Raw genomic sequence first — 47,843 nt, forward strand, 5'->3', positions numbered from 1 at the left:
ATTTTTTTCGCGGGTGTTCTTTCCCCTTAATCCGATTTTGAGAGACCCCCCCGGACAGCGACGGGGCCCTTCTTTGTTGTCTAGACCTCTCTACCCCTCCCGTGCCAGATCCGTGCCAGAACCGGAAGCCCTGGCCCGCAGCGTCTGCACCCTGGCAGCGATCCCGGCGGCGACCTCCTTCTGCCGCTCAAGGTTGGAGTGCTGGTAGATCATGGCCGCCTTCTCCGAGGACTGGCCGGCCCGCACCATCGTGTCCTTCAGCGTCGCCCCGGACTGCGTCGAGAGCGTGTGCCCGGTGTGACGAAGGTCGTAGAGCGTGAACCCCGCAGGCAGTCCCACCTTCTTCCGGGCTTTCTTCCACTTCCGTCCAAAGGTCGTCCGCCGAAAGGGGGCGCCCCGCTCCCCCACGAACAGCAGCCCGTCCGGCTTTTGCTCCGCGTACAGATACATGTGGAGCTTGAGATCACCCTTCATGAAGTCCGGCAGCACGATGAACCGCTTACCTGCCTCCGACTTGGTCTCCCCGGGCGCACGCTTCCCGGTATTCAGCTCGGGCTCGGCGGACCGCACCCAAACACCGACGTTGGCGAGGTCGACGTCGTGCCGCCGCAGGGCCGCCTGTTCCTCCGGCCGAGCCGAGCCATAGGCAGCGATGTAGACAAGCAGCGGCCATCGCGCTCCCAGCTCACGGGCGAGCGCGTCGACCTGCTCGACCGTGGCGGTCTGCCGCTCGGCGGGCGACTCCTTCCCGGCGCCTTTGATCCGGCAGGGGTTGCGGCGGATCAACTCGTCATCGGCAGCAGTGCCCATGATCGCTTTGAGCAGCCGGTACGCCTTGGCGACGGTCGTGGCCCCGGTCTCGTTGAGCCGCTCGGCCCGCCAGGTCCGCACCCGGGGCGGAGTGATCTCGTCGAGGTCCCACTCCTCGAAGGTGGGCAGCAGATGAATCCGCAGGAGCCGCCGGTACAGCTCATCCGTCGTGGCGGCGAGCCCCCGCTCCTGCACCCACTGGAGCGCGTACGTCTTGAAGTTGACCGCCCCGGCTTCCGGGTCGCGCCAGTCCCCCTTATTGATCTCGGTCTGCTTCTCGGCGAGCCAGTCGTCCGCGTCCTTGGTCGTCGCGAACGTCTCGGGCGCCGGACGCATGACACCGTCGGGACCGGGATACCGAGCTTGGAACCGTCCGGACGGCAACTTCCGAATGGCTCCGAACGTGCGCTTCTTGCCCTTGCGGTTGCCCATCAGGCGGCCCTCCGGAAGCGGGAGCGCTGCGGCCAGCGCGGCTCGACGGTGTGCGCAGCGATGTACTCGTTCACCGCGCTCTCGGCGATCCGCACGTGGGTGCCGACCTTGACGTACCGGATGCGCCGCTCGGCGACGAGGCGTCGCGGGAACCGGACGGTGGTGCCGAGCAGTTCGGCGACCTGGACGATGTTCAGGTAGCGCTCATTCATGCTGCTCTCCTTGCAGGGCTTCGCGGGCCGTCTGGCGGTTGAGCTGGATGTCACGCGCGATGGTCGCGGCGAGTACCGACTCCCCCGGGCTGTGGCCGTGGCCGGCGTACTGCCAGGAGGCGAGGACGAGCACGGTGTCCGGCTCGACGTCGTCCAGGCCACGGGCTTCGCGTTCCTGCGCGGCGCGGTAGTCGGCGCGGGGCGCCGCCGCGGGTACCGGCTCGGAAGCGGAGTTCTCCGTTCATGGAGCAGCTGACGAGCAAGACCCTCGGCAATGCCGTCGAGCTCATGAGCGAAGACGAGAGGGCCGAGCTCGAACGGCTGCTCGGCCTCATGACCGAGGCCCCTCTGCCCTTCACCGCCTACACCTTCTGAACAACGTCACCGGGGCCAACGCAACTCAGCGTTGGCCCCGGTGACATGTCTGGATGTCCGTACGACTGAACCCGCGCGCACTCCCTGCACCGCGCAGCTGCGCCAGGCAGCCGAATACGGCCCAGGTCGGCGCGGCGTCGACCAGGACTGTTCCATGGAGGCCGAATTTGAACCCCACACGGACCCGGAGGATGCACTGCGCGCGGTCCGGAGGGCCCTGTGTGATACCACCTAGTGCGGGCGACCGCCCCTACCGAGGCGCTGAAGATCTTGAGAGGTGAGCGGGATCCCTGCTCCGGACTATGACTTCGTCAGCTTGTCCCCCTACGACTTCGAGGTGTTCGTTCGGGACCTGCTCTCTGCGCAGGATCGCCTGATCTACTCGACCTATCGGGTGGGTGCCGACGGAGGGATCGACCTGAAGGCGGCCACGGACAAGGGCTGGGTAGTCGCGCAATGCAAGCACACGCCTTCGGCGGACAAGAGCTCTATCCTCCGAGCCGCCCGGAGCGAGGCAGGCAAGGCGGCTGGCATGGGCTTCACCCCTGTCCGCTACGTCTTCGTCACGTCTGCTGAACTCACCCCTGGTACTGAGAGGGAGACACAGGAGGCCCTGGCTGGTGTCGCCGATACGGTGGAGGTATACGGACGGGGCTGGCTCAATGCGGTGCTCGCCCAGCACCCCGAGGTCGAGCGGCGTCATTTCAAGTTGTGGGTCTCTTCGACACAAGCGGTACGCGCCATGCTCCAGGACGGCGTCTTCCTGCGCGGTGAGTCCAGGATCCAGCGCATCGAGCGCAACTACTTGCGCTTCGTGCATCACGCCACATGCAGCGTCGCCGAGATGGCACTTGAGGAGCACGGCTGCGTTCTTTTGAGCGGGGCGCCCGGTGCGGGCAAGACGACGATCGCCGAGTACCTGCTGTTGCTGTGGTGGCACCGCGGCTTCCGGGTTGTCGTCGACCCGCGGACCGTCGATCAGTGGTGGGCATGGCTTGGGGACGACACTCCGACTGTCTTCTTCTTCGACGACGTGTGGGGCCAGACACACCATCAGGACCACGGCTCACGTCACCATGACGCGGACGTGTCCGAGTTCATCGAGTCGATAGTGGAGCAGCAGACCGGCAGCACTGCATCCAAGGTTTTGATCATGACAAGTCGGGCGCAGGTGTTGCAGGACACGGTGCGCCTGAGCGACGCCTCCCGCCGCGCGGTCGAACGGCTCGCGCGCTGTCACGTTCCAGTGAAGCGCCTGCCCTACGACGTCCGCAGTCGGATGCTGTTCAACCATGTCCACCTGTCCGTCACCAATCCCCAGACCCGGCAGGACCTTTCCGTGGGGTCCTGGTGGCAGCGGGTAGCCAGCCATCAGAACTGCTCTCCTCGTCTGATCGAGATCGTCGTGCAGCGCAGCAGGACGAAGAGCGCACCGGATCTGATCGCCGATCTCGAGGACGCTCTGGAGAACCCTCACGAGATCTGGGGGGCAAGCTTCCGTGCGCTTCCTTCGCTCGATCAGCAGTTGCTGTTGACCATGTCGCTGATGGATTCGCAGTTGGTGGAGTGGCGGGAGGTCGTCCGGCGGCTGGGGAGCATCCCGTCGTCGGAGCCCCTTATCGATGCCGCAGTCGAGCGGCTCAACGGATCGTGGATCACGAAGGGTCTCCATGCCGGGGGTCAGAGTCTGGCTTTGGCCGATCCCAGCCAACGGGACTTCCTCATACAACATCTATCCACGAGCCCCGGTGCGATGACCTCCATCATCAAGAATGCGGTGAAGTTCGATGATCTGATTCCTGTGTGCAGGCGGGGAGAGGCACCAGAGCTGGAATTCAACCTGCGGCTATTCTCAGTCGGCGAAGACCTGTTCCGTCGTGTTCTCGACACGTGCGCCCAAGAGCTGCTGGCCCGGCTAAGGGAACTGTGGGACCTCTACCCGTGTGATGTCGCGGACCACGCCTACGGGGACTCTCGGGACCTGCCCTCGCTCGTTGAAGCCCTGACGCTGACCGTGCGCTTTCACGGTGACCGCCATGAGGCTGCGGGGGCAGCGCTGCCGGCCGACTGGTTTGCCGGCGCGCTCTCCCGTCTCGCGCGGCTGGTCGAGGACCTGGACATGACGTCCACCGGACCGCTGGCCGAACTAGTGACAGAGCTCGCTGCAACGACCGAGAGCGCCACTCCCATCTGGTCAGCACATCACGCGCTCCTCGACCCGATCTCCCGGCTCCGCGACGTGATCACGCACACCTGGGCCCGGCACGAACCGCGAATCGGTCGTCACCAGGGCGCTGGTTACGAAGAAGACTTGGCTGAGACGCTGATCCGCTACGCCAACTCCCTAGCCGAACTCGGTCTCAGACCAACTATCGACACGTACTCGCCCGCCGATATCGACGCCCACCTGGCACGTCAGATCAACGACTACAACCCTGATGACGTCGCTGAGCAAATCGACTCCATCGAGAACGTCGTCGGATGGGACTTCACTGACACCCGCGAGCGTCTGTCCCGTCTGCTCGTCGACGAGGGCAAGCCGACGCTGCCCGCTCCCAGGCCGGCTCCCCCGATACTCCCCCGTCCCACCCCAGTGACCGCGCCTCCGGCCGACACCACTGCCTCCGTGGCAGCCTTGTTCCGGTCTCTGGGCACCTCATCGGTACCTGGAAGGACGTAACCTCTGGCGTCTTCAAGAAGGGTGTAGGGCTAGACCACGCCCCCGGCCTCGAGCGTGCCAGCACCGATGGCGCCCCGAAGGACGTGGGCGATCTCCTCGGGCTTGAGGTCGATGCTGTCCAGCCCTTCTCCGGTCAGCGGGATCTCCTCCAGGGCGTATTCGCCGCGTCCCTCGGCGCTGAACTCGGGGCCGGTGCGGTCTTCGAAGGACCCCGTCGTGATGCGGGCGGGGTAGAAGGGCTGACGTTCGTCGTCGGACTCCATCGTGTACAGGAGGCGGACGATGTCGGCCTCCCCCGCGATCTCCTCGCGGATCTCCCGGTGGAGTGCGGCCTCCCGGGACTCGTCGCTCTCCTCGACCCCACCACCGGGCAGCACCCAGTACCCGGGGATCCCGGGCTTGGTGCGGCGGATGACCAGCATCATGTCGTCCGCGGTGACGAGGACGGCTCGGACTCGTTCCTTCATCTCGGCCTGTCTCCTTGGCTGTTGACGCTCAGCGAGGAATGACGCCTGTCACTTCCTCCGCGCGCCGGCGCAACAGTGGAGCCAGCTCCACGTACCAGCCACGGCCGACAGCCTGAAGCATTTCGGCGAGAGCGATCTGTTCGCCGATCCGGCCGGCGGGTGTGTCCAGGACGTCGGCGAACTCGGTGCGGATGCGTGTGGCCACGGCGGGGACGCGGAGGCTGTTGACGTAGAGCATGGCCGGGTCGTAGCCGACGGGGACGGCGCCCCAGCGTTCCCAGTCGAGGATTACGAGGGGGTAGTGGGTGAGGTTGGCCCACTGGAGATCGGCGTGGCCGGTGACGCGTTCGGTGATGGTCGGCGCGGGGATGCCGAGGAACTCGGGGAACACGCGGTCCGCCCAGGACTGCCGGATGGTCTCGCGGGGCGGCTCGGCAGCGCTGAGGGCGTCCAGGCTCTCCCGCAGCGTCGCCCACCAGGAGTCCGGGAGACCTGGGTCCTCGGTGAGGTCGGGAGTTTCCGGGGAGATGACGGGCTGGGCGACGTAGTCGATCAGCTCGGCCTCGAAGACGTACTCCCCGGCCTCCCATCGGTCCAGGTCGTGGAGGTGGGGGCGGGACACCTTGTCCGAGACCCGTTCCTCGGCGAGCGCGATGCCCTCGTTCCGGGTGGTGGGGGTCTTGGCAGCTTCACCGCAGTGGACGCGGAGCCAGTGGCCGTTCTCTGTGCGGGAGCCGACGGTCCGGCCGAGCCATCCCCAGGACAGCGGGCCCGTCGGAGCGGTGGCCAGATGTGAGGATGCGGTGGCGAGGGCGTCCTCCATGCGGGCCCTGGTGGTCTCATCCTTGGGCGAGTACATCGGTGACCCTCCTGAGCTGGTCCGGTTCGAGCGGGGAGGCGATGGCCTCTTTGGCGGCCTTCCAGTGCTGCGGCGTACTGGCGGACAGCAGTACCACGTCCAGGCTCGGGCAGGACGCCGCAGCCAGGAGGCAGGCGGCGGCCGGGCTGGCGCCGGGTCGGATGAACTCGGCGAGTTCGGGTGTGGCCAGGTCGAGGAGTTCGCCGCCGTGGAGGGGTGAGGAGCCGAAGGTAAGCAGGCCGGCGGCGCGAGCCTGGACGAGCGGGCCCCGCCCGCCGAGGGCGAGTGCTATCGGGCGGACCATGACGAGGCTGACCGGCTGCTGGATCGCGCCGAGGTGGTGTTCACCCGATCCGGCGGCCTCTTTGGCCAGGCCGAGGAGTTCGGGGACGGTGAATGCCTCGTGCTGGAAGCCGGACCAGGTGGCCACTCCGTACCCGGCGATGCGGCCTTCGGTGGCGTACTCCTCCAGCTCGCAGAACACGTCGCGCAGCCGTGCGTGCAGCACCCCACGGTCCTGGTGGGCGTGCTCGGGGTTGTGGACGAACACGATGTCGGCGCGGCCCAGGGTCGCGAGGGAGCGATCGGTCTGCCAGCGGGTGAAGCCTGGGTGGAGGCTGTGGCCGACGGCGGCTTCCTCGGGCGTGAGGACTCCGGCCGCCACCGCGGCCTCGCCTTCCTGCCGGGTGAAGAACCCGGTCTTCGTCGCGACCATCGCACGGGGGTAGTCGGCGATGACCGGGCCTAGTGTCTGATGGGCCGTGGCGTAGTTGGGTGCCGTGTCCAGCCAGACCAGCCCGTCGGAGCACGCGGTGCGCGCCGGCTCCTCGACGGTGCGCACCCGGTACGTCCCGAGCCCGAGGGCGGCGGTCACCTGGGCGCCCCGATCACTGCGGCGGCCTGTCCACCGACCAGGGCCGAGACGACCTCGGCGCTCTGGGCAACGGTGAGACCGGATGCGGCGGCGAGGTCCCCGAGCGTGACTGGCGGCCCGCTAGCCAGGCGGTCCAGCAGCGGTGCAGCGGGCAGTGCGAAGGTCCACTCGCGCCCGGCGCCGGAGAAGGTCACCGTCTCGGCGTCCTGGTCCACCCGGGCGCGGGGCACGGTGACCTGGACGGTGATCCCGGGCTCGGGCGGAACCGTCGCCAGGTGTGGCAGGGAAAGGCGCGGGTGCCCCGGGTGTGTGGTGTCCAGCGACCTCTCCCACCGGTCCAGAACCGCCGGGTTCTCCAGAGCGGCCAGCACCTCCTTGCGTAAGGCGCCCAGGTAGTCCGCCCGCTCTTCGGGGGTGCTGAAGCGGGGGATGTCGGAGCGGACGGTTGCGCTGGTCCGGAGGTCGTCGCACAGCCATCCCAGGAACTCGGCACCGGTCTGCGTGGCCAGCCCGAAGGTGAGGTGGAGCGATGCGGTGCCCTGGTCGGCGCTCACCGCGTGCCACCAGCCGCGCGGCAGATAGAGCAGGTCGCCGGCCGTCAGGACCACGTCCGCGATCGGCTCGCCCGTCGGGGCCTCGGGGGCTTCGACGTCACGCCAGGCTGGTGCCTGCCGGGTGGGGCCGTAGATCTTCCACCGCTTGGAGCCTTCAAGTTGGAGGACCACGACGTCGTGGTCGTCCCAGTGAGTACCGAAGCCCTCTTCGGACGTCCAGGAGGCGTACGCGTTGGCCTGGACGGGGGTCCGGAAGAGCCGTTCGAGGCCGGCGGCGGCTGCCCGGACGGGCGGGTGGATCTGGTCGATCGCGTCGATGACGAGGGATGCGCCCTCGGCGAGGCGCGCGTGGAACTCCGTCGGCTGCGGCTGGTACCAGGACACCCCGCGCCGGTTCGTGCGCAGGACGGAGTAAGCCGTCGCGGGGACGGCCTCCCCCGCGCGGGAGAGTCGCATGCGGGGCGGCTCCAGCCGGTGCGCGGCAACGATCTCGTTGATGTCGCCCCAGGTCAGCAGGGTGGGCATGGCGGTGCCGGCTGAACGGATCACTGCGTGGGCGCGAAAACACGTCTGGGCGAGGAACGTGTCCCCGCCCAGACGCTGCGCCCACGATGCGGAATCAATCACCGTGGGTCTCCTCGGTCGATCAGGTGTCGTTCATGTCCGACTTGCCACCGGTGTTGTCCGAAGCCTCTTCGGCGCGCGACCGCGCCGCGTTGATCCGGCGGACACCGATCAGCAGACCGCTGGCCTGCTCGGTGGGAGCGTTCTCGTTCATCCCGTACTCCTTCCTGATCCTTGATGTGGCCCGTAGGGGTTCCTGCGGGAAATCTGGGGGTGGGGATGGTGCTGCGCGTGCACCCGCGGGGTCAGCGCCCGGTATCGCCGGCGAGGACGAGAGCGACCACCAGGACGCAGGTGACTGCGATGTAGAGCAGGACTCCGAGCTGTTGGCGCCATCCCCGCAGCGCCCTGCGGTTCAGCCTCGCTCCAGGCTGGAGGGGTCCTTGACGATCCACTCCGAGCCTCCGCCCTCGGGCCGGGCGAAGACCGCGTTCGCGTACGAGACACGGGTGGCCGGGTCTTCGTACTCGCCGATGAACTGGACGATGCCCCGCCGGTTCTCCAGCGGGTCGAAGACCGGCGTTCCTTCGCTGACCCAGCCGGGCACGGTCTGACGCTGGCGCGGACGGATCTGAGGGGCCACGGCTCTCTCCTTGGGCTCGTGCTGGCTCTTCGCTCCGGGGGACGCAGCGGGCCGCAGGTGCGACATGGGGTACGGCCTTGCGACCCGCTGCGAGGGGGAGGCCGCCTTTCCCGGGCGGCTGTGACCAGTCAACTGCCGTACGCGTTTGAATGGATGGGCCAGAAGGCATGGCCATTCCGGGGACATGGCCAGGTTTTATGGCCAGGCTGGGATCAGGGCTCTGCCGACGGTCGGGGGATGGCGATGATGACCACGAACGAGGGCGACGGCGTGGAGCCGATCGGGCCGCTGCTGCGGCGCCTGCGCATGGCCGGCGGACGCACACAGGAGGGTCTGGCGGCCGATCTCTCCGCGCGGCGGGGGTACCCGCTGGAGCAGGGCGCGGTCTCCAGGTGGGAGACCCACGAGCGGCTGCCGGACCCGGCTTCACGGGCGCTGCTGGCCGCGGAGTTCGGCGTACCGGAGGAGGAGCTCCGCCGGGCCGTCGCTCTCGCCCGGCGCCTTCGCCGACAGGAGCAGAAGGACCAGACCGACCAGGAGAACGAAGTGTTCGACCGCCGCGGATTCATGACGGCTTCGGCCGGCGCCGGGATCGCCGTCATACAGCCCTCTTCCCTGCTCTCGTCAGGACGGAGGATCGGAGCCGACGTTCCAAGGCAGTTGAGCCAGCGCACCGCCCGGCTCCGGCGCCTCGACGACTTCGTGGGCGGTGGCGACACCTACCAGATGTACGTCCGGGAGCTGGCGACCACGACCCGGCTGGCCGACGAGGGGGTCTACAGCGAGGCGACCGGCCGGGGGCTGCGCGGGATCATCGCTGAACAAGCCCAACTCGCAGGCTGGGCAGCGTACGACGCGGGCCAGTACGAGGAGGCCCGCGGGCACTACCTGACCGCCTTGGCCGCATCACGCACGGCCGAGGACAGCTCCCTGGAGGGCAACTCGCTGGCCTTCCTCGCGTACCTGGAATGGACCGTGGGCGGCGACTCCGGGATCCGCTTCGCCACAGCCGCGTACGAGGCGCTCGGTTCGGGAACGGCACCCGTCGTACGGGCGCTGCTGGCCGACCGACTGGCCTGGCAGCACGCGACCTCGGGGAACGCCCGGGAAGCGGACTACGCCCTGAGCCTCGCCGAGGAAGCGATCCACGAGCCCGGCGACGAGCCGGGCCCCGACTGGGCGTACTGGGTGGACCGCGACGAGATCGCGATCATGACGGGCAGGTGCTGGTCCGAGCTGCACCGGCCTCTGCGGGCGATCCCGGCACTGGAGGACGCCCTCGGCCGGTACGACGACTCCCGTTCTCGCGACAAGGCGCTCTACCTGTCGTGGCTGGCGGCGGCCTACCTGGACGCCGGCGAGATCGAGCACGCGACCGCGATCACGACCCGGGTGTTCGACCTCTCCGAGGGACTCGCCTCGATCCGGCCGATGGTGCGGGCCCGCCTGATGGTCAAGCGACTGGAGCCCCACCGGTCCCTCGCCCCGGTCGGAGCGCTGCTGGAACGGGCCAAGGGTTAGCGGGTGGCCCGCGTGATCCAGTCCAAGTACTCGGCTCGGCCGGCGTCGATGGTGAAGGCGATGACCTCGGGCGAGTCGTAGGGGTGGTTGTCCACCAAGTGCTTCTCCAGCGCTTCGCGCCGATCGCCAGCCGTACGGAAGGTCACCTGGAACTCGGTCCCCTCGGAAACTTCTCCGAGGTGCCGGTACGTCGTCTCGATGGGTCCGGTCACCTGCCCGGAAGCGGCCAGATTCGCCTCCACTGCCGAGCGCGACAGCTTCCGCGCCGCGTCCTGATTGTCCACGGTCGTGATCACGATCAAGAAGTCAGCCATGGGGGCAACGTACCCGCCCCCGCCATGCACCTGGGAAGGAACGATGTGGACCGCCGAAACTTCATCGTCGCGTCCGAGGTGCTGACAGAGGATGGGTGTTTCGCGGCAGGTCGCGTCCCGGCCTCACGCCGGCTTGGGGCGATACCGCTCTCGGCAGGCCGATATTTGAACGGCAGTTGACACTCCCCACATCGACGACGGTCCGCTACCGGACCCGGGGATTGCTCGCAACTCGTACGGGCTTTGTCAGTGGCGGGTGGTAAGCCTGTTCTTCAGCCAATCAGCTTCTCGGGTGAAGGGCGAAAAGAATGGCGGGAGAGCGCTACGTCGACCACAAGGTCCTCAAGGCATTCGCGCAGAGCAAAGTGAACGTGCCGCCGGGGGAGGCGAAGGAGCGCCGCCGGCAGGTGAACCACCTGCGGCAGCGACTGGAGGACTACATCGCTGCCCATCCGGACTTCGACCTGGTGAAGCTCCGCGCATCCGGCAGCACAGCCAAGCACACGGCGATCCGACGCAAGAGCGGCACGGGGTCCGACGCGGATGTTGCCGCCTACCTGCGCACCTCGAACACCGACATCGACGTCTCGACCATGCTGACCTGGCTACGAGACCGCTGCATCGAGGTCTACGGCGCAACGAAAAATGAGGACGACTTCAAACCATCGGACCACGCCGTCGGGATCACCATGAGCAGTGGTTTGAAGATCGACGTCGTGCCCGTGCTCTACACCGGCGAACCGGACGACAGGGGGTACCTGGTCACCGCTGACGGCACCAAGGTGCTCACGTCGGTCACGCTGCACCTGCAGTTCATGACGACGCGCAAGGACAAGGCCGGCGACGGGTACCGAGAGGTGATCCGGCTGCTGAAGGCGTGGATCCGCCAGAGCAAGGAGGCCGACACGGAGCTGCGCTGCAAGTCGTTCCTGATCGAACTCTTGGTGGCCCGCCTGTGGGACGTCGGCTGGAACGGCAAGCCCCTCCAGGTCGACGACTACCCGGCAGCGATCGAACAGGTGCTCTCCTTCATCGTCCGCACTGGCCTGAAGACACCGATCGTCTTCACCGACTACTACAAGACGGACGCGGTGAATGCGACGACGGAGCCCATCCAGATCTGGGACCCGGTAAACCCGGAAAACAACGTCGCGCGCGGCTACACCGAACAGCACCGCCAGCGGCTGGTGGACCACGCCAGGAACACCCTCGACACCATCTCGATGGCCGCCTACGCGGCCACGAAGGGCGAGGCGCTCGACGCCTGGCGCGAGCTGTTCGGCCCCACCTTCCCGGGAGAATGACCATGACCGGCTCGTACTCCAGGTCCGCCTCCGCCTCGTTCACGATCACCGACGCCCGCTACGTCGGAGGCAGAGTCGGCGCCGACCTACGCCTTCTGCACAACCTCTACGGCAAGCCCGAACTCGACAGCATCGAGAACTACGCCGAGGAGGTGGCAGTCCTTCTCAACCGCGGGTTCCTCGACACCGTCGACTACGGGTTCCGCGACACGGGCACCAACGCCTGGAGACTCCGCCTGCGCTACAAGGCCACGGTCGGCGGCCAGCTCACCGACTCACGTCCCGGCAGCTTCCCGGACCCGGTCGATCTCACCGGCTATGGCTTCTACAGCTTCCTGACCTACAGCTCCGCCTTCTTGCTCCTGACCAGCAGCGAGCAGACCGGGGTCAAGGAGGCGTTGCCGATTTCCCGGACGACGGGCACCACCCCGAGCGCCCTCGCGGGCACTACCACCACGGGGCACGGTTACGCCCGCAACGGCGCTGGCGTCTCCCGAGACGTCTACCTCGCCTAGTCCAGCGCCACCAGCAGGAGGAACGAGCACGTGACCAGCCAGGACGACCTGTTCCACCCCGTCATCGAACTGCCCGAGCCCACCCGCCGCGCCCGCTACGACCGCCTGGTCGGCCTTGAGGCCGTGAAGCTGCGCCTGCGCAAAGAAGCCGCCCTCTTGGCGGACCCTCGCCGACTCAAAGCCTGGGCTGATACCCACCACGGCGGCGATGTCGCCGCTCTCACCCTCTTCGCGGACCGGGCGCCCCTGTTCGTCTTCGCCGGCGATGTCGGCTCCGGCAAGTCGGCGTTGGCCGAGTCCTTCGGCTGCGACCTCGCCGACTTTCTCGGCCTACCCGTCTACCTCTACCGCCTCAAGCTCGCCACCCGCGGCAGCGGCCTGGTGGGCGAGATGACCTCCCTCATCGGCGACGCCTTCACCCACATGCACGCGATGGGCAAGCGCGTGGTCGGCTCCCAGGGTGCGCGCGCTGTGCAGATCCTCGTCGTCGACGAGGCAGACGCCCTGGTCCAGTCCCGTGGGGCCCAGCAGATGCACCACGAGGACCGGGCCGGTGTTGATGCGTTCCTGGCCGGCATCGACAGCCTGGCCGGCGCCCAGCTCCCGGTCGTCGTCGTGCTGTGCACCAACCGGCTCGGCGCCCTCGACCCGGCCGTCATGCGCCGCGCGGCGGCCACCTTCACCTTCACCCGCCCTGGCGACGAGCAACGCCACACGGTCCTCACCCAGGCACTCGACGGCCTCGGCATCCGGCCGGAGACCGTCCGCAAGGTCGTCGAGCTCACCGGCCCCGCCAGCGACAGGCCCGGCTACACGTTCTCCGACCTCACCCAGCGCCTGGTCCCAGCCGCAGTCTTCCGCGCCTTTCCCGACCGACCGGTCACCGACGAAGACCTCCTCGCCCTCGCCCAGGAGCTGGAACCCACCCCCGTCTTCACCGAGGAGAGCTAATGACCCGTCTCCCCGCTCCTGGCCCCACCAGCGTTCGCACGACCGGCGACTACTACCAATGGCTTGTCGCCTGGGAGGCCTGCCTGACCCTCCTTCGCGAGACCGCCGCCCACCCGCGCAACCCCGTCCGCGCAGTCGGCGTCGAACTCGACGGCGCGGGCAACCTCGATGACGTCGTGCTGCTGCGGGACCTTCCGCCGCACACGTACAAGCAGGTCAAGTACGCGGTCGACAGCAGCACGCCGGTGAGCGAGGACTACCTGACCAAGCCCAGCGCCACCGGCGGCCCGTCAATCCTCAAAAAGATCGCCAGGACGTGGAAGGGGTTGACCGCGGACGGCGGAAACGCCGACCTGCGCCTGGTCACCAACCGGGCGGCCGACTCCAAGGACCTCCTGGTGGCCGGCCGCGACGCCCGAAGCGGCCTTCTGATGCCCAAGGCGGCCGTCGGCGGGGCGAAGTCGAATCGAGGAAAGGCCCGTGCCAAGTGGGCACAGGAGGCAGGGTTGACCGAGGCCGAGCTCATCGACCTCCTGTCAGTGCTGCGCTTCGATCTGTCTCTGGACATGGGCTTGTACCAGGAGAACCTGCGGCTCCTGATGGCCGTCACCGGCCTTCGCCACGACCAGCGGGCACTGGAGGAGGGGGCCGGTTGGATCGCCAAGATGGTCCGTGAGGGCCGACGTGAACTCACCCTGGCGATGGTCGAGGCCGCCGTCGCCGACCTGGATCTCAAGGCCGGACCCGCGCGGGCGATCCTGTCGATCGCCACTCTCAAGCCGGACCCACTGGCATCGGACGCCGACCACGCCATCGACTGGGTCGACCGCTTCGACGGCGACTCCGACTACACCAAGCGTCGCCCCCTGCCGCCGAACAGCTGGGCCCAGCTACAGGCGGATATTGAGGACGCACCGGGACGCCTGCCCGCCGGTACAACCGCCGTCTCCGTCACTGGCAGTATCCGTCTAGCGTCGGCTTTCCTGGTCGGCACCACCTTCCGCATGGTCACCGGGACCGACCTCGCGGCCGTGCAGCGCGGGAGAGCCGGAGCCCAGCTCTGGTCCACCAACGACCCGTTCGACACCGCCCTGGTCCCGGGAGCCATCGAGCACGAAATCGGCCAGGGCGACGAGATCGCTGTCGCCATCGCCGTCGCGACGGACCTCACCGAGGACGTCCTGGAGTACCTGCGGGAGCAGAACCTCCCCGTGGGCAAGCTCATCGTCCTCACCCCGCCGAGCAGCTCAGCGCAAGACGGCTCTGTTCCCGACAGCCCCGCCGCCAACGCCCTGGCGGTCGGCATCCGCGACCACCTCCGTCGCTCCACCCGCCGGGTCCGGCGCATGCACCTCTTCCTCGCCTGCCCCATGGGACTTGCTGTTCTACTGGGCAACCGGTGGAATCGGCTCTGCCAGACCGTCGTATACGAAGACATCAAGATCGACGACGGATACGAAGCGGCATTCACCGTCGAGGCATAGGCCACGCCTCAAAGCCGGCAGCGTCGGGCTGCTACGTGGCTCGACGCTGACTTCCGCTGCAATCCGCCCCACATGGCGCGGTAGGAGAGCGTCCTACAGAGACCCCCGGCAGCCCCCTGGGGGCAGCCGCTCAGTCGGCGCAGGTCACCGGCATCATGCGGATGGACACTGACCTTCACTGACAGGAAGCACCATGCTCGACTTTCACGAGTTGGCGCCGGACGGCGAGGACCTGGAACAACTGGTCCGCGAGTTGGCGTTGGCCCTCGGCTACAGAGCCAAGTGGTCCGGCCGGGGAGCAGACGGCGGACGCGACCTCCTTCTCGAGGAACCCGGGGATTCTCTGCTGGGGGCGAAGACAAGGAACTGGGTGATCTCGTGCAAGCACATGGCCCACGCCAGAGATGGTGCTGGACGCTCGGTTAATGGTGAGGACGTTGGGAGCATCGGCGGCATCGTGGACGCCGTCGCTCAGCATGACGCCGACGGCTTCCTTCTCGTCTGCTCTACCCAGCCCTCAAGCGCCCTGGTCTCCCGGCTGGAGTCAATCGAGCGAACCAAGAGCGTGCACACCCATGTGTGGGATGGAGTGGAGCTTGAGCGCATGCTCGCCACTCCCCGGGGCTGGGCGGTGGCCCAGAGGTTCTTCCCGGTGAGCGCCGAAGCCAGTGGGTGGAGAGTGTTCGCCACCAGCGAGCCGAACCGGTTCATCGGTATCACCCGCGGCTTCTACCTCCGTGTCGCCAACCGGCACGGGAGCGCGGTCGGGTTCCCACTCAGCTGGATCGACGAGCGCTTGGACAGAGCCGCCTCAATCGAATTGCCCGCCGGGCACGAGATACGGCCCCGGGGTGTCTTCTACGACGACAAGCACGGCGGATTCGTCTGGTACTTCGACTACCTGCATGGCTCCCGCAGCTGGCAGCCCGAAGAGATCGAGCCCCCGATGGATGAGTACGCATTGCGCCAGCGGCTCGGCGACGACGGTGTTTCCTATGAAGACGGTCAGTTCGACAACTTCGAGATCACCTTCAGGAGGGTCAACCGCGGTAGCGATTCCTACGATGCGGACCACTACCGGTACTACGAGAGCGTCCCGCGCTACGTCTAGAAGGGGTATCGGAGCGCGTCGAGAGCGCCATCGACGTGCATCCGCCCATGGCTGCTACGGGCCGGCCCCCTCCCCGGCAAGCTCGACGGATCGGCGAGATCACCCCGCACCACCGTCAGCCTGGCCGCTTGCGGGGGCAATCTCGGGCTCCAGTGACCGGATCGGCGACGTCAACTCACAGTCGATTCCAGCGACTCGCACCCTTTCGAAGACCCCGCCGATAGCCGTGCCCCAACCGTGCCCTTAAGGACGGTCAACAGCGGTCAGAACCGGGCCTCGAAGAGTCCCGGAGAGGTGCTCACCAGCATCTATTTCCGCAGGTCAGAGGGAGCGTGAACGCGTTCCGCGCAGTAGATTCCCAAGCTTATAGCGCGGGTTCGATTCCCGTCATCCGCTCTTGAGAGAAGGCCCAGGTCAGCGACCTGGGCCTTCTTCGTGCCTCCCAACCGCCTTCGGATGGACTGGAATGGGCGCGCCACTCAGGACGCGCTACTTCGTCCGTGGCGCCAGGTGGAGGGTGAAGCGGGCGCCGCCGCGTGGGCTGGTGGCGACGTCGAGGGTGCCGCCGTGGGCGCGGGCGACCCAGGAGGCGATGGAGAGGCCGAGGCCGCTGGAGCCGGAGGCGGAGCCGCTGCGGAAACGCTGGAAGAGCGAGTCGGCCAGTTCCCGGGGTACGCCCGGCCCTGCGTCGTCGACGGTCAGCGTGCCGTCGGCGGTCACGATGAGCTCGACCTCCGCAGGCCGGCCGGGGGCGTGGCCGTGGACTAGGGCGTTGCCGAGCAGGTTGGCCACCGCCCGCCGCAGGAGGTCGGGGTCCGCTACCACGACGACCGGTTCGGTACGTACCGTCACGCGGTGCCCGCCGGTCTCGGTGTCTTCGACGACCGCTTCGACGAGCTGGTCCAGGCGCATGGGCTGGCGGTCCGGGGCGCTGACGCCCGCCGCCATCCGGGCGCGGGTGAGCAGGCCGTCGATGAGGTCGCCCATCCGGTCCGCCAGACGCACGGTCCTTTCCAGCGCGGCGTCCCGGCTGGCGTCGTCGCGCAGCGCGGTCTCCGCGAGTATGCGCAGCGAGGCGGCCGGCGTACGCAGGTCATGGGCCGCATCAGCGAGGAACTCCTCCTGCTGGCGCAGTGCCGTCAGCGCGGGCCGGATCGCGCGTCCGGAGAGCAGGTGTCCGGCCGCGGCGGACAGGGCCACCAGGCCGGCGCAGCCGCCGATCAGGAGCAGCGTCAGCCGACGGTGCGCGGCCTGGTCCGCGGACATGTCCGCTGCGGCGACCAGCGCGCCCTCCGGTGCCGCGCCGTCGGCTGCCGCGTAAGGCTCGGCAACCAGCCGGATCTCCTGGCCTTCCTCGCTCAGGACGTCCGTGGAGATCGCATCTCCCTCCTTCACGGCTGCGGCGGCCGCCTCCTCGATGTCCTCGTTCCGCGGCCCTACGCAGGCCCGGCGCGGCTGGTAGACGATGGTGGGCTTGTTCGCCGTCGTGGCCACCACGGTGAGCAGGGGGCACTCGGTCTCGATCCCTTGTTCCAGGGCCTGGACGTCGAGTTTGCCGTTCTCGTCGGTGCCCAGCAGCGGGATCGCCCGGCTGGTCTGGAGGTTGAGTGCGTCGTCGAGCCGGTTGCGCCAGGAGTTGTCGTCCGTGCGGATGGCGAATGCCGCGAGGGCGATCAGCCCGACCGCGCTGGTCAGGGTGAACAGAGCGGTGAGCCGTCGGCGCAGCCGGCGGGCGCGGGCCTCGGCGGCCGTCATGCGCGGCCGGTGGTGAGTGGTGCCAGGCGGTAGCCCACTCCTCGGACGGTGTGGATCAGCGGTGGGTCGCCGAGCTTGCGGCGGAGCTGGGAGACCAGTACCTCGACGACGTTGGAGCTCGGCTCGGCCATCTCGTCCCAGCACTTCTCGATCAGCTCGGCGCGCGGTACGGCCTGGTCCGCCCGGGCGGCGAGGAGTTCCAGCACGGCGAACTCCTTGCGGGTCAGGATCAGCAGCACGCCGCCCCGGTGTACCTGCCGGCGGGCGGTGTCGATCTCCAGGTCGGCGATGTGCTGCACCGGTGGCCGGGCTGCCCCCGCCCGCCGGCACAGGTTGTGCACCCGGGCCGCCAGCTCGGGCACGGCGAACGGCTTGACCAGGTAGTCGTCGCCGCCCACGGCGAACCCCGCGACCCGGTCGGCGACGGTGTCGCGGGCAGTGAGGAACAGCACCGGAACGGTCCTCCCGGCGCGCCGCAGCCTGTCCACGTAGTCGATGGCGTCTCCGGAGGGCAGGGTCCGGTCGAACACCACACAGTCGTACTCGGTGACGAAAAGCGCCTCGTCGGCGGCCGGCAGATCGGCGACCTCGTCGACGGCCAGCCCCTCGGAGCGCAGCGCCGCGGATACCGCGAACCGCAGATCGTCGTCGTCCTCGACCACCAGTACTCGCACGGCGGTCAGGATAGCCCGGCCCGTCAGGCAGGCCCCGGGCCCCGTCCTCATCAAATCCTCAGGTTCCCTCGGGGACCATCCATCCAGGTCACAGCGGAATCGAACACGCAGCGACTTGAGACACCCCCGGGCGTGGACCCCCCCACCCCCACCCGGCTCCACGTCCGGGGGGCAGGCCGCAGGCGGCCGCCTCCCTGCTCTGCGGCACCGGCTTGAACGCCCGTGCCCTGCGCGCGCCGTGAACCGGCGCCGACCAGTCCCGACGGAGTACTCCCATGAACCACCCGGTCCTCAAGCGCGGCAGCCTGATCCTGGCCCTGGCCGCACTCGGCGCGACGGCACTCGCCGGCTGCGGCCCGGCCAGTGATGACGCACGCCCGGACGCCGCCGGCGCCGTATCCGGCGATCCTGCCGGGCAGCGCGAGCTGCAGGGCTTCTACCGGCAGAAGCTGTCCTGGACGCGGTGTGGTGAGCTGCGGTGCGCCACGCTGACCGTCCCCATGGACTACGCACACCCCGAGGACGGCCGGACTTTCACCCTGCCGCTGGCCAAGGCCGTCGCGGCGGACCCCGCCGGGCGCATCGGTTCGCTGGTCTTCAACCCCGGAGGCCCGGGCGAGTCCGGGGTCGACCAGCTGAAATCCGGCGGGCTGTCGTCCTTCAGCGAGCGGGCCCGCGCCCGCTTCGACATCGTCGGCTTCGATCCGCGCGGCGTGGCCGGCAGCAAGCCGGCCGTCGACTGCGGGTCCTCGGACCCCGCCGCCGAGGACCAGCCGATATCCGGCGCCGACGACACGTCGACGAGCCCGTATCCGAAGACCGACGCCGAACGTCACGCCGCGCTCACCGACGCCGAACGCCAGGCCGCCGCCTGCAAGGCCCGCAGCGGCGCGATCCTGCCGCATGTAGGCACCCTTGACGCCGCCCGCGACCTGGACGTGCTGCGAGCCGCCCTCGGCGACGACAAGCTCACCTACCTCGGCTGGTCCTACGGCACCTACCTCGGCACGGTCTACGGCGAGCTGTTCCCGCGCCGGGTGCGGGCCCTCGTCCTCGACGGCGCGGTCGACCCCTCGCTCGACTGGTCCGAGGCGGCCCTCCAGCAGGCCAAGGGCTTCCGGAAGTCGGTGGACGACTACGCCGGGCAATGCGCCTCCGTGGCGGGGGACACCTGTCCCGCCGGCACCCCCGACGGCATCCGCAAGGTGATCACCGACCTGTACGCGCGGGTTTCCAAGCGCCCGCTCCGCATCAAGGGCACCGACGACCGACTCGACCAGACCATGCTGAACACCGCCGTCAGCATGTCGATGTACTCGCCCGAGACCCAGTGGCAGCCGCTCTCCGAGGCGCTTCGCGCCGCGCACCAGGGCGACGGGACGAAACTCGCCGAGATCGCGGACCCGGGCATATCGGCTGAGGACGACAGCTCCGACGCCGGATCCGGCCCGGGCTCCGACGCCGACCAGGCCCCCGGCAACTCCTCCGACGCCATCGTGGCCGTCAACTGCCTCGACCAGCCGCATCCCAGGGACCCGCAGCCCTACTGGGACCTGCTCGACCGGGCCAGCCTCGAGGCCGGGACCTTCGGTACCTCCACCGTCCTCGCCGAGCTCACCTGCAAGGACTGGCCCGCCGGAGCGCAGAAGCCGCACCGCGTCCGGGCCGAGGGGCTCCCCCCGGCCCTGGTCGTCGGCACCACCGGCGACCCGGCCACGCCCTACGAGTGGTCGAAGAACCTCGCCGCCCAGCTGCCCGGCGGCATGCTGCTCACCTTCCGGGGGCAGGGCCACACCGCCTACGGCCGCGGCAGCGCCTGCGTCACCGACGCCGTGGACGCCTACCTCCTCGACCTCAGGCCGGTCCCGGACGGGAAGACCTGCTGAACAGCCACCTCACAGCTCGCACCACGGGAGACCTCCGCATGCCCACCGATCTGACCCCGGACTCCTCGCTCGCGCGGGCGGTCTTCCAGCCGTTGCAGCCCGACGACCCGGGCGAAGTGGGCGGCTACCGGCTGCACGCCCGGCTCGGGGCCGGCGGGATGGGGCGGGTCTACCTGTCGTACACGCCCGGCGGCCGGCCGGTGGCCCTGAAGACGGTCCGGCCGGAGTTCGCACAGGACCTGGAGTTCCGGCGGCGGTTCGCGCACGAGGTGGCCAACGCCCGGCGGATCCACGGGCTGTACACCGCGCAGGTGATCGACTCCGGTGCGGACGCCGAGGTGCCCTGGCTGGCCACCGCGTACGTGCCGGGCCCGTCGCTACAGCAGGTGGTACGGGAACACGGCGCGCTGCCGGTGCGCACGGTGCTGCTCCTGATGGGCGGGGTCGCGGAGGCACTGCAGGCGATCCACGGCGTCGGGGTGGTGCACCGGGATCTCAAGCCCGCCAACGTGCTGCTCGCGGCCGACGGACCGCGTGTGATCGACTTCGGCATCGCCCGCGCGGCCGACGCCGTCGCGCTGACCGGCACCGGGTTCCGGATCGGCTCCCCCGCCTTCATGGCGCCCGAGCAGGCCCTGGGCCAGCCGGCCGCCCCCGCGACGGACGTCTTCGCGCTGGGCGCGCTGGCAGCCTACGTAGCGGGCGGCACCCCGCCGTTCGGTGAGGGACCGGAAACCGCGGTGCTGTACCGCGTGGTGAACGAGCAACCCGGTCTCGACCGCGTCCCGGTCGACCTGCGCGCGCTGCTGCTGCGCTGCCTGGCGAAGCGGCCGGAGGACCGGCCGGCTCCCGCCGAGATCATCGAGGCCGCCCGCACCCACCCCGCCGTGGGCGGGCAGCTGCGCTTCGCCGACGACTGGCTGCCCCTGGGGGTCAGCACCGACATCACCCGCCGCCGCGACCTGCGGCAGCACCTTCCCACGGCCGTCTTCTCCGCCTCCGTTCCCGCCCAGGCACCGCCCGGCTCCTTCGGCACCCCGCACCCCCCGACCCGGATGTCGACCGCCCTGCTGCCCACACCGCCGGCGACCGTTGCCGCTCCGGCGCCACCCGCGCAGGCCGAGCCCCGCCGCCGTCGCCGCAAGGGCACGTCCTGGAAGACGGTGCTCGTGGTGGCGCTGGTGATGGCGCTCGGCGGGGCGGTCGGCGGGGTACTTCTCGTCGTCAAAGCCGACCAGATCCTCGAAGACACGGAATCTGCCGGGGACACCAGCCCCGACGCGGCGGCGAGCACGGCCACCTACGCCGCGGCGTACACCGAGACGGTCCTGACCGCACCCGACGACTCCCACGACTTCGACATCACCACCGGCACGCTCACACCCGCACGGTCCACCCCGTGGGCCGTGGGGCACGACGCCGACGGGTTCCTGAGCCCGTCGGACAGCGACGCCTCCATCACCCCCAGCGGCCGGCCGACCCCGGCCGAGTGCGGGGCGGCCATCGACCGGCAACCGGCGACGGCCCTCGCCTTCGGCGACCTGCCGGCCGGACGAGCCTTCTGCGTGCGCTCACGCAGCACTCACGACATCGCGATCGTGCGAGTGATCACCGTGGCCGACGACGGTCCGGTGACGATCTCGATGGACTACTACCGCAACGGCAACTGACGGTCGTGCGGGACCGTTCGTACCGAGTCGTCCCCGACCTCACCCTGATCGCCGTGTCGGGTGCCACCGTGTGGGTTCTGTTCGGCTGGGTCGACAGCTGGGGCGTCGGAGCCGGGCTGTTCGGTGAGTCGGCGGGCCGGCGCGGTGAGGTTTGTACGCAACAGGTCCAGGAAGACGGTGGCTGCGGGGCTGGAGGGGCCGTCCGTCCGCCAGGCCAGAGCGACCCGGCCGCGTAGCCGCGGCTCGGTGATCTCCAGCGTCCGCACCCCGAAGGCCGACGCCGCGCCGGCGGGGAGGGCCGGAATCACCGCCACTCCGAGACCGCGGGCGGCGAGCTGTGCGAGGAACAGCGGAGCGGCCGCCTCGAAGGCGATGCGCGGCTGGAACCCCGCCTGTGCGCACGCGCGGTCGAGCACCCCGCGCAACCCTGTGCCACAGGGCAGGCTGATCAGTGGGCGATCGCGGAGTTCGGCCAGCAGGATGCTCGTGCGGTCCGGGGGCGTGAGGGCGGGGTCGTCCGGGGCGACGGCTGCTACCAGGGGTTCGTCGGCCAGGACCTGGATGGAGATGCCCGGTGGGGGTTCCTCGTGAGCGAGTCCGATCACGGCGATGTCGAGTTCCCCGCGATTCAGTGCGGTGAGCATCCGCTCCGAGGTGTCCTCGGTCAGGGCGATCTCGATCTGGGGGTGGTCCTCGTGGAAGCCGGCCAGTACGGCGGCCAGGTCGAACTCGTGGGCTGCCGCAGCTGCGCCCGAGACGAGGCCCAGGGCGACGTGACCGCGCAGCAATCCGGTGAACTCGTCAGCGGTCTGCCGTACCGCTTCGACGGCGGTGAGCGCGGCCCGCGCGTACGGCAGTACTGCCTCGCCCACCTCCGTCAGGGTCACCGACCGGCCGGAGCGGTCGAACAGCGGGTGCCCGAGTTCCTTTTCGAGCTGCCGGACCTGGGCACTCACCCCCGGCTGCGCCAGGTGCAGACGGGCGGCGGCGCGGGTGAAGTTGGCTTCCTCCGCGACCGTGACGAAGTACCGCAGCTGCCGAATGTCCATAACTGATCATTCTAGTTGCGAGACATACAAACTCTTGGACTTATGGCGGGCCTGCCGAGAGCCTTGAAGCCATGGGGAACACGACGCACCGGAGACCAGCGGCGGACATCAAAGCCGCGATCGCAGCCGAACGCCGGGAGCTGGCAGCCGTGCTAGACGGCCTGTCCGCCGAGGAGTGGGACGCTCCGAGCCTGTGCGGGGGTTGGCGGGTACGGGAGGTCGCGGCCCACATGACGATGGGGTTGCGGTACTCGCTCCCCAAGATGGCGCGGGAACTGATCAACGCGCGAGGCAGCCTCCACCGGATGACCGACCGATGTGCCCGCAAGGACGCGGCCGCCCATTCGACGCGTGAGCTCGCCGCATTCCTCGGTGACAACGCGGACCACCCCTGGAAGCCGCCGGTCGGCGGGATCGCGGCGGCCCTGGGCCACGACGTGATCCACGGCCTGGACATCACGGTCGCCCTGGGACTCGGCCGCCGCGTTCCCGAAGGCCGCGTGCGCATCCTCCTGGAGAGCGTCGACGCCAGGACCCTCAAGTTCTTCGGAGCCGACCTGGGCGGCATCGAACTCCGCGCTACCGACCTCGACTGGTCCTTCGGCACCGGAACGCCCCTGTCCGGCGCCGCACAGGACCTCCTCCTGCTCGCCTTCGGCCGACGGCTCCCACCGGGCCACCTCCACGGCGAACCGCGCGACCGCTTCGTCGCCGCGCGGGGGTGACGAACATGCGCATCCGACTCCTCCAGGGGCTCGCCCTGCTTGCCACCGGTCTCCTCGCCGGCGCATTCGGCTACGGCGCGGCCAATCTCGTCCCCACCTTCAACGCGGTACCGCTCGACATGCGGCTGTCGTTCCACGCCGAACTGATGAAGATGAACGGCATCACCATGCAGGCGGCGATGGCCGTGTCGACGCTGAGCTCCCTCGCTCTCGCGACCCTGACACGCGGCCGCGCCCGACTGATCGCGGGTACGGCAGGTCTGCTGACCCTCACGTCCTTCCTGATCACCCGGCTCGGCAACGTACCGATCAACGGCCGGATCAAGGAATGGGCGCTCACCTCGGCACCGGTCGATCACGCGGAGATCCTGCGGCGCTGGGAGCTCTTCAACAACCTGCGCACGCTCACCGCCCTCACCGCGTTCGCGCTGCTGATCGTCCTCGCTCTGAGGCAACCACCGGCCGGCCAGAAGCAGCCGCAGACCACGTCGGCCTGAAGACGATCAGGGCGCGACGCGGCGGCCCGCCACCTCCGGCCCGCGCTTGAGTTTCCACAGCGCATTCGGGACGCTGAAGCACAGCAGCGACTCCGGCCCGACGAGGCAGGCCGCGTGACAACCGCCGCGGACCCTCCATCCGGCGCTCCCCGCATGCCGCAGCCCGCCAGCGCCCCCGAAGGTCTGCGCTCCGCACTCGCACTCCTGGCCCCCGAGACACGGGCGACCTTCGACGCAGAGCGCGCCGCCCTCCAGCAGGCCCGGGAACAGGTCAGCGCCGCGCCGATGCGCCGCTTCGTCGGCCCATGGGCCGTCTACGTCGCCGTCGCGGCACGTCAGTTGATCCCGCTCCGCCCCTCGGATGCCGGGGCAGTCGTGAAGATCCGGTCCAGGTGGTGGCGGAGCACGGCGATGGCGGATTCCGGGCTGCGCTGGCCCACGAGGATGCTGGTGCCCATCGTCGCCGTCATGGCCAGCAGGCTGATCGCCTCGGTGCGCGCGTCCGCCCCGGGGTCCGCGAGGCCGGACGCCTGGGCCTGTTCGAGGAGCCCGCACACCGCGTTCTCGGCGGCGTCGGGATCGTCGATGAACGGCTGGGCGGCCAGCGCCTCGTCGGTGACGGACAGGATCGAGTACGAGCTGTAGAGGAGATGGAAGGTGCGGCTCTCCTCGTCGGTCGGCAGCGAGGCCAGCAGCAGCGCCTCGATGGTCGCGCGCGGCCCCGGATCCGGACCCGCGGCGGCCAGACGGGCACCCACGCGCGCCGTGAAACGGGCGGTCAGGTGCTGCAGACCGTAGAAGAGGAGCTTCTCCTTGGTCTCGAAGTAGTACTGCACCAGCCGCAAAGACACCCCGGCCTCCGCGGCCACGTCCCGCATGCCCACCCCATGCAGCCCGCGCCGCCCCGCCACCTGGATGAGCGCCTCGGCGATCTGGGCCCGCCGCTCCTCGTGATCCACACGCTTCGGCATGTTCCCGTGTCTCCGCCTGTCGATAGTGGGTTCGCGGTCCGCTGCCCGAACCCCTTCATGGTACCGCCGTACCATATTGGTGGTACAGTCGTACCACGAAGAACGGATCTTCACAGGAGGTGCCGCCGTGCCCGAGAACACCGCCCGCGTACGCCGCGACGTCGGCCGCTACGTCAACGATGCCCTGCGCGACCGCTACTTCGCCGCCGCTGAAGTGCTCTACGCGATGGGGGCACCTGCCCGCTCCGAGACGGACGTCGAGACGAGCTTCGGCACCACCCACGTCTACCGGTACGGGCCCGCGGACCCCGCGGCCGAGTCCCGGACCCCGATCGTCCTGATCCACGGTGCGGGCTACAGCTCGGCGATGTGGTACCCGAACACCCCCGGGCTCAGCCTCGACCGCCCCGTCTACGCCCTCGACACCCCGGGCGACGCGAACCGCAGTATCCAGCGCGAGCCCATGTGGCAGCCCGAGCGCGCGGCCCAGTGGATGGACGAGGCCCTCGACGCGCTCGGCCTCGACAAGGTCCACCTCGTCGGCTCCTCCTACGGCGGCTGGCTCGTCCTCAACCAGGCCCACCGGCGCCCCGGCCGGCTCGCCTCGGTCACCGCGCTCGACCCCGGCGGCCTGGAGAAGGTCGGCCTGCGCTTCTTCGCCTGGGTCTTCGTGAGCCTGTTCGCCACCTTCGCCCCGAAGGCACTGCGCCCCCGGCTCGCCAAGTGGCTGGACCAGCCGGTGATCGCCGTCCCCGAGATGCGCAAGTGGATCCAGCTCGGCGCCCGCGCGTACCGGATCCGCCGCCCCGCACCCCTGCCGCTGGCCGAGGACGCGCTGCGGTCCATCCGGACCCCGCTCTACGTCATCATGGGCAAGCACAGCCTGCTCGTGCACCCGAAGCGGCAGCTGGAACGCGTACCGCGCCTCGTCCGCGGAGCCCGCGCCGAGATCATCACCGCGACCGGGCACGGCCCGCAGATCGACCACCCCGACGTGGTCAACGCCCGGATGCTCGCCTTCATGGAGGACGCCGATTCGCTCGAGCCGGCTGCGGTCGACTCGTAGGGCTGCGGCAGCGAGAGGCGGCGCCGGCGGCCCGCCCACCACAAAGCCCCAGGTCAACGACCTGGGGCTTCGTTTCGTCCGACCTCACTCGGCAACGCTCCGTACAGTCCGCACAGCTGCTCGTCCGGGTCGATCACCTGCACTCCGCGCTTCGCCAACTCGTTGGCAGGGAAGTCACCGAGGTTCCACGTGATGAGCACGCCGGCCCCGGCGGCCACCGCTGCCGCCGCGTGGTGCCGGTCGCCGGGGTCATCGCCCGGCATCTCGTCCACTGCCGCCCGCCCCCTGCGGCCGACGCCAGCAGGCACCCGGCACGTAGCTCCACCGCTGCCGCCGGTCGTCCAGGTCCACCGGACCGCGCGTCATCCGGAACACCAGCGCACCGGGCACGAGCCCTGCCGGATCGGCGCCCGGACAGTCGGCGGGATCGAGCTCCCGCTCGGCAACCGTCACGTACCCCGTCGCCTTCACGAACCGGCCGAACTCCGCGACGGTGACCGGATGCCCGTCCATCCGGAAGCCGTCGGCCGTCACCGGGTGGACCGGCCTCTCCTCGGGATGCCGTGCCTCACGCGCTCACGCGCACCGCGTAACGACGCGCACCACTAGGGTTGCTGACCACTGATCTCAAGGGGCTTCACCATGGGCATGCATCCCGACGTAGCGGTACTGCTCGATCTCGTGCCGGCGGACTTCGCGGGCGGAGAGCGGATCGACTGGGCCGCGGCCGAAGCCGCTCTGAGCGCCGAGCTGCCGAGTGACTACAAGGCCCTGCTGGACACGTACGGTGTGGGCGATCTGGGAGAGCTCGTCATCCTGCCCCCGCTTCCGAGTGACGTGCGCGGGTGGGAAAGGTGCCACATCGGAGACATGACGGTCGGCCTGCGCGGGCTCTGGGAGCAGGACGGAGGAGTCCCGGGCGTGACGCTGGGCGCCGACGCCGTGCTGCCCTGGGGTTCGGGAATGAACGCCAACGAGATGGGCTGGCTCATGAACGGCCCGGATCCGGACCGATGGCCCGTCATAGCCTGGCGCCGGCACCACGCGTGGGGCGAATCTCCGTGGGCCCTGTTCGACTGCACCATGGTCCAGTTCATCACCCGCATGATGCTGGGCCAGTTCGAGGCCTGCCCGCTCGGTGATGAGTCGCTGTGGAAGCAGACGGACACCTTCGTCAGCTGGCGAGAGCAGCATCGAAGGCTCCGGGCCGGCCTGGATCCTTCTACGGGCGAGCCGGATCCCTACGCCCACATGTACCCCGTCACCGATGACTGGCCCTGATCGGGACGGGAGCCAGAGGGTGGTCAGCGGGAGGGCGAGACCAGCCCCGCCCCGTAGGCGGCGATGACCACGTGCACCCGGTCCCGTGCACCCAGCTTGGAGAGCAGGCTGGAGCTGGCCGGACTCCGGCCCTCAGGAGAGAGCGCACTACGACCCGATGAGCGAGGCCCTCGGCGGCGCCGGGGTCGCCATCGTGCCGCTCAGCACGTCCCTCACCGCCCAGGCCGCCTGGGAGTGAGGGGGTGGGCGGGGACGCTCGCGGCGGCCGGCGCCCCGCTCCGGTCGGCCACCGGGCGCCGCGAGCCCCCTGCCCGGGGCGATCCGTCAGCGCGTCGCGAGAAGGGCGCGCTCCAGCGCGTCGAACGCGCCGTGCACGCGCGAGCGGTGGTCGTCAGCCACCTCGGCCGCGCGCTCGCCCGCGAGCAGGCGCCGGGCCGTGGTGACGTAGACGGACCGGTACGCGGCGACGGTCAGTGCCGCCGCGAGGCGGGGATCGGGGCCGTCACCCCCGGGGGCGGTCTCGGCCATCGCGTCCCCCAGCGCCTCCTCCACCTCCTCGACGCCCTCGCGCGCCCGCGCCCGCAGGGCGGGCGAGTCCAGCACGATGCGCCAGAAGTGCGGGAAGTCGTCGCTCACCGCCGCCAGCGGATGGCGCTGGTCGAGGAGTCGGAGCAGCAGGGCGCGCAGCGCGGCGAGCGGGGACCCGCCGGCGGGGCGGTCTCGTACCGCGGCCGCGAAGAGCTCGACGGCCTCGGGGATCCGGTCCAGGAAGAGGTCTTCCTTGCGGGGGAAGTGGTTGAAGACCGTCATCGTGGAGACATGAGCGGCCTTGGCGATCTCCGCCACGGTCACCTGGTCGAACCCGCGCGCCACGAACAGCATCGTCGCCTCGTCGGAGATCCGTTGCCGCGTCTCGCGCTTCTTGCGCGCGCGCAGGGTCAACGCCTCGTCGCCCATGCTCTCGCCCGCTCCCGCACCCGTCTCCACACCCATCTCCACAGCCTCGCGGGAGCCACGCTTCCCGGGTTCCTTCGTCACGGAAAACACTATAGCGACTCTAAAGTTTGAGTGACTATAGTGAAATCCATGAACTCGTACTCGTACTGTGACGTGGTGGTGGCCGGAGGCGGCCCGGTCGGACTGATGCTCGCCTGCGAGCTCCGGCTCGGTGGCGCGAGCGTGAGGGTCGTCGAGCGGCGCACCGCAGTGGATCAGACCATCAAGGCGGGGGCGATCAACACGCCGACCGCCGAGGCCTTCTACCGGCGCGGCATGCTGCCCGCGCTGGCCGAGGTGCAGCGGCGTTCCGCCGAGCGGTTCCAGGCGTTCGTACGCGAACAGCGGGCGAAGCAGACGGACGGGCGGCCTCCGCGCTCGCCTTCCGAGTTCGTCGGGCACTTCGGCGGGATCATGCTGCGCGGGGAGCTCGTGGACGCGACCGACCCGGACCTGCGCGGCGCCGGTCCCGCCGGGGACGTCAGCCTCGTACCGCAGCAGGAGATCGAGCGCGTGCTCGCCGAGCGCGCCCGGGAACTCGGCGTCGAGGTGAGCGGCGGCACGGAGCTGACCGGGTTCGACGCGGACGTGGACGGGGTCGAGGTCCGCGTGGTCCGCGTGGCCGACGGGACGGGCGAGGCCGTACGGGCGGGCTGGCTCGTGGGGTGCGACGGGGGCCGCAGCACGGTCCGCAAGCTCGCCGGGTTCTCCTTCCCCGGCACGGATCCGCAGATCACCGGCCACCAGGCGCTCGTCGAGATGACCGGGGCCGAAGCCCTCCGGCCCGGCTGGCACCACACGGACACCGGGACGTACGTCCACGGGCCGATGCCCGGTCGCATCCTCACGGTCGAGTTCGACGGGCCGCCGGCCGACCGGGAAGCGGCCGTCACCGCCGAGGAGTTGCAGGCGAGCCTGCGGCACGTCTCCGGGACGGAGGTGACGGTCACCGGGGTGCGCACCGCCACCCGCTTCACCGACAACGCGCGCCAGGCGGCCGACTACCGCGCGGGCCGGGTCCTCCTGGCGGGCGACGCCGCGCACGTCCACTCTCCGTTCGGCGGCCAGGGGCTGAACCTCGGCATCGGGGACGCGATGAACCTCGGCTGGAAACTCGCGGCGGTCGTACGCGGCCGGGCACCGGAAGGGCTGCTGGACACCTACACGGCCGAACGGCACCCGATCGGGGCCTGGGTCCTCGCATGGACCCGGGCGCAGATCGCGCTGATGCGGCCCGAACCGCAAGCCCGCGCCCTGCGCGACGTCGTCGCCGAGCTGACGGAGTCCGTCGCCGGCACCACCTACCTCGCCAAGAAGATCTCCGGCGTCTGGCAGCGGTACGACCTTCCCGGCAGCCATCCGCTGGTCGGCCGCAGCGCCCCGGACCTGGAACTCGCCGACGGGACGCGCCTCGCGGACCTGCTCCACGACGGGCGGGCCCTGCTGCTCGACCTCGCCGACGACGCCGGGGCCAGGGCGCACGCCGAGGGATACGGGGAGCGGGTGCGCGTCGTCACCGCCGTCTGCCCCGGCAGACCGGAGCTGGCCGGCCTGCTCGTACGCCCGGACGGAATCGTTGCCTGGGCGTGCGACGCGGGGGGCGTGGGGGGTGCGGGGGCCGCGACGGAAGCGGCGGAAGCGGCGGACACCCGGGACGCGGCGGACACCGGGGACGAGCTCGCGGAGGTCCTGCCGCGGTGGTTCGGGGCGCCGGGCCGCGCGGGGCGGACGAGCGCGACGGCCGTGGCCTGTTGAGGTGACCCCTCCGTGCGGACGGGGGCAGCGCGAAGGGCCGGGAGGGGCCCCGGCCCTTCGCCCGCTCCCGGCCGTCAGTCCTTGACCATCGGAACGGTGATGCTGACGTCCTTGCCGGACGTGTACTCGGTGTGGTCCCACACCGACATGTGGCTCTTGTCCTGCAGCCTCAACTGCAGGACCTCGCTCGCGTTGTTCCACGAGTAGGAGAAGAACCGGAAATTTCTGTTCGGGGAGGACTGGACCTCACTCGGGCGCGATCCCCAGCTGCAGTCACGCGTCGTGTCGGCCTTGCAGGTCGACCAGGCCTTCGCGTAAAGCTGACAGTCCTCTCCCTGCCACATGTCGATACGGCTCAGCCTGTCGTCGGACGAACGCCACCTGCCCGCGAACGGGCTCGCGACGCACGAGGCGGATGCGTCCGCCGCCGAGGTGAGGGTGAACGCGACCGAGAGGGGCAGCGCCAGGGCGGCCGTCACGAGCAGGGCCGTGACCCGGGGCAGGGGGCTGCGGGCACAAGAAACGGGGGGCATCGTGAACCTCCGGTAGCGGGTGGCAGCACGGGGCAGCACGCGGGCGCGCGACGCGTCCAGCCGGACCGATGGGCTCTCTGGCCCGATCCGTCAGGACCTGGGACTTGGCCTGGGCCTTTGAAGGAAACCCGCCGAATTCCTTTGACGGTCTCGACGACGGCCTCGATCGCCGTCCGGCCCGAGACCGGTTACTCGGCCTCCCCCGGCCGAGCATCACGCATTCAGGCCTGCACCGACACTGGTTTCCCCCACCTATTCCAGACCAGCACCACCAGGCCGTGATCGCAAGTCGGAGAACCGAATTTCGCACACCATTCAATGGTAAATGCGATCCAAAGTAGACCGGTCAACGAGTTCCCCGAAAAGCGAGAGCTCGCGGCTTTCCACCGCGATTCCATGCGGCCATTGCGAGAAGCCACGCCGGACCTGAAGGGGTGGACGCCGGGCGGGCCCCCGGCACGGAGGGGGTGTGCTCCGTACCCCGGGGCGGACCGCGCGGTGCGCGTTCGCGACACCTCCGCGCCTCCGCCTCCCCCGCCTCCCCCGGACCTGCGCACCGAATCGCCGGCTTCCCCACCCCGGCGATCGCCACCAGCGCGGCCTGCGCGGTGGCGCGGCCGGGCCGCGCCCGGCGGCCAGCTGGCGGACGGCCCGCTTCCGCGTCCTCGCCTCCGAAACGCACAAACGCTGCACCGGAGGTGAATAAATATCTATACCGGCGGTCTGAGAATTTAATGGATCTCGCGAGGAGAGTTTTTACCGGCAGCGCGCAGGGCGGAAACAGTTCACCCGCACAAGCCCCTGCGGCGTGCTAGTGTCGATGTCAGTTGCAGTTTTGGTACCCAAAAACTTCAAGCGCCTCCAGTCGGCCTTCGGCCCTGGAAGCGCTTCGTATTTCCCGGGTCATTTTCCGGGCGGGGCATCATCGCGGCGACACGGTATCCGTACAGTGCGGACGCCGTTGCATTGCCCCAAAGGAGATTTGACATGGCAGCTGGCACCGTGAAGTGGTTCAACTCGGAAAAGGGCTTCGGCTTCATCGAGCAGGACGGTGGCGGCGCTGACGTGTTCGCCCACTACTCGAACATCGCCGCCCAGGGCTTCCGCGAGCTTCAGGAAGGCCAGAAGGTCACCTTCGACATCGCGCAGGGCCAGAAGGGCCCGACGGCCGAGAACATCGTTCCCGCCTAAGTCTGACGCGCCTTACGCAGCTGGGGCCCGCATCCCTCGGGGTGCGGGCCCCAGCTGTGCGCGTTTCCCGTAGTGGTTCCGCCTACGGGAGCAAGCACACCGGGGACACGGCCTCCGCGGAGCCGGACCCGTCGACGACGGACGCGGTTCCCGGGACATCACGCGTTGCAGCGCCCGCGCCGACGCGGATCCGCCGTGCGCCCCACTTCGCTTTCGTATTCCGTCCGGCCCGTTCTCGCGATTCCCCGCGCTGCTCTTCCGCTGCGGGAATTCCTTGATACGTGCCGTATCAAGGAAGGTTCTCCATGAACCCCACGCGTTCCAACGACCGCTCCTCCCGTACCCGCGGCCGCAGTGGCGGTCCCGCTTTCGGATCCGGCGCGGAGCGGGGCAGCCGATTCGGTTCGTCCGCCCCGAGCCGCTCCGGTGGCCCCAGCCGCTCCGGTGGCCCGAGCCGCTCGGGCGGCGGGTACGGCCGTCGGCCGGCCGCGGTCCAGGGTGAGTTCGCCCTGCCGAAGACGATCACTCCCGCGCTGCCCGCGGTCGAGGCGTTCGCCGACCTCGACATGCCCGAGCAGCTGCTGGCCGCACTCGGCAGCCAGGGGGTGTCGGTGCCGTTCCCGATCCAGGGCGCGACGCTCCCCAACACCCTCGCGGGCCGTGACGTCCTGGGCCGCGGCCGCACCGGTTCCGGCAAGACCCTCGCCTTCGGCCTGGCCCTGCTGGCGCGCACGGCCGGACAGCGCGCCGAGTCCCGCCAGCCCCTGGCGCTGATCCTGGTCCCCACCCGCGAGCTCGCGCAGCAGGTCACCGACGCCCTGACCCCGTACGCCCGCGCCGTGAGGCTGCGCCTGACCACCGTCGTCGGCGGCATGCCCATCGGCCGCCAGGCCAGCGCGCTGCGCAACGGCGCGGAGGTCGTCGTCGCGACGCCGGGGCGGCTGAAGGACCTCATCGACCGGGGTGACTGCCGGCTGAACCAGGTCGGCATCACCGTTCTCGACGAGGCCGACCAGATGGCGGACATGGGCTTCATGCCCCAGGTCACCGCCCTGCTCGACCAGGTGCGCCCGGAGGGCCAGCGGATGCTGTTCTCCGCCACCCTGGACCGCAACGTCGACCTCCTGGTCCGCCGCTACCTCACCGACCCGGTCGTCCACTCCGTGGACCCGTCCGCGGGCGCGGTCACCACGATGGAACACCACGTCCTGCACGTCCACGGCGCCGACAAGCACCGCACGACCACGGAGATCGCCGCCCGCGACGGCCGCGTGATCATGTTCCTGGACACCAAGCACGCCGTCGACCGGCTGACGCAGGACCTCCTCGACAACGGCGTCCGCGCCGCCGCACTGCACGGCGGGAAGTCCCAGCCGCAGCGCACCCGGACCCTGGCGCAGTTCAAGACCGGACACGTCACCGTGCTCGTCGCCACGAACGTCGCCGCGCGCGGCATCCACGTCGACAACCTCGACCTCGTCGTCAACGTGGACCCGCCGACCGACCACAAGGACTACCTCCACCGCGGCGGCCGCACCGCCCGCGCCGGCGAGTCCGGCAGCGTCGTCACCCTGGTGACGCCCCACCAGCGCCGCGACATGACCCGCCTCATGGCGGCCGCCGGCATCGTGCCCCAGACCACCCAGGTCCGCGCCGGCGACGAGGCCCTCCACCGCATCACCGGCGCCCAGGCCCCCTCCGGCATCCCCGTCACCATCACCGCCCCCGCCTCCGAGCGCCCCAAGCGCAGCGCCTCCTCCCGCGGCCGCCGCAGCCCCGCCTCGGCCGCCCGGCGCGTGAACGCGCGGCAGTCCGGCTTCAACGCGGCGGCCTAGCAGCGGGCGGTGGCCGTCTGACGGTCCGGCCGTCCGGCCGTCCGGCCGTCCGGCGGTCACGAGCCGGCACCCGCACGGCAAGGAGGACCCGACCGGCACGCCGGTCGGGTCCTTCCGTCCGTCGGCGGGATGCTCCAGGCATCCGCGGGTCAGTGGTCGGAGTAGCTGAAGTCGCCCACGGTCCAGGCGCTGACGTCGGCGATCGAGACGCGGTACATCCCGCCCGTCTCCGGGATGCCCACGGTTCCCTGGAGGATGCGGGCCACGTGGAAGTGCAGATGGGTGGGCGGCCCCTCCCGGCGGGGCGTGTCCGTGAAGGTGGCGGAGAACTCGCCCAGGCGGGCGGAGGCCGTCAGGACCTCCGACACCCGCTGCCTCCACACGGCTTCAGGAGCCAGTCGACCGGTGATGACAGTGCCGCCGGTGACCACGGTCAGGGACATCTGGTTGCTCTGCTCGGACTCCACCAGAGTGGCGACGTCGACGAGCAGCTCGTCAGGCTTCGACATGGGAGCCGATTCTATGCACGGCCCGTCCCGCCACGCGCGGACGACCACGGACGACGGCGTCCGTCCGTGCCGCGTGCTCATTCCCTCTGGTGACGGGGTGTTGTGGGCGTGTAGCGTCTGCGTCAGCTGTCGTGGTTCGGAAGTTCCCTTGCCCACGCCTGGGGCGTGGGTGTTTTGCTGTGCTGTGCCGCAGGGACCAGGGCGATCACCTCCGCTTTCCGCGTGGTGCGGGAAGCGTTCATCGACTGGAAGGCATGAACATGGCTACGGGAACCGTGAAGTGGTTCAACGCTGAAAAGGGCTTCGGCTTCATCGCGCAGGACGGTGGCGGCCCGGACGTCTTCGCCCACTACTCCGCGATCAACGCCTCGGGCTTCCGCGAGCTCCAGGAGGGCCAGGTCGTGACGTTCGACGTCACCCAGGGCCAGAAGGGCCCCCAGGCGGAGAACATCACCCCCGCCTGACCCTTCCCTCCCGCAGAACCGCTCAGGGCCGCGCAGCACCAGCCGCGCGGCCCTGACGCGCGTCCGGGTGCGGGGCCGACGCAGCGCCAGGGCCGGGAGATGGTGTAGAAGTTCCTTCGGTGCCTTGGTGCCGTACGGTGCCGGGGCCCTCCCTGCGTTCCACGAGAGAGGTGCAATGACAGCAGACGACTCGTTCGACCGTCTCGACGACGATGACTACCCCGCCTACACCATGGGCCGGGCCGCGGACATGCTCCACACGACCCAGGCCTTCCTGCGCGCCCTGGGCGAAGCCCGCCTCATCACCCCGCTGCGCTCCGAGGGCGGCCACCGCCGCTACTCCCGCTACCAGTTGCGCATCGCCGCCCGAGCACGCGAACTCGTCGACCAGGGCACCCCCATCGAGGCCGCCTGCCGCATCATCATCCTCGAGGACCAGCTCGAAGAGGCCCAGCGCCTCAACGCCGAGTACCGCCGCGCCGCCGATGCGTCCGCCCGGCCGGCCCCGTCCTCGGCCTGAGGCGAACGTGCTCCGCGGGCCCGGTTGCGCGGCGCGCACCGGGGCATGCGCGGGGAACGTTGCGAGCCGGTGGTGGCGCTGAGGCCGCCGTGCCCGGTTCCCCAGGATGAGGAGACGGGTCTGTGAGCAGTGTGTGGATGTACGCGCAGGACAGCGGCTACGCGTCCGGGCAGTCGCTGGTGGGTTTCACCGTGGAGGCCGCTGACGGGGTCATCGGGCACGTGGACCGCCAGCAGGACCAGGTCGGCATGCGGCACCTGGTGGTCGACACCGGTGTGTGGGTGTTCGGCAAGAGCGTCCTGATCCCGGCCGGGGCCGTCACCGGCATCGACACCGAAGCGCGGACGGTGACGGTCTCGGGGACGCAGGAGGAGATCAAGGCCGCGCCCCGGTTCACCACCGACAGCGAAACGGCCGAACACGGCTACCTCTCCGCGGTCGGCGACTACTACCTCTCCCTGCGCCGCCCCCTCGCGCCCTGACCCTCAGCCCGCCCCGCCGCCGATCCGGAGCGTGGCCGGTGCGGGTGCGCGCAGCAGCCACCGGCGTGGTCCCCGGCCGGCTCCGGCCGGTCGAAGAGGCCGGCGCCGCCGCACACCCCGGAAGAGGGGCGGGCTAGTCCAGCGGGAAGAGGGGCAGGGCGCCGGTGATCTCCAGGAGCCGGTGGAGCTGGGGGTTGAGGGCCGCCAGCCGGATGACGGTGCCGGACTCCTGCGCCGTGCGCCGCGCGGTGAGGAGGGCGTTGAGCGCCGAGGAGTCGCAGAAGGTGAGACGGCTGCAGTCGATCACCACGGCCTTGGCCGGCGAGGCGTGGGCGAGGGCCTCGGTGAGGGCGCGCTGCAGGACCGGCGCCGTCTCGATGTCGAGTTCGCCGATGGGCCTGACCGCGACGGTGCGGTCCAGGACCTCCACGATGATGTTCTTGCCGTCGGCCTCACGAGGAGGGCGTTCGACCATGGGTGGATCACTCCTTGGATGTACGGGCGCGGCCCCGCGGCCCGGTCGGCCGGTCGGGCCGGGGACCGCGGGTCACGTGTCGTGCTGGTCGTGCGTGTCCTCGCGGAGATCGTAGGCGGAGCGGGTCGCGGCGTGGGCGGGTCCGGCGGCCCCGGCGTCGAACCACCCCCCCCCCGTACGCGGATACGGGCCATGCTCGACCCCGATTACCTCCTCGTCAAACACGTGAAAATCTACCTTGGCCACAGTAGACAATCAGCGTCGGCATGGCTATGGTTTCTCTCGTGGCCGAGCTCGAGCATGAGGTGAGATGACAGCGGACGCCTCGTACGACCGTCTCGACGACGATGACTACCCCGCCTACACCATGGGCCGGGCCGCGGACATGCTCGGCGCCACCCAGGCCTTCCTGCGCGCCCTCGGTGAAGCGCGCCTCATCACCCCGCTGCGCTCCGAGGGCGGCCACCGCCGCTACTCCCGCTACCAGTTGCGCATCGCCGCCCGGGCGCGCGAACTCGTCGACCAGGGCACCCCCATCGAGGCCGCCTGCCGCATCATCATCCTCGAGGACCAGCTCGAAGAGGCCCAGCGCCTCAACGCCGCGTACCGCCGCGCGAGCGGGACGCGCCAGCCGCCGGCCGCCGCCGTGTGAGACCGCCGGCGGCTTCGTCGACGGGCCCCGGTTCGCGGGGACCCGAGGGCGACGCCACGCGGCAGACCGCACCGCCAGACCGCACCCGCCAGACCGCGTCCGGGGCCGATCAGCGCAGTTCAGATGCCACGCGGGCGGGTCACACGGTGAGAGCAACCGAACGCGCACAACCGGCGACGGCGTGTGTCCAATGGGCTGTATCGGGTTTTCGCGTCCATCGTCCACGGGAGTGCCATGCGTCTGCCGTCCGATCCGCCCGACGACGTACCCCCGCCGCGCCGGAAGGGTCCGGGCCGTGCCGGGCGGGTGGCGATGAGCGCGGTCTCGGCCGTGCTGATCACGCTCACGTGCATCCTCGTGCCCGTCTCCCTGCTCACGGTCTGGGTGCACGACATCGTGCTGGACACCGACCGCTACGTGTCCACCGTCTCCCCGCTCGCCTCGAACCCGGCGATCGAGGCCGCCGCCGTCCACCGCATCACGGAGGCGGCCGACGTCCGGGTCGACGGCGCCGAGGTCGCCTCGGACCTGGCGAAGTGGCTGGAGTCCCAGGGGCTGCCGCCCCGCGTCGGCACGGCGGTCAAGGCGCTGGGGCCGCAGCTGGACTCGGCCGCGGACACGGCCGTCTCCAAGGTGGCGACCCGGTTCGTCGAGAGCGACCGGTTCGAGACCGTCTGGACCACCGCGAACCGCGTCGCCCACTCCGCGGTGGTGCACGCGCTGACCGGCACGGGCCGCGGCGCGGTGGGCGTCGAGGGCGGCACCGTCACCCTCGACGTCGGCGCGGCCGTGGAGAAGGTCAAGGAAGACCTCGTGCACGCCGGCCTGTCCCCGGCCGAGAAGATCCCCGAGGTCAACAAGCAGATGGTGCTCTTCCAGTCGGACGAGCTGTCGAAGGTCAGGGGCGCGGCCCACCTCCTCGACGTCGTCGGCAACTGGATGCCCGTGCTCACCGTGGTCCTCGGCGCCGTCGGAGTGCTGCTCGCCCGGCGCCGCCGCCGGGCCCTGGTGGCCACGGCGCTCGGCGCCGCCGGCGCCTGTCTCCTCTTCGCCATCGCGCTGGTCGTCGTGCGCCACTACTACCTCGACCACCTCCCCGCGGAGGTCCAGTCCCCGGCGGCGGCAGCGGCGGTCTTCGACACCCTGGTGCGGTTCCTGAAGGTGAGCATCCGCACCGCGCTGGTCCTCGGGGTCGTCGTGGCGCTCGGCGCCTACCTCTCCGGCGCCGGCCGGCTGCCGCGCGGCGTGCGCGGCCGCGCCGAGCGCGCGGCCGACTCCGCCGCCGGATGGGGCGCCGGCCACGGCGTGCACACCGGGCGGGTCGGTACGTGGGTACTGGCCCGTCGGGGCCTGCTCACCATCGGCGCCCTGCTCGTCCTCGCGCTCGTGTTCGCGCTGTGGAACCACCCGACGGTGCTCACCGTCCTGCTCCTGGTCCTCGTCCTGCTCGCCGTGCTCGCCGTGCTCGCCCTGCTGGCGGCCGGCGGCCGCGTCCCGCAGGCGGGGCAGACCGGGCCGGACGGCCGGACGGGCCGGCCCGAGGAGCGGTGAGCGGGAAACGGGGAACCTCCGCTCCCCGCCGCCCTGTCACCCCGTCACCCCGTCACCCCGTCATCCCGTCACGGGCCTCGGAGGGTCCGGGGGTGTCCGGAGCCAGGCGGCCGGGAGGGGCTCGTGGGCCACCACGTACCCGACGGCGAGGGCGAGGGTGATGACGATGAAGAACATGATGAGCCAGGACAGCAGGACGAAGACCGAGCCGAGGCCGCCGTACTGCTCCATGCTGCGCTCGACGGCATGGGGCATGTAGAGCCGCGATCCCGCGGTCAGGAACTGCTCGCCGAACCCGGCCAGCACCGCACCGGGCAGCAGGGGCAGCCACGGGACGCGGCCACCGAGCAGCAGGTGCGGCGTCCACCACCACAGCAGGGTGCCGCTGACCACCGCGAGGGCGAAACCGCCGACCCGGCCGGTGCCGAAGGCCGTCTGCACCAGCCCCTGGAACAGCAGGGCGACCAGCCAGACGGCGAGCCAGGCCAGCCAGCGCCACGCGGCGACCCGGGCCTTGGCCTTGGGCAGGTGCCAGCAGCGCTCGCACGTCTTCTGCAGGGCGCGGCTGCACGCGGTGGCGGACAGCAGCGTCACCACGACCCCCACGCCGCCCGTGCTCGCCAGGACCGTGGTGTCGGAGGCGGAGTACATCGCCCGCACCTGGTCCAGTGCGGCGTCCCGCAGGCCCAGCGTCGTCCGGATGGACGAGACGAGCTGGCCCTGGAGCCAGTCGGGAGCGAGGGCCGCGATGACGAAGATGGCCGGCAGGGCGCCGAGGAAGGCCTGGGCTGCCAGCCTGGTCGCGCAGTCCAGGACCCTGACCGTCGCGAGCTGGTCCAGGAGCCGGCCGAGCAGCGGGGTGTGCTTGCGCATCCAGCCGGGGACGGCACGAAAGCGAGGTCCGGCCTCCGGTTCGGGCACGGCGGAACTCCTCGGGGCGCGGTCCTCGGCGGCTGCGGCCACCCTTCCCCGAGAACAATGACGGAATTGCCCCTATATTCGGCATTTCGCCACTCGGTCCCGCCGCTCTCGTGATTGCATCTCCAACCAGCGCCGCGACCACGTCCACAGGGAAACAGGGCGCGTTGAGGAGGCTGGATGTCCGGCTCGGCCGATGTCCCCGCGCGGCTCGGCTCCGAGGCGCGGCACCAGCGGGGCGCGCTGTTCCAGCGGCCCACGCGCGCGCTGCGCAGGGACCTGTCCCAGCTCGTCTGCGCCGCCGCCGGACTGGCGCTGGGGCTCCTCGTCCCGAGGCTCCCGGTGGGGCCGCGGGTGGAGTCCGGACAGGTGGCGTCCCTGCTGTTCACCATCGGCTTCGGGGTCATCGGCCTGGTGAGCATCATCTACTCGATGCTGTTCCTCGTCGTGCAGTTCTCCGCCAGCACCTTCACCCCGCGCCTGGGCCTCTTCCGCGACGAGCCGATCGTCTGGCGCGCGTTCGCCTTCACCATCGGGGTGTTCGTCTACAGCATCACCGCGGGGCTGGCCATCGGTGGCGCGAGCGGAACCGTCTCGGTCGTCGTCCCCCTCGTCGCCATGCTGCTCACCCTGGTCTCGCTCGCCCTCATGCGGACGCTCCAGATGAAGGCGTTCGACTCCATCCAGCTCGCCCACGCGCTGACCGCGATCGTCACCCGCGCGCACCGGCTGTTCGACACCCTGTACGTGCGGCCGTACGATCCGCGCCGGGCCGCCGCGGCGCCTCTCCCGACGACTGGCGCCGCCGTGCTGCGCTGGCAGGGGCCGGTGGCCGTGCTCCAGCAGGTCGAGGGGGGGGGGGGGGGGGGCGGGGGCCGCCCCCCCCCCCCCCCAGGGGAGCGGGGCCGGGGCCCCCCCCCCGCCGCCGGGGCCGGGGCGGGGCGGGGCGGGCGGGCCCGGCCTCCCCGCTGGCTGGGGGCGCGGGGGGGGGGGGGTGGGGGGGGGGGGGGGGGGGGTGGGGGCTGGGGGGGGGGGGGGGGGGGGGGGGCGCCCCCCGGCCCCACGACTGCTCGATCGCGCTGCGCGTCGCCCCGGGACAGGCCGTGTCGCAGGGCAGGGCGCTCGCCGACGTGACGGGCGGCCCCCTGCCGGAACGGGTGCTGCGCGACCACATGGTGACGGGGCTGGAGCGCACCTTCCACCAGGATCCGCAACTGCCCTTCCGCCTGCTCGTCGACATCGCGCTACGGGCCCTCTCCCCGGCCGTCAACGATCCGGCCACGGCCGTGGACTGCCTGGACCGCCTGGAGGACCTGCTGACCCGCCTCGCCGGACGGGACCTGGACGTCGGCCACTTCGCCGACGACGACGGCGCGTTGCGGGTGACGGTCCCGGTGCCCGACTGGGAGCAGTACGTTCGGACCGCCGTCGACGACCTCGTCATCGCCGCCACCAGCTCCCCGATGGCACTGCGCAGGATGCGCACCCTGCTGGCCAGGCTGGTGGAACAGAGCCCGGAGGGCCGCCGCGGAGTCCTGCGGGACCGGCTGCGGTGGGTCGACCGGACGGGGAGCGACGCCTCTCCGCTGACCTGGGAGGACCCCGCGGACGGTTAGGCCGTCCCATCGGGATCGTGCCGGGCCCGCCCTTTCCGATCGTGCCGGGCCCGCCCTGCCCGGTCGCCCGGCGCCCGCCCGCAGGGCCCGCCCGGGAAGCGTCGCCGGAGTGCGGGCCGATCGGACCGGTGCTGCAATGGGTGGAGCGCTCCGCCCGCCGGTGGAGGCGCGGGAACCGCCCGGCCGTCTGTGAGGAGTGGTCATGAGCGACGCAGCGGGAGCCGGGTGAACGTGGCGGGCAACCCGTGGCCGTCGCCTGAGCCGGGCCGCCGTCACCGCCGCGTGCTGGCGGGGTCCCTGCTCCGCTCGGTGGCCTCGGTCGTCGTACTCACCGCGCTGTACTACATGATCCCGCTGGACCGCGGCCTCGACGCCCTGACCCTCACCCTGCTGCTCCTCGGCCTGTTCCTCTTCGGCGGCCTGGCCGCGTGGCAGATCGCCCGCATCTCCCATGCGGAGCATCCGCGGCTGTGCGCCCTCGAATCCCTGGCCACCGCGGTGCCGCTGTTCCTGGTGCTGTTCTCCTCCGCGTACTTCCTGCTCGCGCAGGAGGTGCCGGCGTCGTTCACGGAGCCGGTGAACCGGACCGACGCGCTGTACTTCACCGTCACGGTGTTCGCGACCGTGGGGTTCGGGGACATCGCACCCGTCACCCAGGTCGCCCGGGTGCTGACGACCTCGCAGATGGTCGCCGATCTGGTCGTGGTGGGAGTGATCGCCAAAGCCCTGTTCGGCGCGGTCCGGATCGGGATGCGCAGACGAGGGGAGGACCCATGAGCGCGCCGCGTACGCGATCCGACCCGTCGGACGGCGGGTCCCAGCCGCAAGAAGCGGTCGTGCTGAGGCACTTGCTGCGCAGTCCCGGCTATCTCAAGGCGCTCGCCTTCTGTGCCCTGATCGGCATACCGGTGTCCCTCGTCGCCTTCTGGTTCCTCGTCCTGTTGCACGAACTGGAACACGCGCTGTGGGCGGACCTGCCCCACGCCCTGGGCTGGGACGCCCCGCCCTGGTGGTGGCCCTTCCCCCTGCTGCTCGTCGCCGGCGTCGGGGTCGGCCTGATCGCCACCCGCCTGCCCGGGGCCGGCGGCCACGCCCCCGTCTCCGGACTGGACGACTCGGGACCCCCCTCGTCACGCGCGCTGCCCGGCGTCCTCCTCGCGGCGTTGGCGAGCCTGCCCTTCGGCGCGGTCCTGGGACCGGAGGCCCCGCTGATCGCCCTGGGCGGCGGCCTGGCCCTGGTGTTCCGCAACCTCGCGCAGGTGCCGGCGACCGCCCGGAGCGCCGTCCTGCTGGGCACGGCCGGAGCGGCGGCGGCCGTGTCCGCGATCTTCGGCAACCCGCTGATCGCCGCGGTGCTCCTCATGGAGGTCGCGGGGGTGGGCGGGCCGCAGCTGTTCGCGGTCATGCTCCCCGCCCTGCTCTCCAGCGGGGTCGGGGCCCTGGTGTTCACCGGACTCGGCCGCTGGACCGGCCTGGCGACGGGCAACCTCTCCCTGAAACTGTCCGGACCGCTCCCCCGCCTGGATCTCGCCGACGTGCTCTGGGCGCTGGCCATCGCCGTGGCCCTCGCCGCGGTCCTGCACCCGCTGCTGGCCGGAGCCCGGCTGATCGCCTCGTACGTCGCGGCGCGGCCGCTGGTTCGGACCCTGCTGTGCGCCCTCGGCGCCGCCGCCTGCGCCGCGCTCTACGCGCTGATCACGGACCGCTCGCCCGTGCAGGTCGCCTCGTCCGGCCAGTCCACGCTCGCCGGACTGGCCGCCGACCCGCACGCGTGGGGGGTCGGGGCGCTGCTCGCCGTCCTGCTGTTCAAGGGCGCGGCCTACGCGCTCTGCCTCGGCAGCCTGCGCGGCGGCCCCGTGTTCCCGGCGCTCTTCCTCGGCGCCGCGGCGGGCGTCCTGCTCGCGCCGCTGCCGGGCTTGGGCGTCGTCCCGGCCATGGCGGCGGGCATGGCCGCGGCCACGGTCATCGCGCTGCGGCTGCCGGTGAGCAGCGTGCTGCTCGTGGTCCTGCTGCTGGGCAGCGCCGCGATGATGCCCGTGGTGATCCTGGCGGCCGTGGTCGCCTTCGTCATCACCGAGCTGCTCCCGATCGGGACGGTCCGGGAGCCCGAGGGCGCGCTCTGATGCTCTGAGGCGGGGCCTCAGTGGCCGGGCTCCGCGGCCGAGATGGCCGCGAGGGCCGAGCCCGGGTCCCGTTCGACCTCGAGGTCCCCCAGGGTGACCACACCGACGAGTTCGCCCGCCTCGGTCTGTACGGGGAGGCGGCGCAGTGCGTGCCGGCGCATGAGGTCGATGGCCTGCTCGACGTGGTCGTCGGGCCGCACCGTGAGCGGGTCCGTGCTGCAGATCGCGTGCACCGTGGTGTCGGCGAGATCGCGGTTCTCGGCCACGGCCCGGATGACGAGGTCCCGGTCGGTCAGGATGCCGCGGAGCCGTCCCTCGTCGACGACGAGGACGTCGCCGATGCCGGCGTCGCGCATGACGCGCGCGGCTTCCGCCAGTGAGGTGAGCTTCTCGACGGTCACCGGGTTCCCGGTCATCACTTCGTGGACCTGTCGGGTCATGATTCCTCCCTGCGCAGGAAGCGGACCAGAACCTCCTGATGCCGTGCGGGCCGGGAGGCGGGCCGGGCCACCTCGCGGGGACCCGCCACCTCCCGTACCGGGCGTCTTACCGTTGCGGCGGTCGCCAAACCCGACGGGAGGGGCGCGTGTCGCGCAAGGGGTCTCCGGCGGTGTGAGCGGAGCCCCACGGGGTAGACGTAAAGGACACCCCACGCCATGGGAGGCAGCCACGATCGCCGCCCCGGCTCACGCCGGGGGCGACGACCGCGCCGTCCAGGGGGCCTCCCGCGCGCGGGATCGGCACGGCGCCGGAGCGGCCGGTACCGTGCCCCCGCGCACTTCGCACGCTAGCGAGGACCTGCCATGGACGGCCCGGAGCTTTCCCACCAGGAGCGCATGATCCTCGAGGACATCGAGGGCGGACTGCGCACGGACGAACTCCTCGACCGGCGCCTCCGTACGCTGAGCCGTGGCCTCAGACCGTGGACCGGCGCCTGGAACAGCGCCCTCGACCACCGCTTGGGCCTCTGCACATCCCTGCTCGCCGTCGCCTGCGCCGCGCTCTTCGTCCGCGCCGCGGTGTCGACGTCGCCGGACTCCCTCTGGCTCTTCGCCGCGCTGTGGGTCCCCACGGCGCTCTGCCTGCTCCGGCTGATGTGCCGGTGGGGCCGCGAACGGATGGTGACGGTCCTGGCCGCGCGCGAACGGCCGGAGCCCCCGGTGCCGGGCGCCTCGTCCGTCTAGGCCGTCCCGGGCCGGGCCGTCCCGGGCTAGGGCGTCCCGGGCTCGAGGACCGTCCCCCCGCCCGCGCTCAGTGCTCGTTCTCCAGGTGGACGGGCATCAGCAGCGAGAACGTGTCCTCGGTGTCGGTCCGGCGGACGGCCAGGGGCGCCTTGGGGGCACCGAACTCGAGCTCCAGCCGGTCCCGGCCTCCCGCGGCGAGGGCCTGCAACAGGTACGCGCGGTTGACGGCGACGCGGCTACGGCCCGCACCGCCCTCCCCCACCGCTCCCGGCGCGTCCCCGGCGCCTCGTCCGTCCCCGTCCCCGTCCCCGTCCCCGTCCCCGCAGACGGTCACCGAACCGTCGGCGGCCACCTCGAGCAGGCTGAGGTCGTAGGACGCGCCGTCCTGCTCGCGCACCTCGCTCGCGCGGACGGGACCGCTCTCCAGCGCCTCCCGCAGGGCCGGGACGTCGACGGGGGCGCGGCGCCCGGCCGGCAGGCGGACGAGGCGGCGGTAGTCGGGGAATTCGTGGCCGAGGCACTGGCCGGCCGCCTGCCGGTCCCCGGTCTCCAGGCCGACCCGGTCGCCGTCCACGGTGATGCGGACGGAGCCGTCGTCGCCCAGCAGCGCCCGCATCGCGTCGGCGAGCGGGGACGGCACGACGACCTGCACCCGGGGCCCGTCGTGGCCGGTGGTGCCGGCCAGCGCGACGGCCATCCGGTACCGGTCGGTGGCCACGACGCGGAGCGCCTGGCCGTCGAAGTCGAACAGGACACCGGCGAGCATCGGCAGCTCCGGGTCGCTGCCCGCGGCGAAGCGGACGGCGTCCAGCGCGGCGGCCAGCCCGGCCGCGGAGACCGCCACCCGGACGGGCGCGGAGGGGGAGGCGTCGGCGGACGCCGCGGCGGCATCGGCGGAACGGATCACGGTCATGGGGTTCTCCCTGCATTCGAGTAGCGCTCGGAGCGCGGAGAACTCACCGCGGGCATCGGACAGCCCCCGGCCGAGACGGCGCAGATGCGCCTCGAGCAGCTTGAGCACCAGGTCGGTGTCCGCACCGGACCAGCCGGCCAGGACCAGCCGGATGTCCGCCAAGGGCATCCCCGCCCGGCGCAGCCGGGCCAGCACCCGGGCCTCTTCGAGCTGCCCGGGTCCGTACCAGCGGTAGCCGCTCACCGGGTCCACCCAGGCCGGGACCAGCACGCCCGCGCCGTCGTAGAACCGCAGGGCGCTCACGCTCAGTCCGCAGTCCCGGGCCATCTCGCCGATGCTGCGCATGTCGTTCTCCACACCCGGAACCCTGAGCCCTCCACCAGGTCGAGGGTCAACCCCGGCCGGGCCGCGTGTCCGCGGGCCCCGCCGCCGGAAGCCCTACGGGGCCACGTGGCCACGACACCACGAGGTCACGAGGCCACGCGTCACGAGGCCGCGCGTCACGAGGCCGCGGACGAGGGGGCCGCCAGGAGGGCGAGGGCCGCGGCGAGCTGCTCCCGGACGGCGGCGTCGCTGATGATGCCGTCGGCGCCGACCATGCCGCGGTCCACCGGGATCCGCAGGCACGCCGGCTCCACGATGGCGGCGCCGGTGTAGCCGAGGACCGTCCGCAGCGTGTCCTCCGCGCCCTGGCCGCGTCCGGGGGCGGCCGCGTTCACCCAGGCCACGGGCTTGTCGCAGATCTCCGTGCCGCCGACCGTCCAGTCCAGCAGGTTCTTGAAGGAGCCCGGCAGGGTGCCCGCGTACTCCGGCGCGCAGATCAGGATCCCGGACGCCTCGCCGATCGCCGCGCGCAGCGCGGCCACGGGGGCCGGGAGCGGGTCGCCGTCGTCGTCGGGGTTGAAGTGCGGGAGCTCCGCCAGCCCGTCGTACCGGACGGTCCGCACCGGCGCGGGGGCCGCGGCCCCCGCGGTGCGCAGCACGGACTCGTGGGAGGAGCCGGCCCGCAGGCTCCCCGACAGCAGCAGGATCACCGGAGGCGTGGACATGCGCTCAATGTAGCGAGGTCCTGAAGATCCGGTCCAGGTGGTGGCGGAGCACGGCGATGGCGGATTCCGGGCTGCGCTGGCCCACGAGGATGCTGGTGCCCATGGCCGCCGTCATGGCCAGCAGGCTGATCGCCTCGGTGCGCGCGTCCGCCCCGGGGTCCGCGAGGCCGGACGCCTGGGCCTGTTCGAGGAGCCCGCACACCGCGTTCTCGGCGGCGTCGGGACCGTCGATGAACGGCTGGGCGGCCAGCGCCTCGTCGGTGACGGACAGGATCGAGTACGAGCTGTAGAGGAGATGGAAGGTGCGGCTCTCCTCGTCGGTCGGCAGCGAGGCCAGCAGCAGCGCCTCGATGGTCGCGCGCGGCCCCGGATCCGGACCCGCGGCGGCCAGACGGGCACCCACGCGCGCCGTGAAACGGGCGGTCAGGTGCTGCAGACCGTAGAAGAGGAGCTTCTCCTTGGTCTCGAAGTAGTACTGCACCAGCCGCAAAGACACCCCGGCCTCCGCGGCCACGTCCCGCATGCCCACCGCATGCAGCCCGCGCCGCCCCGCCACCTGGATGAGCGCCTCGGCGATCTGGGCCCGCCGCTCCTCGTGATCCACACGCTTCGGCATGTACCGGCGCCTCCGCCCCTCGCTCTGGGTTCGCTGCCCGGCGTCGCCGGACCTTTTTCATGGTACCGACGTACCAACACCATGGTACGGTCGTATCACGAAGAACGGATCTTCCCGGAGGTGCCCCGTGCCCGAGAACACGACCCGTCCGCGCCGCGACATCGGCCGTTACGTGAGCGACGAGCTGCGCGAGCGCTACTTCGCCGCCTGCGACACCGTCTACGCGATGGGCGCGCCCGCCCGCTCCGAGACGGACGTCGAGACCAGCTTCGGCACCACCCACGTCTACCGGTACGGGCCCACGGACCCCGCCGCCGAGTCCCGCACGCCGGTGGTCCTGATCCACGGCTCCGGCGGCTGCTCCGCGCAGTGGTACCCCAACACCCGGGCCCTCAGCGCCGAACGCCCCGTCTACGCCCTCGACACCCCCGGCGACCCCGGCCGCAGCGTCCAGCGCGAGCCGATGTGGCAGCCCGAGCGCGCGGCCCAGTGGATGGACGAGGCCCTCGACGCGCTCGGCCTCGACAAGGTCCACCTCGTCGGCTCCTCCTACGGCGGCTGGCTGGTCATCAACCAGACGCACCTGCGCCCGGGCCGGCTCGCCTCGGTGACCGCCCTCGACCCGGGCGGCCTGGAGAAGGTGGGTCTGCGCTTCTTCGTCTGGATCTTCGCCAGCCTCTTCGCGACCTTCGCCCCCAAGGCGCTGCGGCCCCGGCTGGCGTCCTGGCTGGAGCAGCCCGTGGTCGTCGTTCCCGAACTGCGCGCGTGGATCCAGGCGGGTGTCCGCGCCTTCCGGATCCGGCGCCCCGCCCCGCTGCCGCTGTCGGACGCCGAACTGGGCTCGATCCGGACGCCGTTCTACCTGATCATGGGCAAGCGCAGCCTGCTCGTGCACCCGAAGCGCCAGCTGGAGCGGGTGCCGCGGCTGATCCCCGGCGCGCGCGCCGAGATCGTCGCCGCCACGGGCCACGGCCCGCAGATCGACCACCCCGACATGGTCAACGCCCGGATGCTCGCCTTCATGGAGGACATCGACTCGCTCGAGCCGGCCACGGCGGCGACCGACGCGTAGGTCCGGGGCCCGGACCGGCCCTCAGACCACGACCAAGGCCACCGCCGCCGCGCCCCAGAGCGCGGCGGGGGGGGGGGTGGGCCGGGGGCCGGGGTGGCCCCCCCCCCAATTGCGGGGCCCCACCCCCCCCCCCGCCCCCCCCCCC

The 47,843-nt window shown here is 71.0% G+C and carries 52 protein-coding genes and 2 pseudogenes; 29 read left to right on the forward strand and 25 right to left on the reverse strand.

What is annotated here, in order from left to right; all coding sequences use genetic code 11:
- Positions 1 to 90: 90 nt before the first annotated feature.
- The 3 genes and pseudogenes from ACWF9Z_RS17995 to ACWF9Z_RS18005 all read right to left on the reverse strand — a co-directional run.
- Positions 91 to 1,242 carry a tyrosine-type recombinase/integrase gene (locus tag ACWF9Z_RS17995; RefSeq protein WP_453603197.1) on the reverse strand — a complete coding sequence of 384 codons (1,152 nt, stop codon included), beginning with the start codon at positions 1,240 to 1,242 and terminating at the stop codon, positions 91 to 93.
- A complete protein-coding gene (locus tag ACWF9Z_RS18000) occupies positions 1,242 to 1,454 on the reverse strand; it encodes an excisionase family DNA-binding protein (RefSeq protein WP_453603198.1) in 213 nt (70 codons plus the stop codon). Before ACWF9Z_RS18000 ends, ACWF9Z_RS17995 begins: the two co-directional genes overlap by 1 nt.
- Positions 1,447 to 1,653: pseudogene (locus ACWF9Z_RS18005) on the reverse strand (replication initiation protein); the annotation flags it as partial. The gene ACWF9Z_RS18000 and the pseudogene ACWF9Z_RS18005, both read right to left, overlap by 8 nt.
- A 44-nt stretch (positions 1,654 to 1,697) precedes the next feature.
- Here ACWF9Z_RS18005 and ACWF9Z_RS18010 point away from each other — a divergent pair.
- Both ACWF9Z_RS18010 and ACWF9Z_RS18015 read left to right on the forward strand, forming a co-directional pair.
- Entirely contained in the window at positions 1,698 to 1,829 is a 132-nt protein-coding gene (locus ACWF9Z_RS18010; RefSeq protein ID WP_453603200.1) for a hypothetical protein, read from the forward strand.
- A gap of 277 nt (positions 1,830 to 2,106) precedes the next feature.
- On the forward strand, positions 2,107 to 4,509 hold the full coding sequence (locus ACWF9Z_RS18015; RefSeq protein ID WP_453603202.1) for an nSTAND3 domain-containing NTPase: 2,403 nt from the start codon (positions 2,107 to 2,109) through the stop codon (positions 4,507 to 4,509).
- Between the two features lie 29 nt (positions 4,510 to 4,538).
- Here ACWF9Z_RS18015 and ACWF9Z_RS18020 read toward each other — a convergent pair whose 3' ends face one another.
- From ACWF9Z_RS18020 to ACWF9Z_RS18045, 6 genes are all read right to left on the reverse strand, one after another.
- Positions 4,539 to 4,976 (reverse strand): NUDIX hydrolase, encoded by a 438-nt coding sequence (locus ACWF9Z_RS18020; protein ID WP_453603203.1) that lies wholly within the window; start codon positions 4,974 to 4,976, stop codon positions 4,539 to 4,541.
- 28 nt (positions 4,977 to 5,004) lie between these two features.
- A complete protein-coding gene (locus ACWF9Z_RS18025; RefSeq protein ID WP_453603205.1) occupies positions 5,005 to 5,835 on the reverse strand; it encodes a hypothetical protein in 831 nt (276 codons plus the stop codon).
- A complete protein-coding gene (locus ACWF9Z_RS18030; RefSeq protein WP_453603207.1) occupies positions 5,816 to 6,709 on the reverse strand; it encodes an aldo/keto reductase in 894 nt (297 codons plus the stop codon). Before ACWF9Z_RS18030 ends, ACWF9Z_RS18025 begins: the two co-directional genes overlap by 20 nt.
- A complete protein-coding gene (locus tag ACWF9Z_RS18035; protein ID WP_453603209.1) occupies positions 6,706 to 7,890 on the reverse strand; it encodes a cupin domain-containing protein in 1,185 nt (394 codons plus the stop codon). Before ACWF9Z_RS18035 ends, ACWF9Z_RS18030 begins: the two co-directional genes overlap by 4 nt.
- 19 nt (positions 7,891 to 7,909) lie before the next feature.
- Positions 7,910 to 8,041: a hypothetical protein gene (locus ACWF9Z_RS18040; RefSeq protein ID WP_258054030.1), complete on the reverse strand. Its 132-nt coding sequence runs from the start codon at positions 8,039 to 8,041 to the stop codon at positions 7,910 to 7,912.
- Between the two features lie 201 nt (positions 8,042 to 8,242).
- A complete protein-coding gene (locus ACWF9Z_RS18045) occupies positions 8,243 to 8,470 on the reverse strand; it encodes a hypothetical protein (RefSeq protein ID WP_037929703.1) in 228 nt (75 codons plus the stop codon).
- A 237-nt stretch (positions 8,471 to 8,707) separates the two neighbouring features.
- On the opposite strand from ACWF9Z_RS18045, the gene ACWF9Z_RS18050 reads away from it, so the two are divergent.
- Positions 8,708 to 9,991, forward strand: a complete 1,284-nt coding sequence (locus tag ACWF9Z_RS18050; protein WP_453603212.1) for a helix-turn-helix domain-containing protein — start codon at positions 8,708 to 8,710, stop codon at positions 9,989 to 9,991.
- On the opposite strand, the gene cutA is transcribed toward ACWF9Z_RS18050, so the two are convergent.
- Positions 9,988 to 10,305, reverse strand: a complete 318-nt coding sequence (cutA, locus tag ACWF9Z_RS18055) for a divalent-cation tolerance protein CutA (RefSeq protein WP_390796354.1) — start codon at positions 10,303 to 10,305, stop codon at positions 9,988 to 9,990. The two genes, ACWF9Z_RS18050 and cutA, sit on opposite strands and share 4 nt — an antisense overlap.
- A gap of 308 nt (positions 10,306 to 10,613) precedes the next feature.
- Here cutA and ACWF9Z_RS18060 point away from each other — a divergent pair, with 308 nt between their 5' ends.
- The 5 genes from ACWF9Z_RS18060 (at position 10,614) to ACWF9Z_RS18080 (ending at position 15,670) form a co-directional block, all read left to right on the forward strand.
- Positions 10,614 to 11,609 carry a CBASS oligonucleotide cyclase gene (locus ACWF9Z_RS18060; RefSeq protein ID WP_453603214.1) on the forward strand — a complete coding sequence of 332 codons (996 nt, stop codon included), beginning with the start codon at positions 10,614 to 10,616 and terminating at the stop codon, positions 11,607 to 11,609.
- Positions 11,610 to 11,611: 2 nt separating this feature from the next.
- Positions 11,612 to 12,124 (forward strand): HORMA-1 domain-containing protein, encoded by a 513-nt coding sequence (locus ACWF9Z_RS18065; protein ID WP_453603215.1) that lies wholly within the window; start codon positions 11,612 to 11,614, stop codon positions 12,122 to 12,124.
- 30 nt (positions 12,125 to 12,154) lie between these two features.
- Positions 12,155 to 13,075 carry an AAA family ATPase gene (locus ACWF9Z_RS18070; protein ID WP_453603216.1) on the forward strand — a complete coding sequence of 307 codons (921 nt, stop codon included), beginning with the start codon at positions 12,155 to 12,157 and terminating at the stop codon, positions 13,073 to 13,075.
- Entirely contained in the window at positions 13,075 to 14,559 is a 1,485-nt protein-coding gene (locus ACWF9Z_RS18075; protein WP_453603218.1) for an SAVED domain-containing protein, read from the forward strand. The genes ACWF9Z_RS18070 and ACWF9Z_RS18075 overlap by 1 nt, the downstream gene beginning before the upstream one ends.
- Before the next feature lie 193 nt (positions 14,560 to 14,752).
- Positions 14,753 to 15,670, forward strand: coding sequence for a restriction endonuclease (locus ACWF9Z_RS18080; RefSeq protein ID WP_453603220.1), 918 nt, complete (start codon positions 14,753 to 14,755; stop codon positions 15,668 to 15,670).
- Positions 15,671 to 16,159: 489 nt separating this feature from the next.
- Here the strand turns inward: ACWF9Z_RS18080 and ACWF9Z_RS18085 are convergent, their stop codons facing one another.
- Both ACWF9Z_RS18085 and ACWF9Z_RS18090 read right to left on the reverse strand, forming a co-directional pair.
- On the reverse strand, positions 16,160 to 17,425 hold the full coding sequence (locus tag ACWF9Z_RS18085; RefSeq protein WP_453603221.1) for a sensor histidine kinase: 1,266 nt from the start codon (positions 17,423 to 17,425) through the stop codon (positions 16,160 to 16,162).
- Positions 17,422 to 18,099, reverse strand: coding sequence for a winged helix-turn-helix domain-containing protein (locus tag ACWF9Z_RS18090; RefSeq protein ID WP_453603223.1), 678 nt, complete (start codon positions 18,097 to 18,099; stop codon positions 17,422 to 17,424). The genes ACWF9Z_RS18085 and ACWF9Z_RS18090 overlap by 4 nt, the downstream gene beginning before the upstream one ends.
- A 275-nt stretch (positions 18,100 to 18,374) precedes the next feature.
- Here ACWF9Z_RS18090 and ACWF9Z_RS18095 point away from each other — a divergent pair, with 275 nt between their 5' ends.
- Positions 18,375 to 19,985, forward strand: a complete 1,611-nt coding sequence (locus tag ACWF9Z_RS18095; protein WP_453603224.1) for an alpha/beta hydrolase — start codon at positions 18,375 to 18,377, stop codon at positions 19,983 to 19,985.
- 38 nt (positions 19,986 to 20,023) lie between these two features.
- Entirely contained in the window at positions 20,024 to 21,655 is a 1,632-nt protein-coding gene (locus tag ACWF9Z_RS18100) for a serine/threonine-protein kinase (RefSeq protein ID WP_453603226.1), read from the forward strand.
- Here the strand turns inward: ACWF9Z_RS18100 and ACWF9Z_RS18105 are convergent.
- On the reverse strand, positions 21,637 to 22,704 hold the full coding sequence (locus ACWF9Z_RS18105) for a LysR family transcriptional regulator (protein WP_453603228.1): 1,068 nt from the start codon (positions 22,702 to 22,704) through the stop codon (positions 21,637 to 21,639). The two genes, ACWF9Z_RS18100 and ACWF9Z_RS18105, sit on opposite strands and share 19 nt — an antisense overlap.
- 71 nt (positions 22,705 to 22,775) lie before the next feature.
- Here ACWF9Z_RS18105 and ACWF9Z_RS18110 point away from each other — a divergent pair, with 71 nt between their 5' ends.
- Positions 22,776 to 23,429, forward strand: a complete 654-nt coding sequence (locus tag ACWF9Z_RS18110) for a maleylpyruvate isomerase family mycothiol-dependent enzyme (RefSeq protein WP_453603230.1) — start codon at positions 22,776 to 22,778, stop codon at positions 23,427 to 23,429.
- 5 nt (positions 23,430 to 23,434) lie between these two features.
- Positions 23,435 to 23,926: a DUF1772 domain-containing protein gene (locus ACWF9Z_RS18115; RefSeq protein WP_453603231.1), complete on the forward strand. Its 492-nt coding sequence runs from the start codon at positions 23,435 to 23,437 to the stop codon at positions 23,924 to 23,926.
- A gap of 335 nt (positions 23,927 to 24,261) precedes the next feature.
- On the opposite strand, the gene ACWF9Z_RS18120 is transcribed toward ACWF9Z_RS18115, so the two are convergent.
- Positions 24,262 to 24,897, reverse strand: coding sequence for a TetR/AcrR family transcriptional regulator (locus tag ACWF9Z_RS18120; protein WP_453603233.1), 636 nt, complete (start codon positions 24,895 to 24,897; stop codon positions 24,262 to 24,264).
- 127 nt (positions 24,898 to 25,024) lie between these two features.
- Here ACWF9Z_RS18120 and ACWF9Z_RS18125 point away from each other — a divergent pair, with 127 nt between their 5' ends.
- Complete coding sequence (locus ACWF9Z_RS18125; protein WP_453603235.1) at positions 25,025 to 25,963, forward strand: alpha/beta fold hydrolase; 939 nt, start codon at positions 25,025 to 25,027, stop codon at positions 25,961 to 25,963.
- A 53-nt stretch (positions 25,964 to 26,016) separates the two neighbouring features.
- Here ACWF9Z_RS18125 and ACWF9Z_RS18130 read toward each other — a convergent pair whose 3' ends face one another.
- Together ACWF9Z_RS18130 and ACWF9Z_RS18135 are read right to left on the reverse strand one after the other, a co-directional pair.
- Positions 26,017 to 26,235 carry a hypothetical protein gene (locus tag ACWF9Z_RS18130; protein WP_453603236.1) on the reverse strand — a complete coding sequence of 73 codons (219 nt, stop codon included), beginning with the start codon at positions 26,233 to 26,235 and terminating at the stop codon, positions 26,017 to 26,019.
- Positions 26,213 to 26,515, reverse strand: a pseudogene (locus tag ACWF9Z_RS18135) (SUMF1/EgtB/PvdO family nonheme iron enzyme); the annotation flags it as partial. The gene ACWF9Z_RS18130 and the pseudogene ACWF9Z_RS18135, both read right to left, overlap by 23 nt.
- 90 nt (positions 26,516 to 26,605) lie before the next feature.
- On the opposite strand from ACWF9Z_RS18135, the gene ACWF9Z_RS18140 reads away from it, so the two are divergent.
- Both ACWF9Z_RS18140 and ACWF9Z_RS18145 read left to right on the forward strand, forming a co-directional pair.
- Complete coding sequence (locus ACWF9Z_RS18140) at positions 26,606 to 27,244, forward strand: SMI1/KNR4 family protein (RefSeq protein WP_453603237.1); 639 nt, start codon at positions 26,606 to 26,608, stop codon at positions 27,242 to 27,244.
- Positions 27,245 to 27,329: 85 nt separating this feature from the next.
- On the forward strand, positions 27,330 to 27,482 hold the full coding sequence (locus ACWF9Z_RS18145) for a hypothetical protein (RefSeq protein WP_453603239.1): 153 nt from the start codon (positions 27,330 to 27,332) through the stop codon (positions 27,480 to 27,482).
- A gap of 86 nt (positions 27,483 to 27,568) precedes the next feature.
- Here the strand turns inward: ACWF9Z_RS18145 and ACWF9Z_RS18150 are convergent, their stop codons facing one another.
- Positions 27,569 to 28,201 (reverse strand): TetR/AcrR family transcriptional regulator, encoded by a 633-nt coding sequence (locus tag ACWF9Z_RS18150; protein WP_453603359.1) that lies wholly within the window; start codon positions 28,199 to 28,201, stop codon positions 27,569 to 27,571.
- Positions 28,202 to 28,330: 129 nt separating this feature from the next.
- Between ACWF9Z_RS18150 and ACWF9Z_RS18155 the strand changes: the two genes are divergently transcribed.
- Complete coding sequence (locus tag ACWF9Z_RS18155) at positions 28,331 to 29,995, forward strand: FAD-dependent monooxygenase (RefSeq protein WP_453603241.1); 1,665 nt, start codon at positions 28,331 to 28,333, stop codon at positions 29,993 to 29,995.
- A 74-nt stretch (positions 29,996 to 30,069) separates the two neighbouring features.
- Here ACWF9Z_RS18155 and ACWF9Z_RS18160 read toward each other — a convergent pair whose 3' ends face one another.
- Complete coding sequence (locus ACWF9Z_RS18160; protein ID WP_453603242.1) at positions 30,070 to 30,528, reverse strand: hypothetical protein; 459 nt, start codon at positions 30,526 to 30,528, stop codon at positions 30,070 to 30,072.
- Positions 30,529 to 31,515: 987 nt separating this feature from the next.
- On the opposite strand from ACWF9Z_RS18160, the gene ACWF9Z_RS18165 reads away from it, so the two are divergent.
- Both ACWF9Z_RS18165 and ACWF9Z_RS18170 read left to right on the forward strand, forming a co-directional pair.
- On the forward strand, positions 31,516 to 31,719 hold the full coding sequence (locus ACWF9Z_RS18165; protein WP_453603244.1) for a cold-shock protein: 204 nt from the start codon (positions 31,516 to 31,518) through the stop codon (positions 31,717 to 31,719).
- 305 nt (positions 31,720 to 32,024) lie between these two features.
- Positions 32,025 to 33,554, forward strand: coding sequence for a DEAD/DEAH box helicase (locus ACWF9Z_RS18170; protein WP_453603245.1), 1,530 nt, complete (start codon positions 32,025 to 32,027; stop codon positions 33,552 to 33,554).
- Positions 33,555 to 33,703: 149 nt separating this feature from the next.
- Here the strand turns inward: ACWF9Z_RS18170 and ACWF9Z_RS18175 are convergent, their stop codons facing one another.
- Complete coding sequence (locus ACWF9Z_RS18175) at positions 33,704 to 34,063, reverse strand: hypothetical protein (protein WP_453603247.1); 360 nt, start codon at positions 34,061 to 34,063, stop codon at positions 33,704 to 33,706.
- 260 nt (positions 34,064 to 34,323) lie between these two features.
- On the opposite strand from ACWF9Z_RS18175, the gene ACWF9Z_RS18180 reads away from it, so the two are divergent.
- The 3 genes from ACWF9Z_RS18180 to ACWF9Z_RS18190 all read left to right on the forward strand — a co-directional run bounded on the left by ACWF9Z_RS18180 (position 34,324) and on the right by ACWF9Z_RS18190 (position 35,529).
- On the forward strand, positions 34,324 to 34,527 hold the full coding sequence (locus tag ACWF9Z_RS18180; protein ID WP_031142743.1) for a cold-shock protein: 204 nt from the start codon (positions 34,324 to 34,326) through the stop codon (positions 34,525 to 34,527).
- A 175-nt stretch (positions 34,528 to 34,702) separates the two neighbouring features.
- The gene (locus tag ACWF9Z_RS18185; RefSeq protein WP_453603249.1) at positions 34,703 to 35,047 is read left to right on the forward strand and encodes a MerR family transcriptional regulator; all 345 of its coding nucleotides are present in this window, start codon (positions 34,703 to 34,705) and stop codon (positions 35,045 to 35,047) included.
- A 122-nt stretch (positions 35,048 to 35,169) separates the two neighbouring features.
- Entirely contained in the window at positions 35,170 to 35,529 is a 360-nt protein-coding gene (locus ACWF9Z_RS18190; RefSeq protein WP_453603251.1) for a PRC-barrel domain containing protein, read from the forward strand.
- Positions 35,530 to 35,662: 133 nt separating this feature from the next.
- On the opposite strand, the gene ACWF9Z_RS18195 is transcribed toward ACWF9Z_RS18190, so the two are convergent.
- Positions 35,663 to 36,004 carry an STAS domain-containing protein gene (locus ACWF9Z_RS18195; RefSeq protein WP_453603252.1) on the reverse strand — a complete coding sequence of 114 codons (342 nt, stop codon included), beginning with the start codon at positions 36,002 to 36,004 and terminating at the stop codon, positions 35,663 to 35,665.
- 310 nt (positions 36,005 to 36,314) lie between these two features.
- Between ACWF9Z_RS18195 and ACWF9Z_RS18200 the strand changes: the two genes are divergently transcribed.
- Positions 36,315 to 36,656 (forward strand): MerR family transcriptional regulator, encoded by a 342-nt coding sequence (locus tag ACWF9Z_RS18200; RefSeq protein WP_453603254.1) that lies wholly within the window; start codon positions 36,315 to 36,317, stop codon positions 36,654 to 36,656.
- Positions 36,657 to 36,890: 234 nt separating this feature from the next.
- Positions 36,891 to 38,207, forward strand: a complete 1,317-nt coding sequence (locus ACWF9Z_RS18205; RefSeq protein ID WP_453603256.1) for a hypothetical protein — start codon at positions 36,891 to 36,893, stop codon at positions 38,205 to 38,207.
- Between the two features lie 60 nt (positions 38,208 to 38,267).
- Here the strand turns inward: ACWF9Z_RS18205 and ACWF9Z_RS18210 are convergent, their stop codons facing one another.
- Positions 38,268 to 39,128 (reverse strand): YhjD/YihY/BrkB family envelope integrity protein, encoded by an 861-nt coding sequence (locus ACWF9Z_RS18210; protein ID WP_453603257.1) that lies wholly within the window; start codon positions 39,126 to 39,128, stop codon positions 38,268 to 38,270.
- 177 nt (positions 39,129 to 39,305) lie between these two features.
- On the opposite strand from ACWF9Z_RS18210, the gene ACWF9Z_RS18215 reads away from it, so the two are divergent.
- The 4 genes from ACWF9Z_RS18215 to ACWF9Z_RS18230 all read left to right on the forward strand — a co-directional run bounded on the left by ACWF9Z_RS18215 (position 39,306) and on the right by ACWF9Z_RS18230 (position 42,864).
- Positions 39,306 to 40,259 (forward strand): DUF2254 family protein, encoded by a 954-nt coding sequence (locus ACWF9Z_RS18215; protein WP_453603259.1) that lies wholly within the window; start codon positions 39,306 to 39,308, stop codon positions 40,257 to 40,259.
- Positions 40,229 to 40,741: a DUF2254 family protein gene (locus ACWF9Z_RS18220; RefSeq protein ID WP_453603260.1), complete on the forward strand. Its 513-nt coding sequence runs from the start codon at positions 40,229 to 40,231 to the stop codon at positions 40,739 to 40,741. Before ACWF9Z_RS18215 ends, ACWF9Z_RS18220 begins: the two co-directional genes overlap by 31 nt.
- A gap of 282 nt (positions 40,742 to 41,023) precedes the next feature.
- Positions 41,024 to 41,518 (forward strand): potassium channel family protein, encoded by a 495-nt coding sequence (locus tag ACWF9Z_RS18225; RefSeq protein WP_453603262.1) that lies wholly within the window; start codon positions 41,024 to 41,026, stop codon positions 41,516 to 41,518.
- The gene (locus tag ACWF9Z_RS18230) at positions 41,515 to 42,864 is read left to right on the forward strand and encodes a chloride channel protein (RefSeq protein WP_453603264.1); all 1,350 of its coding nucleotides are present in this window, start codon (positions 41,515 to 41,517) and stop codon (positions 42,862 to 42,864) included. Before ACWF9Z_RS18225 ends, ACWF9Z_RS18230 begins: the two co-directional genes overlap by 4 nt.
- A 17-nt stretch (positions 42,865 to 42,881) precedes the next feature.
- Here ACWF9Z_RS18230 and ACWF9Z_RS18235 read toward each other — a convergent pair whose 3' ends face one another.
- A complete protein-coding gene (locus tag ACWF9Z_RS18235; protein ID WP_453603266.1) occupies positions 42,882 to 43,304 on the reverse strand; it encodes a CBS domain-containing protein in 423 nt (140 codons plus the stop codon).
- Positions 43,305 to 43,667: 363 nt separating this feature from the next.
- On the opposite strand from ACWF9Z_RS18235, the gene ACWF9Z_RS18240 reads away from it, so the two are divergent.
- A complete protein-coding gene (locus ACWF9Z_RS18240; protein ID WP_453603267.1) occupies positions 43,668 to 44,048 on the forward strand; it encodes a DUF3040 domain-containing protein in 381 nt (126 codons plus the stop codon).
- Positions 44,049 to 44,115: 67 nt separating this feature from the next.
- Here the strand turns inward: ACWF9Z_RS18240 and ACWF9Z_RS18245 are convergent, their stop codons facing one another.
- The 3 genes from ACWF9Z_RS18245 to ACWF9Z_RS18255 form a co-directional block, all read right to left on the reverse strand.
- Positions 44,116 to 45,306: a DNA polymerase III subunit beta family protein gene (locus ACWF9Z_RS18245; protein ID WP_453603269.1), complete on the reverse strand. Its 1,191-nt coding sequence runs from the start codon at positions 45,304 to 45,306 to the stop codon at positions 44,116 to 44,118.
- A 155-nt stretch (positions 45,307 to 45,461) separates the two neighbouring features.
- Positions 45,462 to 46,010 carry an NADPH-dependent FMN reductase gene (locus tag ACWF9Z_RS18250; RefSeq protein ID WP_453603271.1) on the reverse strand — a complete coding sequence of 183 codons (549 nt, stop codon included), beginning with the start codon at positions 46,008 to 46,010 and terminating at the stop codon, positions 45,462 to 45,464.
- A gap of 4 nt (positions 46,011 to 46,014) precedes the next feature.
- Positions 46,015 to 46,626, reverse strand: a complete 612-nt coding sequence (locus ACWF9Z_RS18255) for a TetR/AcrR family transcriptional regulator (RefSeq protein WP_453603273.1) — start codon at positions 46,624 to 46,626, stop codon at positions 46,015 to 46,017.
- 127 nt (positions 46,627 to 46,753) lie between these two features.
- Here ACWF9Z_RS18255 and ACWF9Z_RS18260 point away from each other — a divergent pair, with 127 nt between their 5' ends.
- Positions 46,754 to 47,698, forward strand: coding sequence for an alpha/beta fold hydrolase (locus ACWF9Z_RS18260; RefSeq protein ID WP_453603274.1), 945 nt, complete (start codon positions 46,754 to 46,756; stop codon positions 47,696 to 47,698).
- The last annotated feature ends 145 nt before the right edge of the window (positions 47,699 to 47,843 follow it).

Source organism: Streptomyces sp. NPDC054961, from assembly GCF_053609145.1.

Coding starts and splice junctions, on each gene's coding strand:
- cutA (WP_390796354.1), bottom strand. CDS start 10,305: ATGGCTGACTTCTTGATCGTGATCACGACCGTGGACAATCAGGACGCG.
- ACWF9Z_RS18075 (WP_453603218.1), top strand. CDS start 13,075: ATGACCCGTCTCCCCGCTCCTGGCCCCACCAGCGTTCGCACGACCGGC.
- ACWF9Z_RS18100 (WP_453603226.1), top strand. CDS start 20,024: ATGCCCACCGATCTGACCCCGGACTCCTCGCTCGCGCGGGCGGTCTTC.
- ACWF9Z_RS18040 (WP_258054030.1), bottom strand. CDS start 8,041: ATGAACGAGAACGCTCCCACCGAGCAGGCCAGCGGTCTGCTGATCGGT.
- ACWF9Z_RS18160 (WP_453603242.1), bottom strand. CDS start 30,528: ATGCCCCCCGTTTCTTGTGCCCGCAGCCCCCTGCCCCGGGTCACGGCC.
- ACWF9Z_RS18050 (WP_453603212.1), top strand. CDS start 8,708: ATGGCGATGATGACCACGAACGAGGGCGACGGCGTGGAGCCGATCGGG.
- ACWF9Z_RS18230 (WP_453603264.1), top strand. CDS start 41,515: ATGAGCGCGCCGCGTACGCGATCCGACCCGTCGGACGGCGGGTCCCAG.
- ACWF9Z_RS18205 (WP_453603256.1), top strand. CDS start 36,891: ATGCGTCTGCCGTCCGATCCGCCCGACGACGTACCCCCGCCGCGCCGG.
- ACWF9Z_RS18065 (WP_453603215.1), top strand. CDS start 11,612: ATGACCGGCTCGTACTCCAGGTCCGCCTCCGCCTCGTTCACGATCACC.
- ACWF9Z_RS18195 (WP_453603252.1), bottom strand. CDS start 36,004: ATGGTCGAACGCCCTCCTCGTGAGGCCGACGGCAAGAACATCATCGTG.
- ACWF9Z_RS18115 (WP_453603231.1), top strand. CDS start 23,435: ATGCGCATCCGACTCCTCCAGGGGCTCGCCCTGCTTGCCACCGGTCTC.
- ACWF9Z_RS18020 (WP_453603203.1), bottom strand. CDS start 4,976: ATGAAGGAACGAGTCCGAGCCGTCCTCGTCACCGCGGACGACATGATG.
- ACWF9Z_RS18215 (WP_453603259.1), top strand. CDS start 39,306: ATGTCCGGCTCGGCCGATGTCCCCGCGCGGCTCGGCTCCGAGGCGCGG.
- ACWF9Z_RS18245 (WP_453603269.1), bottom strand. CDS start 45,306: ATGCGCAGCATCGGCGAGATGGCCCGGGACTGCGGACTGAGCGTGAGC.
- ACWF9Z_RS18150 (WP_453603359.1), bottom strand. CDS start 28,201: ATGGGCGACGAGGCGTTGACCCTGCGCGCGCGCAAGAAGCGCGAGACG.
- ACWF9Z_RS18010 (WP_453603200.1), top strand. CDS start 1,698: ATGGAGCAGCTGACGAGCAAGACCCTCGGCAATGCCGTCGAGCTCATG.
- ACWF9Z_RS18000 (WP_453603198.1), bottom strand. CDS start 1,454: ATGAATGAGCGCTACCTGAACATCGTCCAGGTCGCCGAACTGCTCGGC.
- ACWF9Z_RS18180 (WP_031142743.1), top strand. CDS start 34,324: ATGGCTACGGGAACCGTGAAGTGGTTCAACGCTGAAAAGGGCTTCGGC.
- ACWF9Z_RS18240 (WP_453603267.1), top strand. CDS start 43,668: ATGGACGGCCCGGAGCTTTCCCACCAGGAGCGCATGATCCTCGAGGAC.
- ACWF9Z_RS18235 (WP_453603266.1), bottom strand. CDS start 43,304: ATGACCCGACAGGTCCACGAAGTGATGACCGGGAACCCGGTGACCGTC.
- ACWF9Z_RS18175 (WP_453603247.1), bottom strand. CDS start 34,063: ATGTCGAAGCCTGACGAGCTGCTCGTCGACGTCGCCACTCTGGTGGAG.
- ACWF9Z_RS18110 (WP_453603230.1), top strand. CDS start 22,776: ATGGGGAACACGACGCACCGGAGACCAGCGGCGGACATCAAAGCCGCG.
- ACWF9Z_RS18185 (WP_453603249.1), top strand. CDS start 34,703: ATGACAGCAGACGACTCGTTCGACCGTCTCGACGACGATGACTACCCC.
- ACWF9Z_RS18255 (WP_453603273.1), bottom strand. CDS start 46,626: ATGCCGAAGCGTGTGGATCACGAGGAGCGGCGGGCCCAGATCGCCGAG.
- ACWF9Z_RS18165 (WP_453603244.1), top strand. CDS start 31,516: ATGGCAGCTGGCACCGTGAAGTGGTTCAACTCGGAAAAGGGCTTCGGC.
- ACWF9Z_RS18140 (WP_453603237.1), top strand. CDS start 26,606: ATGGGCATGCATCCCGACGTAGCGGTACTGCTCGATCTCGTGCCGGCG.
- ACWF9Z_RS18095 (WP_453603224.1), top strand. CDS start 18,375: ATGAACCACCCGGTCCTCAAGCGCGGCAGCCTGATCCTGGCCCTGGCC.
- ACWF9Z_RS18060 (WP_453603214.1), top strand. CDS start 10,614: ATGGCGGGAGAGCGCTACGTCGACCACAAGGTCCTCAAGGCATTCGCG.
- ACWF9Z_RS18170 (WP_453603245.1), top strand. CDS start 32,025: ATGAACCCCACGCGTTCCAACGACCGCTCCTCCCGTACCCGCGGCCGC.
- ACWF9Z_RS18105 (WP_453603228.1), bottom strand. CDS start 22,704: ATGGACATTCGGCAGCTGCGGTACTTCGTCACGGTCGCGGAGGAAGCC.
- ACWF9Z_RS18120 (WP_453603233.1), bottom strand. CDS start 24,897: ATGCCGAAGCGTGTGGATCACGAGGAGCGGCGGGCCCAGATCGCCGAG.
- ACWF9Z_RS18080 (WP_453603220.1), top strand. CDS start 14,753: ATGCTCGACTTTCACGAGTTGGCGCCGGACGGCGAGGACCTGGAACAA.
- ACWF9Z_RS18155 (WP_453603241.1), top strand. CDS start 28,331: ATGAACTCGTACTCGTACTGTGACGTGGTGGTGGCCGGAGGCGGCCCG.
- ACWF9Z_RS17995 (WP_453603197.1), bottom strand. CDS start 1,242: ATGGGCAACCGCAAGGGCAAGAAGCGCACGTTCGGAGCCATTCGGAAG.
- ACWF9Z_RS18025 (WP_453603205.1), bottom strand. CDS start 5,835: ATGTACTCGCCCAAGGATGAGACCACCAGGGCCCGCATGGAGGACGCC.
- ACWF9Z_RS18085 (WP_453603221.1), bottom strand. CDS start 17,425: ATGACGGCCGCCGAGGCCCGCGCCCGCCGGCTGCGCCGACGGCTCACC.
- ACWF9Z_RS18250 (WP_453603271.1), bottom strand. CDS start 46,010: ATGTCCACGCCTCCGGTGATCCTGCTGCTGTCGGGGAGCCTGCGGGCC.
- ACWF9Z_RS18200 (WP_453603254.1), top strand. CDS start 36,315: ATGACAGCGGACGCCTCGTACGACCGTCTCGACGACGATGACTACCCC.